General features: G+C 74.1%; 55 protein-coding genes, 1 pseudogene and 2 riboswitches (1 of these 58 cut by a window edge). Of the genes and pseudogenes, 34 read left to right on the forward strand and 22 right to left on the reverse strand.

Annotated elements, in window-relative coordinates; translation table 11 throughout:
- Window positions 1-165 precede the first annotated feature (165 nt).
- The 3 genes from ACFHW0_RS26625 to ACFHW0_RS26635 form a co-directional block, all read right to left on the reverse strand.
- A complete protein-coding gene (locus tag ACFHW0_RS26625) occupies window positions 166-1,182 on the reverse strand; it encodes a coiled-coil domain-containing protein (protein WP_416611894.1) in 1,017 nt (338 codons plus the stop codon).
- Window positions 1,183-1,185: 3 nt separating this feature from the next.
- A riboswitch (cyclic di-AMP (ydaO/yuaA leader) is annotated at window positions 1,186-1,317 on the reverse strand.
- A gap of 166 nt (window positions 1,318-1,483) precedes the next feature.
- Window positions 1,484-2,833 carry a YibE/F family protein gene (locus ACFHW0_RS26630; protein WP_416611896.1) on the reverse strand — a complete coding sequence of 450 codons (1,350 nt, stop codon included), beginning with the start codon at window positions 2,831-2,833 and terminating at the stop codon, window positions 1,484-1,486.
- A 314-nt stretch (window positions 2,834-3,147) separates the two neighbouring features.
- Complete coding sequence (locus tag ACFHW0_RS26635) at window positions 3,148-3,450, reverse strand: metal-sensitive transcriptional regulator (RefSeq protein WP_250794911.1); 303 nt, start codon at window positions 3,448-3,450, stop codon at window positions 3,148-3,150.
- Between the two features lie 148 nt (window positions 3,451-3,598).
- On the opposite strand from ACFHW0_RS26635, the gene ACFHW0_RS26640 reads away from it, so the two are divergent.
- The 5 genes from ACFHW0_RS26640 (at window position 3,599) to ACFHW0_RS26660 (ending at window position 8,107) form a co-directional block, all read left to right on the forward strand.
- Window positions 3,599-3,808, forward strand: coding sequence for a heavy-metal-associated domain-containing protein (locus ACFHW0_RS26640; RefSeq protein WP_366641066.1), 210 nt, complete (start codon window positions 3,599-3,601; stop codon window positions 3,806-3,808).
- Between the two features lie 29 nt (window positions 3,809-3,837).
- Window positions 3,838-4,836 (forward strand): hypothetical protein, encoded by a 999-nt coding sequence (locus ACFHW0_RS26645; RefSeq protein ID WP_416611898.1) that lies wholly within the window; start codon window positions 3,838-3,840, stop codon window positions 4,834-4,836.
- A gap of 11 nt (window positions 4,837-4,847) precedes the next feature.
- Complete coding sequence (locus ACFHW0_RS26650; RefSeq protein ID WP_416611900.1) at window positions 4,848-7,097, forward strand: heavy metal translocating P-type ATPase; 2,250 nt, start codon at window positions 4,848-4,850, stop codon at window positions 7,095-7,097.
- Between the two features lie 174 nt (window positions 7,098-7,271).
- Entirely contained in the window at window positions 7,272-7,445 is a 174-nt protein-coding gene (locus ACFHW0_RS26655) for a CsbD family protein (protein ID WP_121396938.1), read from the forward strand.
- Window positions 7,446-7,609: 164 nt separating this feature from the next.
- Window positions 7,610-8,107, forward strand: a complete 498-nt coding sequence (locus ACFHW0_RS26660) for a hypothetical protein (protein ID WP_416611902.1) — start codon at window positions 7,610-7,612, stop codon at window positions 8,105-8,107.
- A gap of 96 nt (window positions 8,108-8,203) precedes the next feature.
- Here the strand turns inward: ACFHW0_RS26660 and ACFHW0_RS26665 are convergent, their stop codons facing one another.
- The 3 genes from ACFHW0_RS26665 to ACFHW0_RS26675 all read right to left on the reverse strand — a co-directional run bounded on the left by ACFHW0_RS26665 (window position 8,204) and on the right by ACFHW0_RS26675 (window position 11,176).
- Window positions 8,204-9,475 carry an RNA polymerase sigma factor gene (locus ACFHW0_RS26665; protein ID WP_416611904.1) on the reverse strand — a complete coding sequence of 424 codons (1,272 nt, stop codon included), beginning with the start codon at window positions 9,473-9,475 and terminating at the stop codon, window positions 8,204-8,206.
- Window positions 9,472-9,840 (reverse strand): YciI family protein, encoded by a 369-nt coding sequence (locus ACFHW0_RS26670; RefSeq protein ID WP_416611906.1) that lies wholly within the window; start codon window positions 9,838-9,840, stop codon window positions 9,472-9,474. The genes ACFHW0_RS26665 and ACFHW0_RS26670 overlap by 4 nt, the downstream gene beginning before the upstream one ends.
- A 97-nt stretch (window positions 9,841-9,937) precedes the next feature.
- On the reverse strand, window positions 9,938-11,176 hold the full coding sequence (locus ACFHW0_RS26675) for a DUF2786 domain-containing protein (RefSeq protein ID WP_416611908.1): 1,239 nt from the start codon (window positions 11,174-11,176) through the stop codon (window positions 9,938-9,940).
- A gap of 202 nt (window positions 11,177-11,378) precedes the next feature.
- Here ACFHW0_RS26675 and hflX point away from each other — a divergent pair, with 202 nt between their 5' ends.
- Genes hflX through ACFHW0_RS26690 form a run of 3 tightly spaced genes read left to right on the forward strand, consistent with a single transcriptional unit; the run spans window position 11,379 to window position 13,851 of the window.
- Entirely contained in the window at window positions 11,379-12,527 is a 1,149-nt protein-coding gene (gene hflX / locus ACFHW0_RS26680) for a GTPase HflX (protein ID WP_416611910.1), read from the forward strand.
- Window positions 12,524-12,988, forward strand: a complete 465-nt coding sequence (locus tag ACFHW0_RS26685; protein WP_416611912.1) for a DUF2243 domain-containing protein — start codon at window positions 12,524-12,526, stop codon at window positions 12,986-12,988. Before hflX ends, ACFHW0_RS26685 begins: the two co-directional genes overlap by 4 nt.
- Window positions 12,985-13,851 carry a cytochrome c oxidase assembly protein gene (locus tag ACFHW0_RS26690; protein WP_416611914.1) on the forward strand — a complete coding sequence of 289 codons (867 nt, stop codon included), beginning with the start codon at window positions 12,985-12,987 and terminating at the stop codon, window positions 13,849-13,851. Before ACFHW0_RS26685 ends, ACFHW0_RS26690 begins: the two co-directional genes overlap by 4 nt.
- Here the strand turns inward: ACFHW0_RS26690 and ACFHW0_RS26695 are convergent.
- The 4 genes from ACFHW0_RS26695 to yidD form a co-directional block, all read right to left on the reverse strand.
- Complete coding sequence (locus tag ACFHW0_RS26695) at window positions 13,811-14,770, reverse strand: anti-sigma factor RsbA family regulatory protein (RefSeq protein ID WP_416611916.1); 960 nt, start codon at window positions 14,768-14,770, stop codon at window positions 13,811-13,813. The two genes, ACFHW0_RS26690 and ACFHW0_RS26695, sit on opposite strands and share 41 nt — an antisense overlap.
- On the reverse strand, window positions 14,767-15,600 hold the full coding sequence (locus ACFHW0_RS26700) for an MEDS domain-containing protein (protein WP_416611918.1): 834 nt from the start codon (window positions 15,598-15,600) through the stop codon (window positions 14,767-14,769). The genes ACFHW0_RS26695 and ACFHW0_RS26700 overlap by 4 nt, the downstream gene beginning before the upstream one ends.
- A 166-nt stretch (window positions 15,601-15,766) precedes the next feature.
- A complete protein-coding gene (locus ACFHW0_RS26705) occupies window positions 15,767-16,222 on the reverse strand; it encodes an ATP-binding protein (RefSeq protein ID WP_416611920.1) in 456 nt (151 codons plus the stop codon).
- A 9-nt stretch (window positions 16,223-16,231) separates the two neighbouring features.
- Window positions 16,232-16,648: a membrane protein insertion efficiency factor YidD gene (yidD, locus tag ACFHW0_RS26710; RefSeq protein WP_416611921.1), complete on the reverse strand. Its 417-nt coding sequence runs from the start codon at window positions 16,646-16,648 to the stop codon at window positions 16,232-16,234.
- Window positions 16,649-16,827: 179 nt separating this feature from the next.
- On the opposite strand from yidD, the gene ACFHW0_RS26715 reads away from it, so the two are divergent.
- On the forward strand, window positions 16,828-17,235 hold the full coding sequence (locus tag ACFHW0_RS26715; protein ID WP_416611923.1) for a four-helix bundle copper-binding protein: 408 nt from the start codon (window positions 16,828-16,830) through the stop codon (window positions 17,233-17,235).
- 64 nt (window positions 17,236-17,299) lie between these two features.
- Here ACFHW0_RS26715 and ACFHW0_RS26720 read toward each other — a convergent pair whose 3' ends face one another.
- The gene (locus ACFHW0_RS26720) at window positions 17,300-18,400 is read right to left on the reverse strand and encodes an L-dopachrome tautomerase-related protein (protein WP_416611925.1); all 1,101 of its coding nucleotides are present in this window, start codon (window positions 18,398-18,400) and stop codon (window positions 17,300-17,302) included.
- Between the two features lie 293 nt (window positions 18,401-18,693).
- Between ACFHW0_RS26720 and ACFHW0_RS26725 the strand changes: the two genes are divergently transcribed.
- The 11 genes from ACFHW0_RS26725 (at window position 18,694) to ACFHW0_RS26775 (ending at window position 31,266) form a co-directional block, all read left to right on the forward strand.
- Complete coding sequence (locus ACFHW0_RS26725) at window positions 18,694-20,802, forward strand: heavy metal translocating P-type ATPase (protein WP_416611927.1); 2,109 nt, start codon at window positions 18,694-18,696, stop codon at window positions 20,800-20,802.
- A gap of 70 nt (window positions 20,803-20,872) precedes the next feature.
- Window positions 20,873-21,481 carry an ArsR/SmtB family transcription factor gene (locus tag ACFHW0_RS26730; protein ID WP_416611928.1) on the forward strand — a complete coding sequence of 203 codons (609 nt, stop codon included), beginning with the start codon at window positions 20,873-20,875 and terminating at the stop codon, window positions 21,479-21,481.
- Window position 21,482: 1 nt separating this feature from the next.
- Window positions 21,483-22,241: an SRPBCC family protein gene (locus ACFHW0_RS26735; RefSeq protein WP_416611930.1), complete on the forward strand. Its 759-nt coding sequence runs from the start codon at window positions 21,483-21,485 to the stop codon at window positions 22,239-22,241.
- A gap of 536 nt (window positions 22,242-22,777) precedes the next feature.
- On the forward strand, window positions 22,778-24,373 hold the full coding sequence (locus ACFHW0_RS26740) for an ABC transporter substrate-binding protein (protein ID WP_416611932.1): 1,596 nt from the start codon (window positions 22,778-22,780) through the stop codon (window positions 24,371-24,373).
- 65 nt (window positions 24,374-24,438) lie between these two features.
- The gene (locus tag ACFHW0_RS26745) at window positions 24,439-25,413 is read left to right on the forward strand and encodes an ABC transporter permease (protein WP_416611937.1); all 975 of its coding nucleotides are present in this window, start codon (window positions 24,439-24,441) and stop codon (window positions 25,411-25,413) included.
- Window positions 25,406-26,275 carry an ABC transporter permease gene (locus ACFHW0_RS26750; RefSeq protein ID WP_416611938.1) on the forward strand — a complete coding sequence of 290 codons (870 nt, stop codon included), beginning with the start codon at window positions 25,406-25,408 and terminating at the stop codon, window positions 26,273-26,275. Before ACFHW0_RS26745 ends, ACFHW0_RS26750 begins: the two co-directional genes overlap by 8 nt.
- Window positions 26,272-27,333, forward strand: a complete 1,062-nt coding sequence (locus tag ACFHW0_RS26755; protein ID WP_416611940.1) for an ABC transporter ATP-binding protein — start codon at window positions 26,272-26,274, stop codon at window positions 27,331-27,333. The genes ACFHW0_RS26750 and ACFHW0_RS26755 overlap by 4 nt, the downstream gene beginning before the upstream one ends.
- Window positions 27,330-28,064, forward strand: a complete 735-nt coding sequence (locus ACFHW0_RS26760; RefSeq protein ID WP_416611942.1) for an ABC transporter ATP-binding protein — start codon at window positions 27,330-27,332, stop codon at window positions 28,062-28,064. The genes ACFHW0_RS26755 and ACFHW0_RS26760 overlap by 4 nt, the downstream gene beginning before the upstream one ends.
- A gap of 78 nt (window positions 28,065-28,142) precedes the next feature.
- Window positions 28,143-28,324: riboswitch (cobalamin riboswitch) on the forward strand.
- Between the two features lie 28 nt (window positions 28,325-28,352).
- A complete protein-coding gene (locus ACFHW0_RS26765; RefSeq protein ID WP_416611943.1) occupies window positions 28,353-29,366 on the forward strand; it encodes an ABC transporter substrate-binding protein in 1,014 nt (337 codons plus the stop codon).
- A gap of 131 nt (window positions 29,367-29,497) precedes the next feature.
- On the forward strand, window positions 29,498-30,499 hold the full coding sequence (locus ACFHW0_RS26770) for a FecCD family ABC transporter permease (protein ID WP_416611945.1): 1,002 nt from the start codon (window positions 29,498-29,500) through the stop codon (window positions 30,497-30,499).
- Entirely contained in the window at window positions 30,499-31,266 is a 768-nt protein-coding gene (locus tag ACFHW0_RS26775) for an ABC transporter ATP-binding protein (protein ID WP_416611947.1), read from the forward strand. The genes ACFHW0_RS26770 and ACFHW0_RS26775 overlap by 1 nt, the downstream gene beginning before the upstream one ends.
- 100 nt (window positions 31,267-31,366) lie before the next feature.
- On the opposite strand, the gene ACFHW0_RS26780 is transcribed toward ACFHW0_RS26775, so the two are convergent.
- From ACFHW0_RS26780 to ACFHW0_RS26795, 4 genes are all read right to left on the reverse strand, one after another.
- Complete coding sequence (locus tag ACFHW0_RS26780) at window positions 31,367-33,532, reverse strand: cytochrome c oxidase assembly protein (protein WP_416611949.1); 2,166 nt, start codon at window positions 33,530-33,532, stop codon at window positions 31,367-31,369.
- Window positions 33,533-33,615: 83 nt separating this feature from the next.
- Window positions 33,616-34,236 (reverse strand): copper resistance CopC family protein, encoded by a 621-nt coding sequence (locus ACFHW0_RS26785; protein WP_416611951.1) that lies wholly within the window; start codon window positions 34,234-34,236, stop codon window positions 33,616-33,618.
- Between the two features lie 124 nt (window positions 34,237-34,360).
- Window positions 34,361-35,116: a zf-HC2 domain-containing protein gene (locus tag ACFHW0_RS26790; RefSeq protein ID WP_416611953.1), complete on the reverse strand. Its 756-nt coding sequence runs from the start codon at window positions 35,114-35,116 to the stop codon at window positions 34,361-34,363.
- A gap of 87 nt (window positions 35,117-35,203) precedes the next feature.
- On the reverse strand, window positions 35,204-35,770 hold the full coding sequence (locus ACFHW0_RS26795) for a sigma-70 family RNA polymerase sigma factor (protein ID WP_416611955.1): 567 nt from the start codon (window positions 35,768-35,770) through the stop codon (window positions 35,204-35,206).
- Between the two features lie 200 nt (window positions 35,771-35,970).
- Here ACFHW0_RS26795 and ACFHW0_RS26800 point away from each other — a divergent pair, with 200 nt between their 5' ends.
- From ACFHW0_RS26800 to ACFHW0_RS26835, 8 genes and pseudogenes are all read left to right on the forward strand, one after another.
- On the forward strand, window positions 35,971-37,578 hold the full coding sequence (locus ACFHW0_RS26800) for an amidohydrolase (protein ID WP_416611957.1): 1,608 nt from the start codon (window positions 35,971-35,973) through the stop codon (window positions 37,576-37,578).
- A gap of 742 nt (window positions 37,579-38,320) precedes the next feature.
- Complete coding sequence (locus ACFHW0_RS26805) at window positions 38,321-41,158, forward strand: Na+/H+ antiporter subunit A (protein WP_416611959.1); 2,838 nt, start codon at window positions 38,321-38,323, stop codon at window positions 41,156-41,158.
- A complete protein-coding gene (locus ACFHW0_RS26810) occupies window positions 41,155-41,634 on the forward strand; it encodes a Na(+)/H(+) antiporter subunit C (RefSeq protein WP_416611961.1) in 480 nt (159 codons plus the stop codon). The genes ACFHW0_RS26805 and ACFHW0_RS26810 overlap by 4 nt, the downstream gene beginning before the upstream one ends.
- Entirely contained in the window at window positions 41,631-43,208 is a 1,578-nt protein-coding gene (locus tag ACFHW0_RS26815) for a Na+/H+ antiporter subunit D (protein WP_416611963.1), read from the forward strand. Before ACFHW0_RS26810 ends, ACFHW0_RS26815 begins: the two co-directional genes overlap by 4 nt.
- Complete coding sequence (locus ACFHW0_RS26820) at window positions 43,205-43,840, forward strand: Na+/H+ antiporter subunit E (protein ID WP_416611965.1); 636 nt, start codon at window positions 43,205-43,207, stop codon at window positions 43,838-43,840. Before ACFHW0_RS26815 ends, ACFHW0_RS26820 begins: the two co-directional genes overlap by 4 nt.
- Window positions 43,837-44,100 (forward strand): monovalent cation/H+ antiporter complex subunit F, encoded by a 264-nt coding sequence (locus tag ACFHW0_RS26825; protein WP_416611967.1) that lies wholly within the window; start codon window positions 43,837-43,839, stop codon window positions 44,098-44,100. The genes ACFHW0_RS26820 and ACFHW0_RS26825 overlap by 4 nt, the downstream gene beginning before the upstream one ends.
- Window positions 44,097-44,459 (forward strand): monovalent cation/H(+) antiporter subunit G, encoded by a 363-nt coding sequence (gene mnhG, locus ACFHW0_RS26830; RefSeq protein ID WP_121396912.1) that lies wholly within the window; start codon window positions 44,097-44,099, stop codon window positions 44,457-44,459. Before ACFHW0_RS26825 ends, mnhG begins: the two co-directional genes overlap by 4 nt.
- Before the next feature lie 37 nt (window positions 44,460-44,496).
- Window positions 44,497-45,021 (forward strand): annotated as a pseudogene (locus ACFHW0_RS26835) (SDR family oxidoreductase); the annotation flags it as partial.
- 134 nt (window positions 45,022-45,155) lie between these two features.
- Here ACFHW0_RS26835 and ACFHW0_RS26840 read toward each other — a convergent pair.
- Window positions 45,156-45,422 (reverse strand): helix-turn-helix domain-containing protein, encoded by a 267-nt coding sequence (locus ACFHW0_RS26840; protein ID WP_132231774.1) that lies wholly within the window; start codon window positions 45,420-45,422, stop codon window positions 45,156-45,158.
- A gap of 73 nt (window positions 45,423-45,495) precedes the next feature.
- Here ACFHW0_RS26840 and map point away from each other — a divergent pair, with 73 nt between their 5' ends.
- Window positions 45,496-46,314: a type I methionyl aminopeptidase gene (map, locus tag ACFHW0_RS26845; RefSeq protein WP_416611969.1), complete on the forward strand. Its 819-nt coding sequence runs from the start codon at window positions 45,496-45,498 to the stop codon at window positions 46,312-46,314.
- 153 nt (window positions 46,315-46,467) lie between these two features.
- Window positions 46,468-47,487 carry a nucleotidyltransferase family protein gene (locus ACFHW0_RS26850; RefSeq protein WP_416611971.1) on the forward strand — a complete coding sequence of 340 codons (1,020 nt, stop codon included), beginning with the start codon at window positions 46,468-46,470 and terminating at the stop codon, window positions 47,485-47,487.
- Window positions 47,488-47,729: 242 nt separating this feature from the next.
- Here ACFHW0_RS26850 and ACFHW0_RS26855 read toward each other — a convergent pair whose 3' ends face one another.
- The 3 genes from ACFHW0_RS26855 to ACFHW0_RS26865 form a co-directional block, all read right to left on the reverse strand.
- The gene (locus ACFHW0_RS26855; RefSeq protein ID WP_416611973.1) at window positions 47,730-48,464 is read right to left on the reverse strand and encodes a phosphotransferase enzyme family protein; all 735 of its coding nucleotides are present in this window, start codon (window positions 48,462-48,464) and stop codon (window positions 47,730-47,732) included.
- A 259-nt stretch (window positions 48,465-48,723) separates the two neighbouring features.
- Window positions 48,724-49,605 carry a serine hydrolase domain-containing protein gene (locus ACFHW0_RS26860; protein ID WP_416611975.1) on the reverse strand — a complete coding sequence of 294 codons (882 nt, stop codon included), beginning with the start codon at window positions 49,603-49,605 and terminating at the stop codon, window positions 48,724-48,726.
- A gap of 107 nt (window positions 49,606-49,712) precedes the next feature.
- Window positions 49,713-49,955 carry a pyridoxamine 5'-phosphate oxidase family protein gene (locus ACFHW0_RS26865; RefSeq protein ID WP_416612019.1) on the reverse strand — a complete coding sequence of 81 codons (243 nt, stop codon included), beginning with the start codon at window positions 49,953-49,955 and terminating at the stop codon, window positions 49,713-49,715.
- Window positions 49,956-50,167: 212 nt separating this feature from the next.
- On the opposite strand from ACFHW0_RS26865, the gene ACFHW0_RS26870 reads away from it, so the two are divergent.
- The 3 genes from ACFHW0_RS26870 to ACFHW0_RS26880 are packed head-to-tail and all read left to right on the forward strand — an operon-like array spanning window position 50,168 to window position 52,720.
- On the forward strand, window positions 50,168-51,223 hold the full coding sequence (locus ACFHW0_RS26870; RefSeq protein ID WP_416611977.1) for a LacI family DNA-binding transcriptional regulator: 1,056 nt from the start codon (window positions 50,168-50,170) through the stop codon (window positions 51,221-51,223).
- A gap of 17 nt (window positions 51,224-51,240) precedes the next feature.
- Window positions 51,241-52,164: an arylamine N-acetyltransferase family protein gene (locus tag ACFHW0_RS26875; protein WP_416611979.1), complete on the forward strand. Its 924-nt coding sequence runs from the start codon at window positions 51,241-51,243 to the stop codon at window positions 52,162-52,164.
- Window positions 52,157-52,720: an NADPH-dependent FMN reductase gene (locus ACFHW0_RS26880; RefSeq protein WP_416611981.1), complete on the forward strand. Its 564-nt coding sequence runs from the start codon at window positions 52,157-52,159 to the stop codon at window positions 52,718-52,720. The genes ACFHW0_RS26875 and ACFHW0_RS26880 overlap by 8 nt, the downstream gene beginning before the upstream one ends.
- Before the next feature lie 189 nt (window positions 52,721-52,909).
- Here the strand turns inward: ACFHW0_RS26880 and ACFHW0_RS26885 are convergent, their stop codons facing one another.
- Window positions 52,910-53,317, reverse strand: coding sequence for a RidA family protein (locus tag ACFHW0_RS26885; protein WP_416611983.1), 408 nt, complete (start codon window positions 53,315-53,317; stop codon window positions 52,910-52,912).
- Window positions 53,318-53,386: 69 nt separating this feature from the next.
- On the opposite strand from ACFHW0_RS26885, the gene ACFHW0_RS26890 reads away from it, so the two are divergent.
- Complete coding sequence (locus tag ACFHW0_RS26890; RefSeq protein ID WP_416611985.1) at window positions 53,387-54,088, forward strand: TetR/AcrR family transcriptional regulator; 702 nt, start codon at window positions 53,387-53,389, stop codon at window positions 54,086-54,088.
- 523 nt (window positions 54,089-54,611) lie between these two features.
- On the opposite strand, the gene ACFHW0_RS26895 is transcribed toward ACFHW0_RS26890, so the two are convergent.
- Both ACFHW0_RS26895 and ACFHW0_RS26900 read right to left on the reverse strand, forming a co-directional pair.
- A complete protein-coding gene (locus ACFHW0_RS26895) occupies window positions 54,612-55,259 on the reverse strand; it encodes a nucleotidyl transferase AbiEii/AbiGii toxin family protein (protein ID WP_416611987.1) in 648 nt (215 codons plus the stop codon).
- A 2-nt stretch (window positions 55,260-55,261) separates the two neighbouring features.
- Window positions 55,262-55,435, reverse strand: the 3' portion of a protein-coding gene (locus ACFHW0_RS26900) for a hypothetical protein (protein WP_416611989.1). 393 nt of this gene lie beyond the right edge of the window; 174 of the gene's 567 nt are visible here — the last part of the coding sequence; its start codon lies beyond the right edge, outside the window — the gene reads right to left on this strand; it ends in the stop codon at window positions 55,262-55,264.

Here is a 55,435-nt window from a genome sequence, read left to right on the forward strand (position 1 = left end):
CGTCGCCCGAGACCTCTACCGACGCCTCGAAAACCCACCCCAGCCACTTGACGCGCCATAGGAGCGTCCCCGCCCGCCGGCAGATCGTCGCGGCGGGCCCGCACGACGACAGAGGGCCGCTCCCGCGTCCGGCGGGGGCGGCCCTCTGTGTGCGTGTGGTCCCGGCTAGAGCAGTGACACGTGGACGTGGTCGGTGTGGTTCGACGGGCCGCTGTAGGACTTCCAGCCGGTCGCCGGGAACCATATCTGTCTGTTCCAGATCACGTAGTAGATGCCGAGCCGGTCGGCGTTGCGGACCAGGAACGCGGTGAGGTTGTTGCCGTACATGTAGGTGTCGTCGTTGTGCCAGGGGGAGAAGCCGCTGCGTTGCAGCGACCAGTCGCAGGCCCGGCCCTTCGGATGCTCGTACGGCCCGCCGGAGCGGTAGCAGCCGACGAACCGGTTGAAGCCGGCCCGCTTGACCTCCTTGTACATGTGCAGCGTGCGCGCGGTGATGCAGCCGGAGGTGGTGGGGTCGTTCTCGGTGCAGGACAGGGGCTTCCAGTCGCCGTCGGCGGTACGCCCCGGCGCGATCTTCGCCACCGGCGAGGTGGCCACCACCTTGCCGCTGGTCAGCCCTCTGCCGCCGACCAGCGCGAGCGCCTTCTCCGCCTCGCGCTTGCCGCGCGCCATCTCGTTCGTCAGCTTCTGCTGCTCACGGACCTCGGCGTCGAGCGCCAGCTTGGCCTGCTCGGCGCGGTCCTTGATCGCGTTCACCTCGGCCAGCTTCTTGGAGTTGACCAGGTTGAGCTCGTCGAGGGCGGCGGCGCGCCTGACGAACGAGTCGGGGCTGGCGGTGTCCAGCAGCATGGACACCGCGCCGATCCGCCCGGTGCGGTAGGACTGGGCGGCGATCTGGCTGACCTGGGGGGCCAGCGCGTCCAGCTCGGCCTGCGCCCGGTTGACCTCCAGGGCCAGTTCGAGCTGGCGCTCCTCCGACTTCTTCAGCTTCGCCTTGGCCTGCACGTAGGACCGGTTCCGGGCCTCGATGAGGTCGTCGAGCAGCTTGGGCTCGTCGTCGCCGTGCCCGGACGGCTGGGGCGGGGTGGGCGCCGCCGCCGCCGGGAGGGGCCCGGCGAAGACCGCCAGGGCGGCGAGTACGGCCACCACGGGCGTCAACCAGCGGCGTAGGGGTGCCGTCACAGTTTTCCCTTCCGTCGACCGCCGACCGGGTTAGCTGACGGGTTCGGGGCGGAAGTGGCCCCTACCGCTGTCGCGGATTCACCCCACGTACCTGGGTCCCCGGTTCGCCTCGCGGCGATTGGGCGGCGGCACCGCAGGCGCCGCTGCGCGCCTTCGGCGGTGACCGGCAGCGAGGTTACCCGAGAACACTCCCGGGGATCTACGTCCCTAAGCCGACTAAATGCGTTATTTCGTAATGGCGGACGGTGAGCAGTGACGCGTTTATCAGGCCGTACGTCCTGTTCGGTCACGCTGAGGAGTGTCACCATGCGGTGTCCGTGCTCCTGTCCCGGTCGGGCCATCCGGCGGGAGCGGCGGACGGCGTGTCTCCGCGCGGCCCGCTGAGGGCCTCCAGCGCCTCGGACCGGTCGGCGGCCGGCCGGGGCGTCGGCGCGGGCGCGGGCGCGGCGCGGTCGGTGGCGTCCCCGCCGCGGCGGCCGGCCGTGGTCACCAGGGCCGCCAGGCCGGTGGTCAGTGGCACGGCGGCGATCAGGCCCAGGGTGGCGACCGCGCTGCGGACGATCTCCTGGGCGAGGAACTCGCTGGTGAGAAGTTGGGTCACCGCCCGCGAGTCGGCCGTCAGCAGGAGCAGCACCGGCAGGGAGGCGCCGGCGTACGCCAGCACGATGGTGTTCACCGTCGAGGCGATGTGCGCCCGGCCGACCCGGGTCGCCGCCCGGTAGAGCTGCGTCCGGGACAGCTCGGGGTCGGCGTGTGCCAGCTCGGTGACCGTGGCGGCCTGGGTCACCGTGACGTCGTCCAGCACGCCGAGCGAGCCGATGATGATCCCGGCCAGCAGCAGCCCGTGCAGGTCGACGTCGGCCTGGTACATCGACAGCGTGGTGGCGTCCTCGGAGCCGAACCCGGTCAGGTGGGTCGCGGCGGTGGCGATCGTGCCGAGGACGCCGGTCAGCACCAGGCTGCCCAACGTGCCGAGCACGGCGACCGAGGTCTGCGCGGTCACGCCGTGGGTCAGGTAGAGCACCACGAACATGATCAGCGCGGCGCCGACGACCGCGACCAGCAGGGGCGGGCTCCCGGCACCGATGCCCGGCAGCACGAAGGTCAGCAGGATGGCGAAGCTCGCCGCCAGGCCGGCCAGCGCGGCCAGCCCGCGCCACCGTCCGAAGGCGACGATGGCGGCCGCGAAGAGCGCCACCAGCCAGACCAGCGGCTTGCCGCGCTGGTGCTCGGCGATGTTGTAGGTGCTGGCAGTGGGGTCGGCGGGATCGGTGAGCTCGACCAGGATGATCTCGTCGTCCACGGCGACGGTCGGCGCGCCGGGGCCGGCGGGCACCGGCGTCTCCACCTGCTGGCCGGCGTCGGGACCGTCCTGCACCCGTACGGTGACCGTGCCGCAGGGGCCCCGGGTCCCGCCGGGGCTTCCCTCCGGGGTCTCCGGGGCGGGCGGGCACGGCTCCGTGACGACCCGCGTCACCGTGCCGTGGTAACGGGGCGCGTCGGTGCCGGCCGGCGGGTCGGGCGCGTCCCACGGCCACAGCACCAGGGCGGCGACGAGCGTGGCGACGAAGAGGGGCACCACCGTCGCGACGAGGATCCGCCGCACCCTCGGCGGGGCGGACGGAGCGGGACGGGTGTGGTCGGCGCCCAACGAGTTTCTCCCAACGAATCCGGGGCGGGGTACGTGCCGGCGGGCCGGTCGGTTCACCCGTCGCCGCGTGGGCGGGACGGGGATCGCTTCCGCGTGGCGGCGCGGTCACGTACCGCGGTCCCGGGCCTCCGTCCGGTCGCGGGCGGTCGGTGCCGCCGCCCGGCGGGGCGCGCGGGGCGGGCGGTGCGGAATCCGGAGGGCCACCGGCCGAATGGTAGCCACCCCGGCATCCGGGCGCAGGTCGTGCGGGTGGTGTCGGCGTGTGGCGTCCCCGTGGGGCCCGCGTTTCGTCGCGGGGCCGGGTGCCGGGCGGGTCAGCCGCGCTTCATCAGGCGGCCGACGGCGGCCATCATCTCGGTGGCCATCTCGTCGGCGCGCCCCTCGGCCGCGCCCTCGTGCATGCAGTGCCGGGCGTGCCCGTCGAGCAGGCCGAGCGCGACCTTGTCCAGGGCGGCCTGGATCGCGGAGATCTGGGTGAGCACGTCGATGCAGTAGCGGTCCTCGTCGACCATCTTCTCGATGCCACGGACCTGCCCCTCGACGCGGCGCAGCCGCGCGAGCAGCTGATCCTTGGTGGCGGTGTATCCCCTGGTCGGGGTGGGCGTCGGTGTGGTCATGGGGACGAGGATACCGTACCCCTCGGGGGTATGGTACGTTCGTTCCTGGCCGGATACCCCCACCGGGTACCGGTACAGGACGCGGGCACCGGTCCGCCTCCGATTTACCCCGGGGGGGTATAGGCTGGGGCGGCGAGAGGAGAGTTCGATGATCACCACGACGTACCAGGTGCAGGGCATGACCTGCGGGCACTGCGCCACCGCGGTCAGCACCGAGGTCGGCGCGATCCCGGGCGTCAGCGACGTCCAGGTCGACGTCGCCGCCGGTCGGGTCACCGTCACCAGCGAGGGCCCGTTGGAAACCGACACCGTGCGCTCCGCCGTCGACGAGGCCGGTTACGACCTCGTCGGCGTCTGAGATCGGGCACGGGGGAAACGAGGCACATCATGAACACGGCGACGAAGCTGAGCGGTTTCGCCCTCGGCCTCGCGGTGGTGTTCGGCGCGACGTACGGGGTCGGCCGGGTGGCCGACCCCGTGGCGCCGCCCGCCGAGGCCCCGCACGACGCATCCGGGGGCCACGGGAACGACGGCGGAGCCGGACACGGGGGCGACAACGGCGCGGCGGCGCACCTGCCCGGCGGCCTGCTCGTCTCCGACCGTGGCTACACCCTGCGTCCGGTGGACGCCCCGGCCGGGCAGTTCGCCTTCCAGGTCACCGGACCGGACGGCCGGGCGGTGACCGCGTACGACGTGGCACACGACAAGCGCATGCACCTGATCGTGGCCCGCCGCGACCTCTCCGGCTTCCGGCACGTGCACCCGGAGATGGCGCCCGACGGCACCTGGCGGGTCGACTCGCCGCTCGCCGGGCCCGGCGTCTGGCGCGCGTTCGCCGACTTCACCCCGACCGGGGGCGAGGCGCTGACCCTCGGCGTCGACGTGACCGTCCCCGGCGCGCTGACCGGGCGGCCCCTGCCCGCGCCGGCGACCAGCACCACGGTCGACGGCTACACCGTCACGCTCGCCGGCGCCCCGCAGCCCGGCCGCACCGCCGAGCTGACCCTGACCGTGAGCCGCGACGGCGCGCCGGTCACCGACCTGGAGCCCTACCTGGGCGCGTACGGCCACCTGGTGGCGCTGCGCCAGGGCGACCTGGCGTACCTGCACGTGCACCCGCACGGCGAGCCGGGCGACGGGCGGACGCGGCCCGGCCCCGAGGTGAGCTTCTCGGCGGAGATGCCGTCGGCGGGCGCCTACCGGCTCTACCTGGACTTCAAGCACGGCGGCGTCGTGCGTACCGCCGAGTTCACCGTCGTCGCCGGCAGCCCGACCGCGCCGGGTGTCCCGGCCGCGACCGGCTCCCCGACGGCGGGCACGCCCGCCGCCACGAGCTCCCCGACCGCCGACGCCGGCCACGGCGTCCCCGGCCACGGGCACGACTGACGGGAAGCGTGATGACCACCAAGCCCCTGCTGACGGCGCCGAACCAGATCGAGCTGGCGATCGGCGGCATGACCTGCGCCTCCTGCGCCGCCCGGATCGAGAAGAAGCTGAACCGGATGGACGGGGTGACCGCCACCGTCAACTACGCCACCGAGAAGGCCACCGTCCGGTACGCCGACGAGGTCACCCCGGACGAACTGATCGCCACGGTGGAGAAGACCGGCTACACGGCGGCCCTGCCGCCCCCGCCCACGCCCGCCGGTGGCGCACCGGCCGCCGAGCCGGTGGACGAGCTGCGCGGCCTGCGTACCCGGCTGTGGGTCTCGGCCGTGCTCACCGTGCCGGTGATCGTGCTGGCGATGGTGCCGGCCTGGCAGTTCGACTTCTGGCAGTGGCTGTCGCTGACCCTGGCCGCCCCGGTCGTGGTCTACGGCGGGCTGCCCTTCCACCGGGCGGCCTGGATCAACCTGCGGCACGGCGCGGCGACCATGGACACCCTGGTGTCGCTCGGCACCCTGGCGGCGTTCGGCTGGTCGGTCTGGGCGCTCTTCCTCGGCACGGCCGGGACGCCGGGGATGACCCACCCGTTCAGTCTCGCCATCAACCGCTCCGACGGCGCCGGCAACATCTACCTGGAGGCGGCGGCCGGGGTGACCGTGTTCATCCTCGCCGGCCGCTACTTCGAGGCGCGGGCGAAGCGGACCGCCGGCGCGGCCCTGCGCGCCCTGCTCGAACTGGGCGCCAAGGACGTCGCGGTGCTGCGCGGCGGCACGGAGACCCGGATCCCGGTGGACCAGCTCGTGGTGGGGGACCGGTTCGTGGTGCGCCCCGGCGAGAAGATCGCCACGGACGGCGTGGTCGACGAGGGCACCTCGGCGGTCGACGCCAGCATGCTCACCGGCGAGTCCGTCCCGGTCGAGTTCGGCCCGGGCGACTCCGTGGTCGGCGCGACCGTCAACGCGGGCGGCCGGCTGGTGGTCACCGCCACCCGCATCGGCGGCGACACCCAACTGGCCCAGATGGCCCGGCTGGTCGAGCAGGCGCAGACCGGCAAGGCGGCGGTGCAGCGGCTGGCCGACCGGATCTCCGGCGTCTTCGTGCCGATCGTGATCGCCCTCGCGGTGGGCACCCTCGGCTGGTGGCTCGGCAGCGGGTCGGGCGGCACCGCCGCGTTCACCGCCGCCGTGGCGGTGCTGATCATCGCCTGCCCGTGCGCCCTCGGGCTGGCCACGCCGACCGCGCTGCTGGTCGGCACCGGCCGGGGCGCGCAGCTCGGCGTGCTGATCAAGGGCCCGGAGGTGCTGGAGTCCACCAAGCAGGTGGACACCGTCGTGCTGGACAAGACCGGCACCGTCACCACCGGCCGGATGACCCTGGTGGACGTGGTCCCGGCCGCCGGCGAGGAGCGCGCCGAGCTGCTGCGGCTCGCCGGCGCGCTGGAGTCCGCGTCCGAGCACCCGATCGCCCGGGCCGTCGCCGCCGGGGCGGCCGAGGCGGGCACGCTGCCGCCGGTGACCGGCTTCGTCAACGCCGAGGGGCTCGGCGTGAGCGGGACGGTCGACGGTCGGGAGGTGCTGATCGGCCGGCCCCGACTGCTGCGCGAGCACGGCCTCGACGTACCGGAGGAGGTCGCGCGGGCGGCGGCCACGGCGGAGGCGAAGGGGCGGACGGCGGTGCTGGCCGGCTGGGACGGCCGGGCCCGCGGGGTCCTCGCGGTGGCCGACTTGGTCCGACCGACGAGCCGGGCGGCGATCGCGCAGCTCCGGTCGCTCGGCCTGACGCCGGTGCTGCTGACCGGCGACAACACCACCGTCGCCCGCGCCGTGGCCGCCGAGTTGGGCATCGACGAGGTGATCGCCGAGGTGCTGCCCGCCGACAAGGTCGACGTCGTGCGGCGGCTCCAGGACGAGGGGCGGGCGGTGGCGATGGTCGGCGACGGGGTCAACGACGCCGCCGCGCTGGCCCAGTCCGACCTCGGCCTGGCGATGGGCACCGGCACGGACGTGGCGATCGAGGCGTCCGACCTGACCCTGGTCCGGGGCGACCTGATGGCCGCCGTGGACGCGATCCGGCTCGCCCGGCGCACCCTCGGCATCATCAAGGGCAACCTGTTCTGGGCCTTCGCCTACAACGTGGCCGCCCTGCCGCTGGCCGCCGCCGGCCTGCTGAACCCGATGATCGCCGGCGCCGCGATGGCCTTCTCCTCGGTCTTCGTGGTCGCCAACAGCCTCCGGCTGCGGGGCTTCCGCCCGGTCGCCTGAGCCCTCCGCACCGTGCCGCCGGCCCCATCCGCCAGGGGCCGGCGGCACGAGTCGCGGCGGTCCGCCGGCCCGCCGGCCCACGCCGTCCGCCGGCGGTGGGTGACCGGGACGGTTGGACGGTGGCGGTGCGGGGTATTCGAAGGGCGTACCGGCACCGCCAATCGGGAGGTTGACATGGGTTTCGACGATAAGATCAACAACACGACCGAGGATGCGGCCGGCAAGCTGAAGGAAGGCGCCGGCCGGGCCACCGACAACGAGCGGCTCGAGGCCGAGGGGCGCAACGACCAGGCCAGCGCCAAGCTCAAGCAGGCCGGCGAGAAGATCAAGGACGCCTTCAAGAGCTGACCCGCGTACGCGCCCTCCGCCGGATCGGTCCTGAGCCGACCCGGCGGAGGGCGTACCGGCGTGTCCCGCGGGAGGCGCCACTCGTTGGCAGGTCGAGCCTGCCGGCGCCGGCCGAACCCGTGCCGTCACCCCCGGACGGCCGAGAGCCCCGAACGGGAGGTCCCGTGTCCCGATCCGTCGTCTACGCGCGCCGCGCCGCCGCCACGGTGGCGCTCGGGGTGCTGGCCGTGGGATGCCAGGACACCGCGCGGGAGGAGGCCGCCCGGACCGGCGCGACCCCGCCGAGCCCGACTGCGCCGGCGAGCGCCGCCCCGAGCCCGTCCCCGGTCGCCACGACCGCCGCCAACACCGCCGAGGTCTGCCGCGAGGTCGACCGGGTCATCGTCGCGGGCAGCCGGCGGATCGCCACCGACTCGGCCGCCTCGGTCACCCGCGACCTCACCGGTGAGCAGGTCGCCGACCAGCTCCGGCGCAACCTGGCGGAGCTGGCGGACGACGTACGCGGGCAGGCCCGCCGCGCCGCCGACCCGGAGATCCGCGCCCTGATCCAGGAGACCGCCGACCGGATCGACGCCGGTTCCCGGGCGTCCCGGCCGGCCGCCTGGATGGACTCCACCTTCACCGGAATCCCACCGAAGCTGACCCGCGAGTGCCGCGCCTGAAGTCGGTGGGCACGTCGCCCGGCAGCACCGACGCCTGACACCTGACGCGGGCCGCCGGCCGGCCTGCACCCCGTGTTGCACGCCGGCCGGCGTCCGTCAATGTGACTCCCGCGGGCACCGGAACTCATCGGTCCCCGTCAGCCGGGCTGCCCGCAACTCCAGGTAGCGCTGCTCCGGCAGGCTCGTCGTCCCCCGGGCCGCCGCCAGGTACGCCGCCCGCGCCCGCTCCGGCTCGCCGGCCAGCTCCAGCAGGTGGGCGCGGACGGCGGCGAGCCGGTGGTGCCCGGCCGTGCGGTAGTCGTCGTCGAGCAGGGCGAGCAGGGCCAGGCCGGCACTGGGCCCGTCCACCATGGCCACCGCGACGGCCTGGTTCAGGGTGACCATCGGGCTCGGGGCGGTCCGGGCGAGCAGCCGGTAGAGCGCCAGGATCTGTCGCCAGTCGGTGCGCCCGGCGGACGGGGCCTCGGCGTGCACGGCGGCGATCGCCGCCTGGAGCTGGTACGGGCCGGGCGGTGACCAGGTCAACGCCTCGGTGACGAGCGCGGTCCCCTCGGCGATGGCGGCGTGGTCCCAGCGGTCGCGGTCCTGCTCGGCGAGCGGGACCAGCTCCCCGGCCGGCCCGGTGCGGGCGGCCCGGTGCGCGTCGGTGAGCAGCATCAACGCCAGCAACCCGGTCACCTCGCCGTCGCCCGGGAGCAGCCGGTGCACCAGCCGGGCCAGCCGGATCGCCTCGGTGGTCAGGTCGGCCCGGTGCAGGTCCGGGCCGCTGGACGCGGTGTACCCCCCGTTGAAGATCAGGTAGAGCACCTGGAGCACGGCCCGCAGCCGCTCGTGCCGGTCCCCGGGGTCGGGCATCGTGAACCGCGCCCCGGCGGCCTCGATCCGCTGCTTGGCCCGGCGGACGCGCTGGCTCATCGTCGCCTCGGGCACGAGGTACGCCCTCGCGATCTGCGCGGTGGTGAGGCCGCCGACCGCCCGCAGCGTCAGCGCGACCTGAGCCGACCGGGCCAGTGCCGGATGGCAGCAGAGGAACAGCAGGGCCAGGGTGTCGTCCCCCGCCGGTGGCTGTTCGTCGGCGGCCGGCGCGACCGTCGCGTACGCCGGCTCGCGGGCGGCCAGCGCGGCCTCCCGGTCCCGCCGGGCGCGCTCGCTGCGCCACTCGTCGGTCAGCCGGCGCGTGGCGACGGTGAGCAACCAGGCCCGGGGGTTGTCCGGCACGCCCTGCCCCGGCCACTGCACGGCGGCGGCGAGCAGCGCCTCCTGCCCGGCGTCCTCGGCGGCGTCGAACTGGCCGTGCCGACGGACGAGCAGGCCGAGGACCTGCGGCGCCAGGTCGCGCAGCAGGTCCTCCAGGTGCCCTCCGCTCACATCTCCGTCCCGGCCTCGTCCATGACCGCCCGCACCTCCAGCACGCCGAAGCCACGCCGCACGTCCGGCCAGCTGGCGGCGATCTCGGCGGCCCGCTCGGGGCTGTCGCAGTCGACCATCAGGTAGCCGGCGAACTGTTCCTTGCTCTCCATGTACGGCCCGTCGGTGACCTCCGGCCGGTCACCGGCCAGCCGGACCGTACGCGCCTGCGACGCGTCGGCCAGGGCCTGGCCGACGAGGAACTCGCCCGACTCGGTCAGTTCCCGCATGAGCTCGTCGACCTCGCCGAAGAGCGCGGTGCGCTCCTGTTCCGACAGCCCCTCCACGAACCCCGGGCGGTTCCAGATCAGCAGCATGTACTTCATCGGGTGCTCCTCGCTCGTCGGCCGCGCCCATGGTGGCGCGTCTCCGGTGAGGAGTCGGAGCCGACCCGCCGGTTCCGACAGCCGGCCGTGCGGGATCTCAGCGCCGGCCGCGTACCTGGCGCTTCGGGGCGGGGCCGGCGCCGAGCGAGGCGCGGTCGGCGGCGGAGGTGCCCGACGACCAGCCCTCGGCGTCGCGCACGGTGAGCCGGCCCCGGACGACGCCGGGGAAGAGCGTGTCGAGGCGTTCGCGTACCGCCTCGGCGCGGGTGGCGAGCACCGGCAGCAGCCGCTCCGGCCCGGCCTGCGCCGTCGCCTCCCGGTCGGCCGCGTCGGTGGCGGCCCGCAGCCGCTCGCCGATCCGCAGCGCGAAGGCGTTGAGGAAGGACTCGTCGTAGTCCCGGGTCCGCCGGCCGGTGCCCTTGGCCCGCCGTTCCCCCCGGCCGCGCAGCATCGCGGCGGTGGCCTGTACCAGCAGCGAGGTGTAGAGCAGCTCGACCGCCTCCAGGTCGGCCGGCCAGCCCAGCACGGTGGTGAACCCGAGGTCGTCGGACCAGACCGCCTCGCAGCGGTTCGCCGCCGCCACCTCCTGCGCCAGCAGCGCCTTCGCGCCCGCGTACGGGGCCTCGGTGCCGAGGCGCACCCCGCCGGGCCGGTCGGCGGGCTCGGCGACGCCCGCCAGCAGCGCCTGGTCGATGCTGTGCCGGGCGATCAGCTCCTGGGCCTTGCCGGTCAGCGCCTCCGCCTCGGCCGGGTAGGTGGTCGACTCGGCCTTGGCCAGCAGCGCCCGCACCCGGTCGAGCATCCGCGAGCCGCTGCCCGACCCGCCGCGCGCGACGGCCCTCCCGGGCGCGCCGGGCGGCGGGCGCAGCACGGCGATCGGCGGGAGCCCCTCGACCAGGGCCAGCGCGTCGACCGCCGCCCGCAGCGCGGTGAACCGGTCGCAGCCGGCGCGGGCGGACCAGGCGGCCAGGTGGCCCTCGTCGTCGGACCACCACACCCGGGCGCCCAGGTCGCGCAGCTGGTCGTCCCACCACGGCGGCACCGGGTCGGCCAGCTCGCGGCGCTGCGCGGCGAGCGCGTCGGTGACCAGCCCGGCCGCCCGGGGGCCGAGTCGGCGGTCGGCGAGCCGGCCGAGGTCCACCGGCTGCCAGCCGTGCCGGGCCAGCCGCCCGACGCCCCGGGCCAGGCGGCGCAGGAGCGCGGCGTCCACCGCGGCCGCGCCGTCCGCGGCGCCCGACCCGATCATCAGCCGGTCCAGCTGCCGCTCCGCGAGGCGTACGTCGGTGCCGCGTACCGCCGCGAGCGCGTCGTTGACCAGTTCCTCGGCGTCCGGCACGGCCGTGTCCTCCTGGGGTCTGCTTCTTCCGCGCCCGGGAAACGATCGTCGCCCGCCCGCCGAAGGTACCTCCGGGCCCGCGCGCCGTCCGCCGGTCGTGACCCGTGCCACCGGAACGCTCCGCCCCGCCGGCCGGGAAGTTCCGCATGGTTCGGCCGGTCCCGGGTAGTTCGGGGGGACGCGAGCGAGGCGAGGTTCTGAGATGGCGGGATCGTGGTTGCTGGGCAACGGCTCCGGCGCTCCGGCGGCACGGCCGACGGCCGTGCTGGTCGCGGTGCACCAGGACGAGACGGGAGACACCGAGCCGGGTACGGAGGTGTCGCTGGCCGAGCTGCGCCGGCTCGCCGACACCGACGGGCTGGCCGTCGTCGACGAGGTGGTGCAGAACCGGCCCCGCCCCGACCCGGCGACCTTCGTCGGCTCCGGCAAGGTCGACGAGTTGGCCGCCCTCACCGAGCGGACCGGCGCCGACCTCGTGATCGCCGACGGCGAGCTGACCCCCGGGCAGGTACGCAACCTGGAGGAGCGGGTCGGCGTACGGGTGGTCGACCGCACCGCGCTGATCCTGGACATCTTCGCCGAGCACGCCCGCACCAGCGAGGGCCGGGTGCAGGTGGAGCTGGCGCAGATCGCGTACCAGCTGCCGCGGCTGCGCGGCGACGGGCGCTCGATGTCCCGCATCGGCGGCGGCCGGATGGCCGGCGGCGCGGGCATGGGTGTGCGCGGTCCCGGTGAGATGCGGCTGGAGACCCAGCGCCGCCGGCTGCGCCAGCGGGCCACCCGGCTGCGCCGCAACGCCTCGGAGCTGACCCGGCGGCGGGACCGCAACCGGGAGCGGCGAGCCCGCAACCAGGTCCCCTCGGTGTCTATCACCGGCTACACGAACGCCGGCAAGTCCGCCCTGCTCAACCGGCTGACCGGGGCGGACGCGCAGGTGCAGGACGTGCTCTTCGCGACCCTCGACCCGACGGTGCGCCGGGTACGCGTCGGCGAGGTGCTGTTCACCGTCACCGACACGGTCGGGTTCGTCCGGCACCTGCCGCACCAGCTGGTCGACGCGTTCCGTTCGACACTGGACGAGGTCAGCCGCAGCGACCTCGCGCTGCACGTGGTGGACGCCTCCGCGCCCGACGCCCTCGACCAGATCACCACCGTGCACGGTGTGCTGCACGAGATCGGCGCCGGCGACGTGCCGGAACTGCTGGTGCTCAACAAGATCGACGTGGCCCCGGGGGAGTGGGTCGACGCCCTGCGGCGTGTCCATCCCGGGGCGGTCGCCGTGTCGGCGCTGACCGGCGCCGGCATGGATGATCTGCGCGCCGCGCTGGCCGACCGCCTGGCCCGCCGGTGAACCGCTCCGGCGCACCTGATCTTCGCCGCTCGGTCCTCGCCGCCGCGGTGATCGGGGTGGCGGTGATGGCCGCCGTCGACGAGATCGTCTTCCACCAGATCCTCGGGTGGCACCACTTCTACGACCGGTCCACCCCCTCCGTCGGGCTGCTCTCCGACGGGTTGCTGCACTCGGCCGAGCTGCTCGCCCTGGTCGGCGGCTTCTTCTGGTTCGCCGACCTGCGCCGCCAGGGTGCCCTGGTGCCCCGGGCCGCCTGGGGCGGGTTCCTGCTCGGTGCCGGGGCGTTCCAGCTCTTCGACGGGATCGTCGACCACAAGGTGCTGCGGCTGCACCAGATCCGCTACGGGGTCCACCTGCTCCCGTACGACGTGGTGTGGAACGTGGCGGCGGTGGCGCTGCTGCTGCTCGGCGCGTGGGTGACCTGGCGGGTGCGGTCCCGCTCCGGCCGCGACGCCCGGTGACGGCGCTCGCGCACACCGGTGCCGCCGCCGGGCCGGCCCCGCTGCCGCTCGCGGCGGTCGCGTTGCTCGCCGCCGGCTACCTGCTGGCCGTGTCCCGGGACCGGCGCGGCTGGCGTCGCCGGCGTACGGTCGCCTGGCTGGCCGGCTGCGCCGTGCTCGCGGTCGCCCTCGGCCCGTTGACGGGCGGGCCCGGCGACCCGCGCGTCCACATGGCCCAGCACCTGCTGCTGGGCATGGTCGCGCCGCTCGCGCTGGCCCTCGGCGCGCCGGTGACCCTGCTGCTGCGGGTCGTGCCCCCGCCGGTCGGCCGCCGGGTGGGCCGGCTCCTGCGGGCGGGGCCGGTGCACGTGCTCGCCCATCCGGTGACGGCGGCGCTGCTCACCACCGGCGGGCTGGCGCTGGTGCTGCTCACCCCGCTCTACGCGGCGGCCGAGGGGAACCCGGTGCTGCACCACGCCCTGCACCTGCACTACGTCGCCGCCGGCTACCTGCTCGCCTGGTCGGTGGCCGGCCCGGATCCGGCCCCGCGCCGGCCCGGCCTGGCGGTGCGGGCCGGCGCGCTGCTCGGCGCGGGGGCCGGGCACGCCGTGCTGGCCAAGTACCTCTACGCGCACGCCGCCACCCTGCCGCCCGGGCTGCCCGACCGGGACGTCGCGGCGCTGCGCGCGGCGGCCCGGTTGATGTACTACGGCGGCGACGTCGCCGAACTGCTGCTCGCCACCGCCCTCTTCGCCGCCTGGTACCACCGGCGTCGGCCCCGTCGGCCGGCGCCCGTCCTCGGGGAGGGCCCGCCCGACCGCGAGGCCGTCCGGGTCGCGCCGGTCAGCCGGTGTACGCCTTCCCGGCCGTCAGCCGGAGCGTGAACCCGGCGCCGTCGCGCTGCCAGGTCACATGGTTGCAGGACTGGTAGGTGATCCAGAGGCCGAGCCCGCCCGGGTTGCCGTCGGACACGGGGAGCAGCCCGCAGAACGGATCACCCGGCCCGTCGCCGCCGTCGCTGACCGTCGCCACGATGCGTTCGTCGCCGGCCCAGACGCGCAGTCGGACCGGCGGCCTGCCGTGGCGCAGCGCGTTGGTGACGATCTCGCTGACCGCGACGACCAGGTCCTCCACGTCGTCGACCGGCAGCTGGCCCTGGTCGGCCTTGTGCACGGCGGCGCGTGCCTCGGCCGCCGTCGGGTCGGTCAGTTCCAGGGCCGGCGGCTGCGCCTGGAGGGGGTCGGGCACGACCCGTGGGCCCTGCCGCAGGTATTCCCTCGGCGGCGTCCAGGTCGGGCTGGGCACGTGCCGCCCGTCGGGGGTGGCGAACCGGGGGTGCGTACGGGCCACGTCCGCCAGCACCTCCGGCGGCGTGATCCGGGTGTCGTACGCGCACATGCTCCACAGGGGGAAGTCGTCGTACGCGTGGTTTATCGCCGACTCGTAGCGGGCCCACCAGTCCCAGGTCGCGCCGAACGAGACCGGGGGCACCTCACCGATGATCCGGATCTGCCCGGCGCCGGCGGCCACCTGCTCGGCGAGGAGCTGGCGGTAGGAGCGGATGGCGGCGGCGGGCCGGGCGTAGACGTCACCGCCGGGCAGGAACTCGACCCCGCAACCGGCCGGCAGCGCCGAGCGGACCAGCGCGCCGGTGCGCTCGCCCAGCGCGACGAAGGTCGGCTCGCCGGCCTCGACGCCGCCGAGCAGGAACGGCACCGCCACGGCGAGCAGCTCGTCGTCGGAGTCGTAGCGCACGGCCTCGTGGTAGTAGCCGTGGTGGTGGGTGGCCGCACCCGTCCTCATGATGTGACCTCCACCCGCACGCCGGGCAGGTGCAGCAGCTCCGCCAGGCGGGCCGCGGCCGAGCGGGGGGTGCGCAGCACGGCGGTCGCGCCGCGGCGGTGCGCGTACTCGGCCAGCAGGGTCAGGGCGCGGTGGTCCACGAAGCGCAGGTTGGCCGCCGACAGCACCAGCTCACCGTCGGTGGGCCGCAGGTCGGCGCGGTCCAGGGCGGTGCGGAACAGCTCGTGGTTCGACATGTCCAGCTCGCCGGCGAGCGCGGCGTGCCCGTCGACGGGAGCCACGGCGTACAACTGGAACAGCAGGTCCTCGACGTTGGTCTGCGGGTGCATGCAGGCCAGCTCGGTGACCGTCCGGTCGCCCAGCTTCAGCCGGTGGTAGGCGCACATGGCCTTGAACGGCCGGGTGCGCATGTAGCGGTCGACGAGGTGCTCGTAGCGGGTGAAGAGGTCGAGCTGGGCCGGGGTGCGGACCAGCTCGGTGGCCTCCGCGACCACGCGCAGCCCGGTGTGGCCGGCGGCCAGCGCCTCGTCCGTGGCCGCCGCGTAGGCGGCGACCTGCGCCGCCGGGTCGACGACCTGGTCGGGTGAGTAGGTCGAGACCAGGGGGACCACCGCGGCGGCGCCCCGGCGCACGGCGTCGGTGAAGCTCGGCAGCGCGCGCAGCCGCTCGGCCACCAGGTCCGAGGGGCGCGGCGTCACATACCAGAAGCGCTCGCCGGCGGCGAGGCTCGTGGCGAGGTGGCGCTCCGCCTGGTCGGCGAGGGATTCCAGGTCGTCGTACGACCAGCAGATGTGACCGCCCGGCGCGGCCCGCCGTTCGCTGCTGGTCATGCTGATTGCCTCACGGCACCAGTGTAGGTCGCCCGGGAACGGGCGCCGGGCCCGCGACCTGCCAGGACGCCGGGGTGAGGGCTTTCGACCGGTTCGTCGCCCCGGGGCAGCGCTCCCGGTCGGCCGTTCCGCTCCGCCCCGCCGGCCCGGGGCGGCCGGTGCCCGGTCAGGCGCTCCGCGCGCCGCTCAGGCGCTCGGTGCGGGGGAAGGACGCCCAGATGTTCTTGGTGGTGCCCGTGGCGTACCAGCCGACGTCGAGGGAGAGGGCGCGGGCCAGCTCCAGGCCGCGCCCGCCGTCGCCGACGGGCCGGGCCTCGGCGAGCTGCGGCAGGGATCCCAGGTCGTGGTCGGCGACGTCGAGGATGAGGCAGTCGTCGGTCGCGAGCAGCCGGACGATCGTCGGTGGGATCCCGTGGCGCAGGGCGTTCGTGGCCAGCTCCGTGGCGATCAGCGCGACGAGTTCGGGAACCTCCTCCAGGGCCTCGCCCTCGCCGAGCACGTCGCCGGTCAGTTCCTCGTGCAGGGACGCCCGCAGGGCACGCAGGTCCACCGGCTCCTGCAACGTCCACCGCCGCAGCTCAACGGCCTGCGGCGGAGGTGGGGAACTGCTCAGCTGGCCCATGGTCTCGTTCTACCCGATCTCCGGTCGGCTCATTCCACGGCTCATCGGTCGGCGCACCGGATCGTGGGTGCCCCGGGGAACTCCGGGACGGCAGCGGCGCACCCGCCCGGCGGCCATCCGTCCCCCCACCGCCAGCCCGTGCCGCTCCACCGCCGTCAACCCGTACGCCCCGCAGGTCGGCGTGAAGCGGCACCGCCCCGGCCAGTGCGGCGACAGCCACCGGCGGTAGCCCCGGATCGCCGCCACCCCCGCCCGGTCCAGCACCGGCGCCCGGGTCGCCGCCGCCGTCGCCGAGCCGAGCATCAGCAGGGTGGAGAACAGCCCCAGGTCGCAGCAGTCACAGCAGCCGTCGGGGTTCTTCGACTTCGACATGCGCCGTTGCTGCCGGCGGTTCTCGCGGGCCGTCTCACGGAGGCGTCTGAACATGGCCCGATCATCGGCCACCGCGACGACCGGCGCGCCGTCGCCCCCGCAGCCGGTCAGCCGGTGGGACCCGGGCGCGGTGGTCGGCCCGGTCGGCGGCCCGACGCTACCGGGCCGCCGGTGGCCGCATGCCGAGCGACGGTCGCGGGTAGTGCACAGGCAATGACCGAGAGGAGAACGCCGTGCCCAGCACCACGATGCCGATGCTCGAGACGTACCCGAAGTCGATCAATCTGGACCGGGCCAAGCTGGCCGCCGTCATCGACGCGCTGAACACCTGCGCCCAGGCGTGCACCGCCTGCGCCGACGCCTGCCTGAGCGAGGACATGGTCGCCGAACTGACGAAGTGCGTACGGACGAACCTGGACTGCGCGGACATCTGCACGACGACCGCCCGGGTGCTGTCCCGGCACACCGGCTACGACGCCAACATCAGCCGCACCCTGCTGGAGGCGTGCGCCACCGCCTGCAAGTCCTGCGGCGACGAGTGCGCCAGCCACGCGGGCATGCACGAGCACTGCCGGGTCTGCGCCGACGCCTGCCGCGCGTGCGAGCAGGCCTGCCGGGACCTGCTCGCCACCATGAGCTGACCGGTACGCGGACGGCAACGGCGCCGACATCCCAGGCGGGGTGCCGGCGCCGCTGCGTCCGTGGTCAGCGCAGCCGGACCGGGCCGGCGTCGATCCGGACGCGGAACAGGGCGTACGGCTTGCGCCGCAGGTCCTGCCCGCGCTGGTACTTGGCCTGGCGGTGCAACTGGTTGGCGGTCACGTACAGGTGCCCGTCGCTCGCCACGGACATGGTGTCGGGCCAGAGCAGCCGGGGGTCGTGCACCACGGTCTCGTACCCGCCGTCGGGACGGCGGCGCAGCACCGCGTCGTGCTCGTACGAGGTGAGGTAGAGCCGGCCGGCGTCGTCGGTCTCCAGGCCGTCGGAGGCGCCGCCCTTGTCGCCCTCGTCCACCACCGACGCGGCGACCTGGTCGTCGGCGGTCGAACGGTCGGTGAGCGCGTCGGTGGGCACGCTGTACCAGCGGCGCGAGGCGAGCGGGCAGTAGTGCAGCCGGGCCCCGTCGGCGGAGATGGCGATGCCGTCCGCGCCCATCGTCACCGGCTTCGACGGCCCGTCGGCGGGGCGCTCCAGGAACGGCCGGCCCTCGACCACGGGCCGGAACGTCTCCAGCGGCTCGGCCTTCGTGGACGGGTGGTCGTGCAGCCGCCGCCAGGACGCGCCGCTGGCCAGGTCCACCACGATGATCCCGTTCGGGCCGGAGTCGGAGGAGTCGGTGATGTAGGCGACGCCCGCCTCGCCGCGGCGCAGGTCGAAGCGCACGTCGTTGAGGTAGGTGCTGGGCAGGGCGACGTCGGCCGGGAAGGTGATCACCTGGGCGACGGTGTCGGTGTCCAGGTCGACCCGGACCAGCTTGGGGCCGCCGGGCGAGGTGGGGCGGAACATCGGGCTGCCGGTGTCGAGGACCCAGAGCCGGTCGGCGGGGTCGACGACGATGCTCTGCACCGACACGAACGCCTCCGCGTCGTCGTCGCCCGACGGGCTGTTCCACCGCTGGTCGGGGTAGGGCACCTCGCGGCCGTCGCGCAGTTCCACCACCGTGGCGGGCACCTCGTCGCCCCACTTCGGGAAGTTGACGAAGATCCGGCCGGTGTGCGAGACGCTCACGCCGGTGGGCATCGGGCCGGTGAAGGCGTGGACGAGTTCCAACTCGCCGACCGGCTCGGCGGCGACCGGCCCGCTCACGACGCGCCCCCGGGACGAGGGGCGGCGTCGTCCGCGACCCGACGCGGATCTTCGTGGAGCACGTGCATGGCGTCATCATCCCTCTCGCGCGGGGTCGACCTTCGGGCTTCCCGGCGCCCACCGCCGCAAACCCTCTGTCGGCCTCTCTCAGGTGACCCGGCGGGGGCCGGCCAGACCGGGGCTGCCGTGCGGGACCGCCGGGAGGCGCGGGCCCCCTGCGGGCCCGGCTTCTCCGAGCGATCCGCCGTCAGATACCCGGAGGGGGTATGTATGGTGGTCGTGAGGAGGCGCAGATGCCCCACGAGACGCACCACCACGACGGCCACCCGCCCCGCGCGACGGGTGCCTCCGACACGCACACCGGCCAGCACGCCCACGGCGCGGGCGGGCACGCCGGGCACGACAAGCACGCCGGGCACGACCCGGAGATGTTCCGCCGGAAGTTCTGGCTGAGCCTGGCGCTCACCGTGCCGATCGTCCTGACCAGCGACATGGTGATGGACTGGTTCGGCTACCGGCTGGAGTTCCCGGGCGTGGCGTGGGTCGGCCCCGTCCTCGGCACCGTCGTCTTCCTCTACGGTGGCTGGCCGTTCCTGGTCGGCGCCGTGCGGGAGGTGCGCGACCGGGTGCCCGGCATGATGCTGCTCATCGCGATGGCCATCACGGTGGCGTACGTCGCCTCGGCGGCCACCGCGCTCGGCGTCTTCGACCTGGACTTCTGGTGGGAACTCGCCGCCCTGGTCACGATCATGCTGCTCGGGCACTGGCAGGAGATGAAGGCCATCGGCCAGGCGCAGGGCGCGCTGTCCGCCCTGGCGGCGCTGCTGCCCGACGACGCCGAGCGGGTGGCGGCGGACGGCGGGGTCGAGCGGGTGGCCGTGGCGGACCTGCGGGTCGACGACCTGGTGCTGGTCCGGCCCGGCGCCCGGGTGCCGGCCGACGGCCGGATCGCCGAGGGCGGCGCCGAGCTGGACGAGTCCATGGTCACCGGCGAGTCGCGGCCGGTCTCCCGTGGCGTCGGGGACCGGGTGGTCGCCGGCACGGTGGCCACCGACGCGGCGATCCGGGTACGCGTCGAGGCGGTCGGCGAGGACACCGCGCTGGCCGGCATCCAGCGCCTGGTGGCCCAGGCCCAGCAGTCCAGCGGTCGGGCGCAGGTGCTCGCCGACCGGTTCGCGGCCTGGCTGTTCTACGTCGCGACCGTGGTGGCCCTGGCGACCCTGGTGACCTGGGCCGTGCTCGGCGACCTCGGTGCGGCCGTGGTGCGTACCGTCACCGTGCTGGTGATCGCCTGCCCGCACGCGCTGGGCCTGGCCATTCCGCTGGTGATCGCGCTGTCGACCGCCGTGGCGGCCAGGGGCGGGATCCTGGTCAAGGACCGGCTGGCGCTGGAGCGGATGCGCACGGTCGACGCGGTGCTGTTCGACAAGACCGGCACCCTGACCCGGGGCGAGCACGTGGTGTCGGGGGTGGCGGCCACGGGAGGCGGCGACGAGGACGAGGTGCTCGCCCTGGCGGCGGCGGTGGAGGCGGACAGCGAACACCCGCTGGCCCGGGCCATCGTGGCCGCCGGGGCCGAGCGCGGCGCGGCCCGGCGGGCGACGGGGTTCCGCTCGCTGACCGGGCGCGGCGTCCGCGCCGAGGTCGACGGCACGGCGTACGCCGTCGGGGGGCCCGCCCTGCTCCGCGAGCTGGGCGCCCGGGCGCCGGACGACCTAAGCGACCGGCAGGGCGAGTGGTCGCGCCGGGGCGCGGCGGTGCTGCACCTGCTGCATCTCGACGGCGACGCGGCCACCGTTCTCGGCGCCCTCGCGCTGGAGGACCAGGTCCGCCCCGAGGCCCGGGAGGCGATCGCCGAGCTGCGGGAGCAGGGCGTCGGCAAGATCGTCATGATCACCGGGGACGCCCGACCGGTCGCCGAGGCGGTCGCCGCCGACCTCGGCTTCCGTCCCGGCGTCGACGAGGTCTTCGCCGAGGTGCTGCCCGCCGACAAGGACGACGCCGTGGCCGACCTGCAAAGGCGCGGGCTGCGCGTGGCGATGGTCGGCGACGGGGTGAACGACGCCCCCGCGCTGGCCCGGGCCGACGTGGGCATCGCCATCGGCGCCGGCACCGACGTGGCGATCGAGTCCGCCGGGGTGGTGCTCGCCTCGTCCGACCCTCGGGGCGTCACCGGCGTGATCCGGCTGTCCCGGGCCTCGTACCGCAAGATGATCCAGAACCTGGGCTGGGCGGCCGGCTACAACGTCGTCGCCCTTCCGCTGGCCGCGGGCGTGTTGGCCTGGGCCGGGGTGACGCTCAGCCCGGCGGTCGGCGCGATCCTGATGTCCGCCTCGACGATCGTGGTGGCGCTCAACGCCCAACTGCTGCGCCGCGTGCGCCTGCGCCCCCGGGAGGAGTGAGCGGCGCGGGGCTCTCGCCGATCAATCGAATTGTCTTGACAGGAAAAACTGTCGGTGGGACGCTGTGGCCATGTTCGACATCGCAGTGATCGAGGACCCGGCGGCGGCCGAGGCGTCGCTGGACCCGATGCGGGCCCGGCTGCTGGCCGCGCTCGCCGAGCCGGCCTCGGCGACGATGCTCGCCGCCCGGGTCGGCCTGCCCCGGCAGAAGGTCAACTACCACCTCCGGGCGCTGGAGCAGCACGGCCTGGTCGAGCTGGTGGAGGAGCGCCGGAAGGGCAACGTGACCGAGCGGGTCATGCGGGCGACCGCGGCGTCGTACGTGATCTCGCCCGCGGCCCTCGCCGCCGTGCGGCCCGACCCGGCGCAGTCGCCGGACCGGCTGTCGGCGCGGTGGCTGCTGGCGCTGGCCGCCCGCCTCGTGCAGGACGTCGGCGCGCTCATCACCGGCGCCGAGCGGGCGAAGCAGCGGGTGGCGACGTTCGCGGTCGACGGCACCGTCCGGTTCGCCTCGGCGGCCGACCGGGCGGCCTTCGCCGAGGAGCTGGCGGCCACCGTCACCGCCCTGGTCGGCAGGTACCACGACGAGAACGCCCCCGGCGGCCGCGAGCACCGGGTGGTGGTCGCCCTGCACCCCGCCACCGACGCCGACGACAGCACCGCGAACGAGGAGCACTGACATGGGACACCACTTCGAGCTGCGCAAGGACGTCGAGCTGGCCGCCACGCCCGAGCAGGTGTGGGAGGCCATCGCCACCGGTCCGGGCATCGACTCATGGTTCATGGGCCGCAGCGAGGTCGAGCCGGGCGAGGGCGGCCGGACCCGCCTGACCATTGCCGGCCACGTCGAGGAGTCGACGATCACCGGGTGGGAGCCCGGCAAGCGGCTCGCCGACCGCACCGCGACGGCCCCCGACGGGACCTTCATGGCCACGGAATACCTCATCGAGGGCCGCGAGCGGGGCAGCACGACCCTGCGGCTCGTCCAGAGCGGCGTCCTCGGGGACGACTGGGAGACCGAGTACGAGGCGATGGGCATCGGCTGGGGCATGTACCTCGGGACGCTGGCCGCGTACCTCGCCCACTTCCCCGGACGGACCGCGACCCCCGTCTCGGCCTTCCGCCCGGGCGTCGGCGGCGCGGACCGGGTGTGGGCGGCCGTGGCAGACGCCCTCGGCGTCGCCGGTCCGCTCGCCGAGGGGCAGCGGGTCCGGTTCACCGTCGCCGGGCTGCCGCCGATCGAGGGCGTCGTCGACCTGGCCAACCTCCCGACCTACGTCGGTGTCCGCACCGCCGACGGGCTCTACCGTTTCCTCCACTCCGGTGCCGAGCGCGGTGACGCCCTGGTCCTCGGCCACCACGTCTTCGCCTCCGGGCAGGACCCGGCCCGCAGCGAGCGGGCCTGGCAGGACTGGCTGGCCGCCCTTCCCGTCGGCTGACCCGACGACGAGAACGCCCGGCGGACGGGCCCGGCCCGGACGCCCGGTGGACGGGGGATCCGGACGCCCGGCAGGCGGTGCCCGGTGGGAGCCGGGCCGGCCCCGCCGGGCGTCCGGGTGTGGTCAGGGCTGAGGACGAGGCGCCGGTGCGCGCCGATTACGGGATCACCGCCCTGGGCCGTACCCTGCTTCCGATCCGGCAGGCGATCACACACCGGGCCGGGACGCGCGCCGAGCAGGTTCATCGCGCCCCGCCCCGCGTGCGACCGCGGCGTCGCCGGCTGACCGTCGCGCTCCCACGCGGACGGGGTGTGGCCTGGGCAACACGGTCAGCCGGCGCTTGTTGCATCGGATTGGCAATTACGGAATGCTGGCGTTAGTGGCCGGCTGCCCCCGGCACGCGATGATCCAGACCATCGCCGGGGCGTCCGCCCGCTCGTGACCGTGGACCGCCGCGGGCACGGTCGGTCAGATCAGGACGCCGGCCCCGGCGTGACGTCGGGCGGTCGCGCGAAGAACAGACCCGGGAGCATGTGATGGGTACGCCTGTGTCCAAGCGCGTGGCGGCCGTGGCCGTCGCCGGTGTCCTCGCCGTGGCCGGCTGCTCCTCGCCGGCGACCACGTCGACGGGCGCGGCCGGCGCCGGCACGCTCGTCGTGGCGACGGCGGGTGAGCCGGACGCGTTGAACCCGGTGCTGAACTACGGCGTCGACGGCGGCTCCCTGATCTTCGACGGGCTGGTCGCCCGCGACGTCCGCAACGAGTTGGTGCCGGCGCTGGCCCGGGAACTGCCGACCGTGTCGGCGGACGGCAGGACGGTCACCGCGAAGCTGCGCGACGGCGTGCTGTTCCACGACGGCAGCCCGTTCACCGCCCAGGACGTGGTCTTCACCTACCAGGCGGTGCTGGACCCGAAGGTCGACTCGACGCTCCGCTCCGACCTGGACATGCTCGCCTCGGTCACCGCGCCCGACCCGTCGACCGTGGTGTTCACCCTGAAGTACGCCTACGCGCCCTTCCCGCAGCGGCTGGCCCTCGGGATCGTGCCGGCCAAGGCGCTGGCCGGGCAGGACATCAACAAGGCCGAGTTCAACCGCAAGCCGGTGGGCACCGGCCCGTACCGGGTGACGTCGTGGACCCCGGGCGACCGGCTCGTGCTCGCGGCCAACGAGAGCTACTGGGGCGGCAAGCCCGCCAACGGCGGCGTGGTGGTGGCGTTCGTCGCCGACGACAACGTCCGCGCGCAGCGGATGCGGGCGGGGGAGTTCGACGCGGCGGAGCTGGCGCCGAAGCTGACCACCGGCTTCGACGGGCAGGCCGGCTACCGGGTGCAGCGGGTGCCCACCGCCGACTACCGGGGCGTGATGCTGCCGATGGGCAACCCGGTCACCGCCGACCTCGCGGTGCGGCAGGCACTGAACGCGGCGGTGGACCGCGCGGCGATGGTCAACGGGCTGCTCGGCGGGGCGGGCGAGCCCGCGTTCGGGCCGGTCCCGCCGACGTCGGAGTTCGCCGAGCCGTCGATCGTCGGCAAACCCACCGCCGACCCGGCCGCCGCGAGCGCCGCCCTCGACGCCGCCGGCTGGAAGCCGGGCCCGGACGGAATCCGCGTCCGCGACGGCCGGCAGGCGGCGTTCGCCCTGATGTACCCGGCCACGGACAGCCTCCGCAAGGAACTCGCCCTCGCGGTGACCGCCGACGCGAAGAAGGTCGGCATCAAGATCACTCCCGAGGGCCTGACCTGGGACGCGATCACCCCCCGGATGAAGAGCGACGCGCTCGTCATGGGCTACGGCACGCCGTACGACCCGGACTTCGTCTCCTACAAACTGTTCGGCTCCGCCTTCGCCGGCCAGGGCTTCTTCAACCCCGGCTCCTACCGGTCGCCCGTGGTGGACAAGGCGTTGCAGGACGGCCGCGCCAACGCCGACCCGGCCGCCCGCAAGGCCGCGTACGCCACGTTCCAGAAGCAGCTCGCCACCGACATGCCGTGGGTGTTCCTCACCTACCTCCAGCACACCTACGTGGTGAAGGACGCCGTCGCCGGGGTGACCCCCCGGGTGGAGCCGCACGAGCACGATGTCGCCAACAGCCTCTGGTGGAACATCCACACCTGGACGAAGAAGTCGTGACGACGCCCGCCCCGACAGCCGCGCCGGCCCCGGCGAGGGCCACCCCCCGGCGCCGGACGCGCCGCATGGCGGGAGCCGGCACGGTGGTCCGCCGGCGGCTGCTGGTGGCCGTGCCGATCCTCGCCGCCACCAGCGTCGGCATGTTCGCCCTCGGCGCGGCCTCGCCCATCGACCCCGCCCAGCAGTACGCGGGCGCGGCGGCGTTCACCGCCAGCGAGGAGAACCTGGCGCAGATCCGCGCCAACTGGGGTGTCGACGACCCGCTGCCGGTGCAGTACCTGCGCTGGGTGGGCAACCTGCTCCAGGGTGACCTGGGCTGGTCCACGAGTCGCCACGAGCCGGTCACCTCCGTGCTCGCCGCCCGCGCCGGCTGGACCCTGCTGCTGGTCGGCGCCGCCCTCGCCCTCGTCCTCGTGGCGAGCCTGCTGCTGGGCACGCTGGCCGCGTACCGGCGTGGCGGCTGGTTCGACCGGGCGCTGCGCGCCACCGCGTACGCCGTGCAGTCGATGCCGGTCTTCTGGATCGGGCTGGCCGCGATCGCCCTGTTCGCCCTCACCCTCGGCTGGCTGCCGGCGGGCGGGCTCACCGACATCACCGCCACCGGCACCGATCCCGCCGACGTGGCCCGGCACCTGATCCTGCCGGTGGGCGTGCTGGCGATCGCCCAGACGCCGTGGTTCGTCCTGTTCATCCGGGACGCCGTCGCCGACAGCCTCCGCGACGACCACGTCCTCGCCGCCCGGGCCCGGGGCCTGCCCGGCCGCACCGTCCTGTTCGGCCACGCCCTGCGTACCGCGCTGCTGCCGTTCCTCACCCTCGTCGGCACCCACCTGCCGGAGCTGATCGGCGGCGCCGTCCTGGTGGAGACCGTGTTCTCCCTGCCCGGCCTCGGCGCGGTCACCGTACAGGGCGCGCTGGGCAGCGACTTCCCGCTGCTGGCCGCCACGACCCTGGCCACCACCGTCGTGGTGCTGGCCGCGAACCTCGGCACCGACCTCGCCTACGCCGCCGCCGATCCCCGGGTACGCCTCGATGACTGACCTCGCCCTGCCCCTGCGGGTCCGGCGGCCGAAGCCGCGTACGGGCCGGGTCGGCGCCACCCTCGCCTGGGCCGTGCTCGTCGGCGCGGGCCTGGCCTGCCTCCTCGCCCCCGTCCTCTGGCCGCTCGACGAGAGCGCGGTGGACCTGGCCCGGACCCGGCTCGCGCCCTCCTGGGCGCACCCGGCCGGCACCGACGACCTCGGCCGCGACGTGGCCCACCGCAGCCTCTACGGTCTGCGGGTCTCGCTGCTCGTCGGCGCGGTCGCCGCGCTCGTCGCCACCGTGATCGGGGGCCTCGTCGGCGCGGTGGCCGGCACCCTCGGCGGCTGGGTCGACCGCGTGCTGATGCGGGTGGTCGACACCATCGCGGCGCTGCCGCACCTGCTGCTGGGCATCTTCATCGTGGCGATGCTGCGGCCCAGCCTGGGCGCGGTGATCCTGTCGATCGGGCTGACGCACTGGCTCTCCACCGCCCGCATCGTCCGGTCCGAGCTGCTCAGCCTGCGCACCCGGCCGTTCATCGACGCCGCGATCTCCGGCGGCGCCAGCCGGGTCCGGGTGATCACCCGGCACCTGCTCCCGCACGTGCTGCCCCGGTTGGCGCTGGCCACCACGCTGATGGTGCCGCACGCCGTCTGGCACGAGACCGCGCTGTCCTTCCTCGGCCTCGGCCTGCCCCCGCACCTGGCCTCGATCGGCAACATGATCAACGACGGGCAGCGGTCCCTGTTGACCGGCGCCTGGTGGGCCAGCATCGTGCCCGGCCTGCTCCTCGTCGTCGTCACGCTGGCCCTGGCGGCCCTCACCGGCCGGTGGCGCGACCGCCTCGACCCGCGCGTACGAGCGGAGCTGAACCTGTGACCACCACCCGCGAGCCCGCCCCCGCCCCGGCCGGCACCGCCGACACCATCGCCCCGGCCGACAGCGCCGGCGTGGGTGGCGCCGCCGCCGACGGTCGGCCCGGCCTGCTGGAGGTCGACGGGCTGACCGTCCGCTTCCAGCTCCGCGACGCCGTCGTGCAGGCCGTCACCGACCTGCACCTGACCGTCCACCCGGGCGAGCTCCTGGCGGTGGTCGGGGAGTCCGGCTGCGGCAAGTCGGTGCTCGCGCACGCCCTGCTCGGCCTGCTCCCCGGCAACGCCACCGTCACGGGGCACGCCCGCCTGCGCCCGCCCACCGGGGCGCAGGTCGACCTGGTCGGCTGCTCCGAGCGCCACCTCGCCCGCGCCGTACGCGGTCGCGCGGTCGGGCTGGTGCCGCAGAGCCCCGCCACCGCCCTGACCCCCGTACGGACGGGCCGGCGGCTGCTGGAGGAGACCCTGCGCGCCCACGGGCACACCCGGCGCGAGGCGCCCGCGGCGGCCGAGCGGGTCGCCGCGGACGTCGGTCTCGACCCGGCCGACCTCGACCGCTACCCGCACGAGCTCTCCGGCGGCATGGCCCAGCGCCTGGCCACCGCCCTCGCCCTCGCTCCCGACCCGCCGCTGCTGCTCGCCGACGAGCCCACCACGGGCCTCGACCGGCCCCTGGTCGACCACACCCTCGACCTGCTGCGCCGCCGCTGCGACGCCGGCGGCGCCGTCCTGCTCATCACCCACGACCTGGCCGCCGCCCGCCGGGTCGCGGACACGGTCGCCGTCATGTACGCCAGCCGCATCGTGGAACGGCGGCCGACGGCCGAGTTGTTCGCGGCGCCCGCCCACCCGTACACCGCGGGTCTGCTCGACGCCCTGCCCGAGCGGGCCTTCCGGCCGGTCCCCGGCCATCCGCCGATGCTCACCGACCTGCCTCCCGGCTGCGCCTTCGCCCCGCGCTGCGACCGCGCCACCGACGTCTGCCGCACCCCGCCCGCGCCCTGCGCGGGCGCGCCGGGCCGGGTCGCCTGTCACCACCCGCTGACCCTCGGAGCGCCGGCATGACCAGCACCGCCGGCATGACCAGCACCGCCGGCATGACCAGCACCGCCGGGAGCGCCGGCATGACCAGCACCGCCCTCGCGGCCCACGAGGTCGCGGTCTCCTACGGCGGCCGGCGCGTCCTCGACGGCGTCGACCTGCGCGTCGCGCCCGGCGAGACGGTCGGCCTGCGCGGGCCCTCGGGCAGCGGCAAGTCCACCCTCGCCCGGGTGCTGGCCCTGCTGCACGCCCCCGAGGCCGGCCACGTCACCCTCGACGGCCACCGGGTGGCGGGCGCCCGGCACCGGGTGCCCGCCGCCGTCCGTACCCGCGTCGCGATCCTGTTCCAGAGCCCCCGCGCCGCCACCGACCCCCGGCTGGGCCTCGCCGACATCATCGCCGAACCGCTGCGCGCCACCGGCACGCCCGAGGAGCAGGCGCGGGCCCGGGCGGCGGAGCTGGCCGACCTCGTCGGCCTCACGCCCGACCTGCTCGCCCGCCGCCCGCACGCGGTCAGCGACGGGCAGTTGCAACGCGCCTGCCTCGCCCGCGCGCTCGTGCACCGGCCGGACTACCTGCTCTGCGACGAGGCCACCGCCATGCTCGACGCCTCCACCCAGGCGCACCTCGCGGCCGTCATCACCGACTACCAGCGGCAGCACGCCGCCGGGGTCCTGCTCATCACCCACGACCCGGCGCTGATGGCCCGCTGGGCCACCCGGGTGGTCGACCTGCCGACCGCCGCGCAGCCCTGACCGGCCGGCCCTCCCGCCTGCCCCCGGCGGACCGTCCCTGATGGTGTTCGTCACCGTGACTTCCGGGCCGGCCGGCGGCTAGGGTGACGCTGCCGTGGTGCTCGGGAAGCCGGTGCAAGACCGGTGCGGCCCTCGCCACTGTGATCGGGAAGTTCGCGGCCCTCGTCGTACGAGGTCACTGGGCGTAACCCGCCTGGGAAGGCCGGCCACGGACGCACCTCCCGTCAGCCAGGAGACCGGCCACGGCACTGCGATGACCCGTCCACGAGGTGTTGGAAGGCGGTCCCGATGCGCGTGCGCGCAGTGCGGTCCACCCTGTCCCGGCGCGTTGCCGCGCCCCTGTCCGTCCTCATCGTCCTGTTGGCCGGCTGTGCCACGGACGACCCGGCCACGACGCCCCCGCCGGCCGCCGCCCCGGTCGCGCTGACCAACTGCGGTACGCCGGTCACCGTCGCCGCCCCGCCCGAGCGCGCGGTGACCCTGAACCAGCCCGCCACGGAGATCATGCTGGCGCTCGGCCTCGCCGACCGCATGGCCGGCACGGCGTACCTGGACGACGCGATCCTGCCGGAGCACGCCGCCGCGTACGCCGCCGTGCCGGTGCTGTCGGACAAGTATCCGGCGAAGGAGAAGCTGCTGGAGGCCGCGCCGGACTTCGTCTACGCCTCGTTCCACAGCGCCTTCGGCGACGAGGGCGTCGGCGACCGCGCCGCGCTCGCGGGGCTCGGCATCGGCACGTACCTCTCGCCGGCCGGGTGCCCGAAGCAGCACCGGCCGGCGAAGCTGACCGTCGAGGACGTGTTCGCCGAGATCCGGGACGTGGCGGCCGTCTTCGGCGTGCCGGACCGGGCCGAGAAGCTCATCGCCGACCAGCGGGCACGGATCGCTACGGCCGCCGCCCGGATCGGCGGCGCGCGGGACGTGTCCGTGCTCTGGTGGGACGCCGGCACCGACGCCCCGAGCGTGGGCGCCTGCTGCGGCAGCCCCAACACGATCATGTCGGCGGTCGGGGTGGGCAACGTGTTCGGCGACCTCACCGGCGGCTGGGCCGACACCAGCTGGGAGGCGGTCGTGGACCGCGACCCCGACGTGATCGTGCTGATCGACGCGGGCTGGGACGCGGCCGCCGCGAAGCGGGCCTTCCTGACCCGCCACCCCGGCCTGAAGGAGCTGCCGGCGGTGGCCCGGCAACGGTTCGTCGTCATCCCGTTCTCCTCGACCTCCGCCGGGGTGCGCGTCGTGCTCGGCGTCGAGGCGCTCGCCGCGGGTGTGGCGCAGCTCCCCGCCGGGGCGGACCGCTGACCGCCGTGGCCCGCCGCGCCGGCCCCGGACCAGCTCGCCGCACCGCCCCCGACCGGACCCGCCGCACCGGCCCCGGGTCCGCCGACCGCGCCGCCCCCGCCGGAGTCCGTGCGCCCAGCCCGGTCGGCCTGGTGGTGCTGCTGGTCGCCCTGCTGGCCGGGCTGGTCGTGTCGATCGGGGTGGCCGTCACCGTCGGGCCGGCCGACATTCCCGTGTCGACGGTCTGGTCGGTCGTGGCCGACCGGCTGGGACTCCCGCACGCCGAGGTGCCGCTGCTGCGCGAGCACATCGTCTGGCGGCTGCGCCTGCCCCGGGTGCTCGGGGCCGCCGCCGTGGGAGGCGGGCTGGCGGCCGTCGGCGCGGTGATGCAGACCGTCACGCGCAACCCGCTGGCCGACCCGTACCTGCTCGGGGTCTCCTCGGGGGCGTCGCTCGGCGCGGTCGCGGTCCTCGTCCTGGGCTTCGGTGGCGGGGTCGCCGCGCTCACCGGGGGTGCCTTCGCCGGGGCGCTGGCCGCGTTCGCGGTCGTGGCCGCGGTGGCCGGCCGGCGGGCCGCGCTGGCCCCCACCAGGGTGGTGCTGGCCGGGGTGGCCGTCGCGCAGCTCTGCGGGGCGGCGACCTCGTTCGTCATCATCTGGGTCGCCGACCCGCACGCCACCCAGAGCATCACGTTCTGGCTCTCGGGCTCGCTGGCCCGCGTCGACTGGGCCGCCCTGGCCTGGGCCGCGCCGGTCCTGGCGGTCGTGCTCGCCCTGGTGGCGGCGTACGCCCGCACGCTCAACGCGTTCGCCTTCGGCGAGGACGCCGCGGCGACCCTCGGCATCCCCGTCACCCGGGTCCGGTGGCTGCTGCTGGTCGCCACCGCGCTGCTCACCGCGGCGCTGGTCGCCGTCAGCGGCGCGGTGGGCTTCGTCGGGCTGATCCTGCCGCACGCCGCCCGGTTCCTCACCGGGGCGGACCACCGGCGTCTGCTGCCCGTCGTCGTGCTCGCCGGGGCGATCTTCCTGGTCTGGGTGGACACCGCCGCGCGGACCCTCTTCGCGCCCCGGGAGCTGCCGGTCGGCGTGCTGACGGCCCTGCTCGGGGTGCCCGCCTTCGTGGTGCTGCTGCACCGCCGGAAGGTGCGTGGCTGATGCTCACCGTCACCGGCGTGTCCTGGTCCGTCGCGGCCCGGCGGATCCTCGACGACGTCACCTGCGCGGTGCCGGCGGGCAGCCTCGTCGGGCTGCTCGGCCCCAACGGCTGCGGCAAGACCACCCTGCTGCGGATCGTCGCCCGGCTCGCCGCGCCGGACGCCGGGCTGGTCACGGTCGGCGGCGACGACGTCGCCGCCCTGCCCCGGGTCACCCTGGCCCGCCGGACGGCGCTGCTCGCCCAGCACGCCGACACGGACCTGGACCTCACCGTCGGCGAGGTGGTGCTGCTCGGCCGTACGCCCCACCGCGGCTCCCGCTGGTCCGACAGCGGCGCCGACCGCGCCGCGGCGGCCGACGCGCTGGCCCGGGTGGACCTGGACGGGTACGCCGGGCGCCGCTGGCACACCCTCTCCGGCGGCGAGCGGCAGCGGGTGCAGCTGGCCCGGGCGCTGGCCCAGCAACCGCTGCTGCTGTTGCTCGACGAGCCCACCAACCACCTCGACATCGGCCACCAGCTGCACCTGCTGCACCTGGTCCGCCGCTCGGGGATCACCACCCTGGCCGCGCTGCACGACCTCAACCTGGCCGCCATGTTCTGCGACGCGGTGGTCGTCCTGGCCGCCGGGCGGGTCGTCGCCGCCGGTACGCCCGCCGAGGTCCTCACCCCCGGGCTGCTCGCCGACGTCTACGGGGTGCGGGCCGACGTGGTGACGCACCCGGGCACCGGACGGCCCGCCATCACCTACCACCCGCCCGCGCCATGACCGTCGCAATGGGCTGCCTCGTCACCGTGTGCCGCGACTGCTGCTGTGGCAGCACCCGCAAGCACCCGTCCGTCGACCACGACGCGCAGCGGCGGCGGCCTCAGCGCGGGCGGTCGTCGCCGGGGCCGCCGGGATCGGTGCGGCCGGCGGCGGCCAGGAAGGAGTTGTAGCGGGCCAGGTCGTCCGGCTCGCCGGTGGCCTCGGCGCGGGCGGCGGCGCGGTCGAGGCGGGCCTGTTCGCGCCGGTCGGCGCGAATCCACTGGCGGACCAGCACGACCAGGACGACCGCGGCGGGGATCTCCCCGAACGCCCAGGCGATGCCCGCGCCCAGCCGCTGGTCCTCCATCAGCGACGACGCCCACTCCGGATGGACGGCGACGTACCAGTCCGGGGCGATGAGGCTGGTGGTCTGCATCAGCACGAGGCCGAAGAAACCGTGCGCCATCATCGACGCGAGGTGGATGATCACCAGGAGGGGGTGGGCGAGCCTCGGCCGGCCCGGGTCGACCCCGATGAGCACCCAGAACAGCAGGTACCCGGCGACCACGAAGTGGGTGAGCATGGCCAGGTGCCCGAGGTGGGAGCGCATCAGCGTGCCGAGCAGGTCGCTGAGGTAGAGACCGAAGAGGCTGCCGACGTAGATACCCAGGGCGACCAGGGGGTGGGTGAGCAGCCTCGCGGGCCGGCTGTGCAGCGCCAGCAGCAGCCACTCCCGGGCCCCACGGACCTGCGGGTCGGTGGGGCGACGCAGGGCGCGCAGCGCGAGGGTGACCGGGGCGCCGCCGACGAGCAGGATCGGCACCAGCATCGACAGCACCATGTGCTGCACCATGTGGGCGCTGAACAGCACGTACGCGTAGCGGGCCACGCCCAGGTTGGTGACGGCGGCCAGCAGCAGCAGACCGGCCGACCAGCTCGCGGTCCGGGCCAGCGACCAGCGGTGCCCGGCCCGGTGCAGCCGCCACACCCCGGCCAGGTAACCGCCGATGCCGAGGACGGTGAGGGTCAGGAAGAACATGTCCGGCAGCGGCTGGCCCACCAGGCGTTCCGGGGTCGGGGCGGCGGGCATCGGGAAGCCGAGCAGCTCGGTGATGGGATCGGCGTCGAGGGGGTCCTGCGCCACCGGGGTGGGGCTGCGGGACAGCGCCACGGCCAGCCCGACGGTGGCGGCGAACACGACCACCTCGCCGGCGGCCAGCCGGGCGAACGCGCCGCGCCGGCCCGCGCGTAGGGCCGGCAGGGTCCGCGACCGGTGCGCGGCGCCCAGGGTGCCCAGGACCGCCAGGGCGACAAGCTTGCCGAGGACCAGCCAGCCGTACCGGGACTGCCAGAGCTGGGCCACGTCGCCGAGGCGTACGGCGGCGTTGGCCGTTCCGCTCACCGCGACGGCCACGAAGCAGCCCAGGGCGAGGCGGCCGTACCGGTCGGCGGCGTCGGCCAGCTGCCGGCTGCGGCGGACCATCAGCAGCGCCACCAGCCCGCCGACCCAGAGGGCGGCGGCCAGCACGTGCAGGGCGAGGCTGGACACGGCGATCTGGTGGTTGCCCGCCCCGGCGGCGTGCCCGGTGAACGCCGGCGGCAGCACCCCGACCAGCGCGATCAACGCCGTCGCGGCGGCGAGCCCGCGCGAGACGCCCACCCGGGCCAGCAGCGCCACGGCCAGCGCCAGCCCCGCCTGGAGCAGCAGCGCCCGCCCCTGCGAGATCGAGGAGGCGAAGCTGACCACGATGGGGACGCCGAGTTCGTCCACCGGGACGCCGAGCAGGTCCGAGACCGTCAGCACGATCAGCGTCACCGCGGTCACCGCCCAGCCCGCCGCCGCCGCGCCCGCGCGGCGCAGCAGCAGCCAGCCGTACGCCGAGACGCTGCGCCCGTCGCCGGGCAGCAGGAAGGCCGCCGTCACCACCATCCCGACCGTCAGGGTGGCGAGGCCGTCGGCGAGCAGCCGGACCACGGGCAGCGCCCACGTGGTGACCGGCCCCGGGTCGGGCAGCCCGGGGATCGCGACCGCGAGCGCGTCGCCGGCACGCAGGCCGAGCAGGAGTACGGCCACCGCCGACGCCACGGCCGCGACGGGTACGAGCCACCCGCCACGCCCCCGGGAGCCGGGACGGCGGCCGGGGCCGGGCGTGCCCGCGACCGGGGCGGCCGGGGCGACGGCGGCAAGCTGGTCGTCCACGTCGGCGTCACCGGCCGCCGTCGTCGCCACGGGGTCGGCGCCCGGGCCCCGGGCGGGGTGGGCGGGGCGGGAGGTGGTGTCTGGCACGTCGGTGTCCCTTGGGTTCGGGGAGGGCGGCGGTTCGCGCCCGGTGGGCGGCCCGGGGCTTCGAGGGCCGGGGGTGCTGCCGGTCAGCGGGTCTCGCGCCGCCGCCGCAGCAGCAGCGCGGCCCCGCCGAGGACGGCCACCAGGACCCCGGCGGCCAGCAGCACGGCGCCCGTCCCGGGGCCGCCCGAGCCGGTCGCGGAGGCGGCGGCGGGGCCGACCGACGCGGCGGCGGACGGGGCGACGGCGGCCGACGGCGGCGTGGCGGTCGGCGCGGCCGACGGCGGGGTGGCGGTCGCCCCGCCGTCGGTGTCGACGCCGCCGGCGACGGTGAACCGGTACGACCCCTGCACGGGATGCCCGTCGGCGGAGACGATCCGGTAGGCCACGGTGTAGGTGCCCTCGCCCAGCGTCTCGTCGACCGTCACCGTGCCCTTCGTCCCGTCGACGGTGGGCGCACCGGTGGGGACCTTCCGCCGGGCGGCGTCGGTCAGCGCGATGGTGGTGAAGGCCGGGTCGAGCCGCTGCGCGAACTCCAGCGTGACCCGCGTCGGCGGCGTCGTCAGGCGGTCGCCCTCGGCGGGGCTGGCGGCCCGCAGCGTGTTGTGCGCGGCGGCGGGGGCGGCCGGTACGAGCAGCAGCGCGGCGGCGGCCAGCGTGGCGGCGACGAGGGCCGCGGCGGTCGGGCGGCGGAACCGGGTGTGCATGTCTGGTGCTTCTCCTGATTGGTGGTGGTCAGCCGAGCGGCTGGCGGCCGAGCCAGCCGCCCGCGGGGCAGCCGGGCGGAAAGTCGGGAAAGCCGACTCGGCGGGTGCCTCGGCCGGAGTCGGGTCAGGCCGCGCGGCGGTCGGAGACCCGCGCGGAGCCGGGATACGGCGACGGGAGCAGCCGCAGCCCCGGCGACTCCGTGGGCTCGTCGGCGGGCAGGCTCCAGCGGGGCTCGTCCGGACGACTGCGCTGCGCCGGGCCGTCCGGGCGCAACCCGGGGCGGGACAGGGCGACGACGATGACGTAGCCCGCGAGCAGGAAGCCGTGGGTGACCAGCCGGGCGGTGTCCACCCGCCCGGTCAGCAGGTCGTTGACCGACAGCAGCGCCAGCATGCCGACGAAGGCGCTCAGCATCGGCACCAGCCCGGTCGGCGGCGTGCGCCGGGCCGCGACGAAGAGGAAGCCCGCGCCCACGGCGACGTTCCATGCCGCCGACTCGTGCCACAGGTGCCCCGACATCAGTCCGCCGGCCGCCGCGTGCGCGTGCGCGCTCGCCGTGCCGCGTCCGATCTGCGCCAGGCCCAGCACGAGTTGCAGTGCCCCGACCAGACCCAGGACGGCCCGCAGGGTGAGCACGAGCCGCTCCCGCCGGCGATGCGGAGCCGGGGTGGGCAGCGCGCCGAGGATGACGTCGGTGCGGTCGTCACCGGCGACGGCGACCGACAGCCGGGCCCGGCGGGTCACCGCCGTGGCCCGGTCGTACCACGTCCGGCAGCCGCCGCAGCCGGTCAGGTGGGCCGCCACCGCCGTCCGCTCGGCAACGGTCTCCTCTCCGTCCAGCTGCGCCGACAGCACCTCACGCCACTGCTCACACCCCATGTACCGGTAGTCGTCCCGGACCCGCCGTTGGTTCCCGCGCAGTTTCGTTAACCATCGCCTTCCCGCAGGTCAGGGCGGGCAGGCAACTCAGCCGGTGGCGTCGCCGCCCCGGCCCGCGTCCGGCTCCGACCAGCTGTGCAGAGCGGTGACCAGGTCCTCCCGGGCCCGCGCCACCCGGGAACGGATGGTGCCCACCGGGCAGCCGCACACCTCCGCGGCCTCGGCGTAGGACAGGCCGAGAACCTGGGTGGCGACGAACGCCTCCCGCCGGTCCCTGGGCAACGCCGCGATGAGGCGTTCGAGCACGACCTGCCGGTCGAAGCCGCTGCGCGCCGGGTCGGGGACGTCGTACCCGTCCGGCATCGGCACCGTGCGCGGCCGTGACGTCACGGCGCGGACGTGGTCCGCCGCGACCCGGCGGGCGATGGCGAGCAGCCACGTCCGCGTCGAGGAGCGCCCGGCGTACGACGGCAGCGACCGCATCGCCCGCAGAAAGGTCTCCTGGGTCAGGTCGTCCGCCTCGCGGGGCGCGACCAACGCGGCGAGGAAGCGGCGGACCTGCTGCTGGGTCGCCCGGACGAAGCAGGCGGCGGCCGTCCGGTCACCCCGGCCGGCGGCCAGCGCCCACGCGGTCAGCTCCGCGTCGTCAGCCATCCGGCACCTCCGTGTCGGGCCGCCGAGGGCGGGTGCCCGACGACAATCACGACAGGTCGTAGTAGTGACTGGTCGGTAGCGTACCGCAGGCGGCCCGGTGGTGGCCCTCCCCGACGTCCCGGCTCCGGGTGCCACCGCGCCCGTCGCCGGGGCCTGTCTAGCATGGACGGCCCCCGCCCGACCGTCGAAGCAGGCAGCCCATGACCGGTACGGTTTTCGAGAACGCCCGGATCCACACCCTCGACCCCGCCCGTCCGCACGCCGAGGCGATGCTGGTACGAGGCGAGCGGATCGTCGCCGTCGGAGACCTCGACGAGTGCCGCGACCGCGCCGGCGCCGGGGCGCGCCGGGTCGACCTCGCCGGGATGGCCGTGCTGCCCGGGCTGATCGACAGCCACCTCCACTCGGCGCTCTACGTACGCGGCCTGGAGCAGGTGGACCTGCGCGGCACGACGAGCCTCGACGAGGCGTTGACGCGGATCGGGCGGCACGCCGCCACCCTGTCGCCCGACGCCTGGCTCTTCGGGGGCCGCTGGGACAGCCACAAGTGGGACCGGCCGGTGCAGCCGACCCGGGCCGACCTGGACCGCGTCTGCCCGGACCGGCCCGCCGTGCTGCCCAGCATCGACGGGCACACCACCTGGGTCAACACGGCCGCCCTCCGGCGGCTCGGCATCGACGCCGACACCCCCGACCCGGTCGGCGGGCAGATCGTCCGCGACGAACGCGGCGAGCCGACCGGCATCCTGCGGGAGGCGGCGGGGGACGCGGCGTACGACGTCATGCGCTCCTCGCTCGCCGGCGACCTGGTCGCGCAGCTGCGTACCCACCTGCCCCGACTGCTCTCCGTCGGCCTGACCAGCATCCACGACCTCGACGGTCAGGACTGCCGGGCCGCCTACGAGACCCTGTACGCCCGGGGCGAGCTGCCGCTGCGGGTGCACAAGTCGATCCCGTCGACCGCGTTGGACGAGGTGATCGACCGGGGCTGGGCGACCGGCGACGGGGACCGCTGGCTCAGCACCGGCCCGGTCAAGATCTTCACCGACGGGGCGCTCGGCTCGCACACCTGCCTGATGACCGAGCCGTACGACGGCGAGCCGCACAACCACGGCATCGCGGTCACCCCGGCGGAGGAGTTCGAGCGGCTGGTGGCGAAGGCGGCCGGGGCCGGCATCGCCGTCGCGGCGCACGCCATCGGCGACGCGGCGAACCAGATGGTGCTGCGGGCGTACGCCAACTGGCAGGAGTCGGCGCGCACCAACCCGACCGTCGCCGGGGCGGTACGGCGGCTGCGGCACCGGATCGAACACACCCAGCACCTGCGCCCGGCGGACGTGCCGTTGCTCGCCCGGCTGGGCGTGACCGCCTCGATGCAGCCCACCCACTGCACCAGCGACATCCCCCTGACCAGCCGGATGCTCGCCGGCCGGGACCTCGCCTCGTACGCCTGGCGCAGCCTGCTGGACGCCGGCGCGACGGTGGCGTTCGGCTCGGACGCCCCGGTGGAGGACCCGGATCCGTTCTTCGGCATCCACGCCGCGGTGACCCGGCAGCAGCCCGGCGGCACCCCGCCCGGCGGCGTGGACCCGCACGAGCGGGTGGACCTCGACACGGCGCTGCGCTGCTTCACCGAGGCCGGCGCGTACGCCTCCTACGAGGAGCACCTCAAGGGGCGGCTGACCCCGGGGATGCTCGCGGACTTCATCGCGCTGCCCACCGACCCGTACCGGGTCGAGCCGGCGGCCCTGCGCGACCTCACGGTGGCGCTCACCGTGGTCGGCGGGGTCGTGCGCTGGCAGCGCTGACGGGACCCGCCGCCCGCTGACCGGGGCCGGCCGCCGCCCGCCGGGGCGGGGCCGGCGGTCAGGCGGGCGGCGCGGCCCGTGCCGGCGGGCATGGTGAACACGGCGACGTCGCGGGGCGCGGGCACGTGGGCGACCGCGCGCTCCTCGCGGCGTCGCCTGGCCCAGGCCAGCAGCGGTACGGCGGCCAGGCTCGCCACGGAGGCGCCGAGCGCCCACGGATCGGCGCGGTGCCCGGGTACGACGGGAACGACCACGGACGCCGCCAGCAGGACGGCCGTCCAGGCGGAGACCAGCGCCGCCACCCGGGGGCGGGTGGACACGCCGAGCAGCCCCGGGAGCAGCACCCAGCGGAGCGGCGTGCTCACCTCGGCCACACCCATCACGAGGGCGTTGCCCATCGCCCCGGCGAGCGCCGTCCGGGTCGACACCAGCACCCGCTCCGCATCGTCCCACCCATCCGTCGTCTTCGATCTCCGGCAGTCGTCCGTCGTGCCCGGACGCGCGTCGTCCGCCCTGCTCGCCGGGCCGCCAGGGTATCCGGAGGGTGGAGGGTCACCTCCTGATCATGATAGGCGGGAGTGCGGGCGGCGACGCCGTCACATCGATCGCCGTGAACCCTTGCGCGAGGTCGACGACCGGTCGGCGGGCGCGGGCACGCCGCCGGCCCGGTATCGCCAATATGCGGATTCACTCCTTACCGGTTAGGGTTGGCTAACCGGCTGTCGAACTCTGGGGAGGGTATGTGCTGGTTCTGGTGGCGGTCCACGCACTCACAGCCGTGATCGCCCCGGGACTGATACGTATCTGGGGGCGACGGGCCCTCTACCTGGTGGCCCTGGCCCCGGCCGCGACCCTGGTCTGGGCGCTGACCCGGACCGCGACGGTCCGCTCCGGCACCCCGGTCGTCGAGACGGTCACCTGGGTCCCGCAGCTCGGCCTGGAGATCGCCCTACGGATGGGCACCCTGGCCTGGCTGATGGTGGTGCTCGTCGGCGGCGTCGGGGCGTTGGTGCTCGCCTACAGCGCCCGTTACTTCCGCTCCGACGACCCGCGCCTGGGCCGCTTCGCGGCCGTCTTCGTCGCCTTCGCCGGGGCGATGCTCGGCCTGGTGGTCTCCGACGACCTGCTGCTGCTGTACGTGTTCTGGGAGCTGACGACCGTCCTCTCCTACCTGCTCATCGGCAGCGACCCCACCAGACGAGCCAGCCGGCGCGCCGCCATGCAGGCGTTGCTGGTCACCACCCTGGGCGGCCTGGCGATGCTCGCCGGGTTCGTCATGCTCGGCCAGCACGCCGGCACCTACCGCTGGTCCGAGATCGCCACGGACCTGCCCGGCGGCGGCTACCTGGCCGTGGCCCTGGTGCTGATCCTGCTCGGCGCGCTCAGCAAGTCGGCGATCTTCCCCTTCAGCTTCTGGCTGCCCGGCGCGATGGCCGCGCCCACCCCGGTCAGCGCCTACCTGCACGCCGCGGCGATGGTCAAAGCCGGGGTGTTCCTCGTCGCGCTGATGGGACCGGCCGTGGCCGGGGTCACGCCGTGGCGTCCGGTGCTGCTGGCCGGCGGGCTGATCACCATGTTCCTCGGCGGCTGGGCGGCGCTGCGACAGGCCGACCTGAAACTGCTGCTGGCCTACGGCACGGTCAGTCAGCTCGGCCTGCTGATGGTCATCCTCGGCGCCGGCACCCGCGACACCGCGCTCGCCGGCGCGGCGATGGTGCTGGCGCACGCGCTGTTCAAGTCCACCCTGTTCCTCGTCGTCGGGATCGTCGACCACGTCGCCGGCACCCGTGACCTGCGCGAACTCAGCGGCCTCGGGCGGCGGGCGCCGGCGCTCGCGGTCGTGGCCGGCCTCGCGGCGGCCTCCATGGCCGGCCTCCCGCCGATGGCCGGATTCGTCGCCAAGGAGGCGGCGGTCGAGGCGTTCCTGCACGGCGGCACCGCCGACCTGGTGGTGCTCGCCGGCGTGGTGCTCGGCTCGGCGCTGACCGTGGCGTACACGCTGCGCTTCGTCTGGGGCGCGTTCGCCACCAAAGGCGACGTGCCCGCCACCCAGCCCGGGCCGGTCCGGTGGCCCTTCCTCGCGCCGGCCGTCGTGCTCGCCGCCGCCGGCCTGGCGGTGGGGCTCCTCGCGCCCGCCGTCGACAAGGTCCTCGCCCCGTACGCGGACCTGTACCCGAGCGCCGAGCCCGGCTACCACCTCGCGCTGTGGCACGGGCCGACCCTGGCCCTGGGCCTGTCGGCGCTGGCGGTCGCCGGTGGCGCGGGGCTGTTCCTCCTGCGGCACCGGGGGCGGCTGGGCCGGGCGGCCCGCCTGCCCTTCGACGGGGCCGCGGTCTACGACCGGCTCATCGGCGGGGTGGACCGGCTCGCGGTGGAGCTGACCGGCGCCACCCAGCGGGGATCCCTCCCGTTCTACCTCGGCGTCATCCTGCTGGTGTTGATCGCCTTGCCGGGTGGGGCGCTGCTGGCCGGGATGCCCTGGCCGCAGCGGTTCCAGCTGTGGGACACCCCGTTGCAGGCCGTCGCCGCCGCGGTGGTGATCGTGGCCGCAGTGGCCGCCGCCCGCGCCCGGCGCCGACTGACCGCGATGATCCTCGTCGGCGTCGCCGGCTACGGCACCGCGCTGCTGTTCATCCTGCACGGCGCCCCGGACCTGGCCCTGACCCAGTTCCTGGTGGAGACCGTCACGATCGTCATGTTCGTACTGGTCCTGCGCCACCTCCCTGCCAAGTTCTCCGAGCGGCCCATCCGGTCCAGCCGGCGCGGTCGCGTCGCGCTCGGCGTCGCCGTGGGCGTGGTCACCGCCGGCATGGCGTACGTCGCGGCCGGAGCGCGGACCGCCACCCCGATCTCCGTCGACTTCCCCGACGAGGCCGTCTCCTACGGCGGCGGCAAGAACATCGTCAACGTGACCCTGGTCGACATCCGGGCCTGGGACACCATGGGCGAGATCGCCGTCCTGGTGGTGGCCGCCACCGGCGTGGCCAGCCTCATCTTCCGTCACTCCCGGGACCTCGACCTGCGCAGGGGCATCCCCGGCGTCGGCCGCACCGAGTCGGCGCGGCCCCGCTGGCTCACCACCGGCGCCACCACCCGCCAGCAGTCGGTCATCCTCCAGGTCGTCACCCGGCTGCTGTTCCACGCCATCGTGCTCTTCTCGATCTACCTGCTCTTCTCCGGGCACAACGCCCCCGGCGGCGGCTTCGCCGCCGGGCTGGTGGCCGGGCTCGCGCTGGCCGTGCGCTACCTGGCGGGCGGGCGCACCGAACTCAACGGGGCCGCCCCCGTCGACGCCGGCGCGGTGCTCGGCGCGGGGCTGTTCGTCGCGGTCGGCACGGGCGTCGCCGCGATGCTGCTGGGCGGGGAGTTCCTCCAGAGCGCCCTGCTGGACCTGCACCTGCCGGTCCTCGGCCACGTCCACTTCGTCACGTCGGTCTTCTTCGACGTCGGCGTCTACCTCATCGTGGTCGGCCTGGTCCTGGACATCCTGCGCAGCCTGGGCGCGGAGATGGACCGCCAGCAGGAGACCGACCAACGCGAGACCGAACAGGCCGACGACCGGACGAAGGAGCTGGTGTGAACCCGAACCTGACCTACGTCCTCGTGGTCGGTGTCCTCTTCGCCGCCGGGGTGACGCTGCTGCTGGAACGCAGCCTCACCCGGGTGCTGATGGGCGTCATCCTGCTCGGCAACGGCGCCAACCTCCTGCTGCTCACCGGCGGCAGGGCCGGCGGGCCGCCGATCGTCGGCACCACCGCCGAGGGGGACATGAGCGACCCGCTGCCCCAGGCCATGGTGCTGACCGCGATCGTCATCACCCTCGGCATGACCGCGTTCCTGCTCGCCCTGGCGTACCGCAGCTGGCACCTCAACGGGCACGACGAGGTGCAGGACGACGTCGAGGACCGCCGCATCATGGAGCTGGCCGACCGGGACGAGGGACCGGGCACCGCCGACACCGACGCCGGAGACGGTGACGGCGACGTCGCCCTGGTCACCGTGCCCGCCGACGACGCCACGGCGAGCCCGGCCGGGGACGCGGGGAGGGGCCGATGACCTGGCTCGTACCCCTGCCGGTGGTGATGCCGCTGCTCGGCGCGGCCCTGACGCTGCTGCTCGTCGGCCGGCCCCGCGCCCAGCGCTGGGTCAGCCTCACGGTCCTCGCCGCCACGGTCGCCGTGGCGGCCACGCTGCTGGTCCGCTCCTCCGTCGACGGGCCGCTGGTCGTCGAGGTCGGCGGCTGGGTGGCGCCGCTGGGCATCGTCCTGGTCGCCGACCAGCTCGCCGCGCTCATGCTCGTCGTCTCCGCCGCCGTCACCCTCTGCGTGCTGGTCTACTCGATCGGGCAGGGCACGGCCGACGGCAACGAGGAGACGCCGCTGTCGGTCTACCACCCGACCTACCTCGTGCTGACCGCCGGCGTGTGCAACGCCTTCCTCTCCGGCGACCTGTTCAACCTCTACGTCGGCTTCGAGATCCTGCTGGTGGCCAGCTACGTGCTGCTGACCCTGGGCAGCACGGAGACCCGGATCCGGGCCGGCACCACGTACGTCGTGGTCAGCCTGCTCTCGTCGCTGATCTTCCTGGTCGCGATCGGCCTGGTCTACGCGGCGACCGGCACGCTCAACCTGGCCCAGCTCGTCGACCGGCTCGACGCGCTGCCGGACGACCTGCGGCTGGTGCTGCAGGGGATGCTGCTGCTCGCCTTCGGCATCAAGGCGGCCGTGTTCCCGCTGTCGGCCTGGCTGCCGGACAGCTACCCGACCGCCCCGGCCCCGGTCACCGCGGTCTTCGCCGGCCTGCTCACCAAGGTCGGCGTGTACGCGATCATCCGCACCGAGACGCTGCTGTTCCCCGGCGGGCGCACCGCCGACCTGCTGCTGGTGGTGGCGGTGCTGACGATGGTGGTGGGCATCCTCGGCGCGGTCGCCCAGTCCGACGTCAAACGGCTGCTGTCGTTCACCCTCATCAGCCACATCGGTTACATGCTCTTCGGCGTCGGCCTGAGCACCTCCCTCGGACTCTCCGCGGCGATCTTCTACGTGGTGCACCACATCACCATCCAGACGACCCTGTTCCTCGCCGCCGGCCTCGTCGAACGCCGTGGCGGGAGCACCGCCCTGGACCGGCTCGGCGGGCTGGCCCGGCTCTCGCCGCTGCTGGCCGTGCTGTTCTTCGTACCCGCGCTCAACCTCGCCGGCATCCCACCGTTCTCCGGTTTCCTCGGCAAGCTCGGCCTCGTCCAGGCCGGCGTGGACGACGGCGGCGCGCTGGCATGGACGCTCGTCGCCGGCGGGCTGCTCACCAGCCTGCTCACCCTCTACGCCATCGCCCGCGTGTGGAACCTGGCCTTCTGGCGTGCCCCGCACCCGGACATGCCGGACGCCGACGACGCCGTCCGGGCCGCCCGCACCGACGGCGCCGAGCAGCCGCGCCGGGCACCGGATCCCGAGGGGTCGGGCGCCGTGCTGCCCCGGCTGATGATCGGGTCGACCGCCGCCCTGGTGGTGCTGGGTCTGGCGCTGACCGTGGTGGCCGGGCCGCTGTTCGACATCAGCACCGACGCCGCCGACGACCTGCTGCGCCGGACCCCGTACGTCGAGGCCGTGTTCCCGGACGGTGCCCCGTGACCAGTGACCGGACGAATCCGACGGGCCCCACCGGGCCGGCGAACCCGCCGCTGACGCGCGGGGCCCGCCGGCACAACCGGATCGTCGCCGTGACCGGGCTGACCAGCGTCTGGGTGCTGCTGTGGGGCACCCTCTCCTGGGCCAACCTGATCAGCGGGCTGGTGCTCTCCGTCGTGCTGCTGGCGGTGTTCCCGCTGCCGCCGGTGACCTTCGCCGGGCGGATCCGCCCCGTGCCGCTCGCGCGGTTCTGGGTGCGGTTCCTGCGGGACCTCGTCGTCGCCTCCGCCCAGATCGCCTGGCTGGCGATGCGGATCGGGCACCCCCCGCTCAGCGCGATCATCGCCGTGCCGCTGCGGGTCAACACCGACCTCAACCTCACGCTGACCGCCGAGGCGCTGTCCCTGGTGCCCGGCAGCCTCATCATCGAGGCCGACCGGACGACCGGCACCCTCTACGTGCACGTCCTCGGCGTCCGCAGCCGCGAGGAGGTGGAGCGGTTCCGGCAGGGCGTGCTCGACCTCGAAGCGCGGATCGTCGCCGCCATCGGCTCGCCCGACGAACTGCGCCGCGTGACGCAACCCCACGCCGCCGGCCCCTCGGAGCCGGCCCACCCGGAAGGGGTACCCAGTTGACCGTCGTCGCCGTGACCGTCGTCGCGCTGCTCGCCGTGGCCGTCGGACTGACCCTCGTCCGCATCATCCGCGGACCGTCCATCCTCGACCGCGCCGTCGCCACCGACGTCCTGCTCGCCGTCGTCGTCGCCGCCATCGCCACCGAGGCCGCCTACAGCCGCGACGCCACGGCGCTGCCCGTGCTGGTCGTCCTCGCCATTCTCGGGTTCGTCGGCTCGGTCAGCGTCGCCCGGTTCGCCGCCCGGAGGAACGACAAGTGACGCTCGACGCCGTCCTCGACGTCACCGCCGGCGTCTGCCTGATCGCCGGCGCGCTGCTCTGCGTCGCCGCCGGGGCGGCGCTGCTGCGCTTCCCCGACCTGCTCGCCCGGATGCACGCGGCGGCCAAGCCCCAGGTGCTCGGCCTGCTGCTCGTCCTGCTCGGCTGCGCGCTGCGCCTGCGTACGGGGGTGGACATCACCACCCTCGTGCTCGTCGGCGCCTTCCAGCTCGCCACCGCGCCCGTCGCGGCGCACATGGTGGGCCGGGCCGGCTACCCGCACGACGAGATCCGCCGCGACCTGCTGATCACCGACGAGCTCGCGCCCCACCTGGACCGCATCAGCTCCGGTCGCTCCTGACCGCGGGCCGCGGCGGCTCTGCGGGGCCGTCGAGACGTTCGGTCGCCTCGACGTCGCCTTCAACAACGCCGGCGTCGAGCCGCCCGTCACGCCCGCCGCCGACATCACCGAGGACGACTGGGACCGGACCGTCGCGATCAACCTGCGCGGCGTGTTCCTGTGCATGAAGCACGAGATCCCGCTGCTGCTCCAGCACGGCGGTGGCGCGATCGTGAACACCTCCTCCGGAGCCGGGGTCGTCGGCATCGCGGGACAGGCCGCCTACACCGCCGCCGAGCACGGCGTCGTCGGGCTCGCCAGGTCCGCCGCCCTCGACTACGCCCGTTCCGGCGTACGCATCAACGCGGTCTGCCCCGGCATCGTGGCCACCGAGATGATGGACCGCTTCACCGGCGGCACTTCCGAAGGACGCGACCGCGTCATCGCCCAGGAGCCGATGGGACGCACGGGCACCGCCGACGAGATCGCCGCAGCCGTGCTCTGGCTCTGTTCGGACGCCGCGGCCTTCGTCGTCGGCCACGCCATGGTCATCGACGGCGGACAGACCGTCGGGCCGGCATGAGTCCGGGGCCACGGCCTTCGCCGGACCCGCGAGGTGAGGACGGCTCGCCCCGAGCCGGCGCCGTCCGGCCGCAGCGTTCCCTCCACGGGCGCGGTTCCCGCTCGGTCACCATCACCGCCTTGAGCGGCTGGTCTCTAGGAAGCCTGGCGGACCGGCATGTCGGCCCGCCAGACGTCGGCCAGGTCGCTGAGGGGGACGTCGAGGGCCTGGCTGAGGCCGACCACGGTGCCGAACGCCGGTGCGGGAAGGCGGCCCGCCTCGATCTTGCGCAGCGTCTCGGGGGAGATGCCGGCTGCCAGGGCCACCTCGACGAGGCTGCGGCCCGCCCGCGCGGCCCGGAGGGCAGCTCCGAGTCGCTGGCCCGCTGCGATCTGTTCGGCGGTGAGTGGTTGGCGCACCATGCCAGCAGGATACCCCCGGGGCGTCCCGACCTGGCGTGGTATAAAAATACCGCACAGGGAGAGGGAGGCTGTCGTGATCGAACTCAAGTCCGCCGAGGAGATCGACCGGATGGCGGTGGCCGGCCAGTTCGTCGGCGAGTTGCTCGCCGAGCTGAGTGGTGTCGCCGCGGTCGGCGTCAACCTGATGGACCTCGAACACCACGCCCGCCGCCGGATCGCCGAGCGCGGTGCCGAATCCTGCTACTGGGACTACGCCCCTTCGTTCGGCCGCGGCCCGTTCCGCAACGTGCTGTGCCTGTCGGTCAACGACGCGGTCCTGCACGGCCTGCCGCACGACTATGTCCTGCGCGACGGTGACCTGCTCAGCATCGACATGGCGGTCGGCATCGACGGCTGGGTCGCCGACTCCGCGCTCTCCGTCGTCGTCGGCACCCCCGACCCGGCAGACCTGAAGCTGATCGAGGCCACCGAGGTCGCACTGGAGGCCGCCATCACCGCCGCCCAGCCCGGCGGCCGCCTCGGCGACATCTCCGCCGCGATCGGCGAGGTCGCCCGCTCCTACGGCTACGGCGTCAACGCCGAGTTCGGTGGCCACGGCATCGGCCGCACCATGCACGAGGCCCCGCACGTGTCCAACGACGGCCGCCCCCGCCGCGGCCTGAAACTCGACCCCGGCCTCACCATCGCCATCGAGCCCTGGTTCTGCCGCTCCACGGACAAAATCAAGTTCGACAAGGACGGCTGGACGATCCGCTCCGCCGACGGCTCCCGTACCGCCCACTCCGAACACACCGTCGCCATCACGGCCTCCGGCCCCCGGGTCCTGACCCGCCGCCCCACTCAGGCCGCCACCTCGGCCGGCCCCACCAGGAAGCCCGCCGCAACCTCCTGACCCGCTGCCCGCCTCGGGGTGTGACCCGGGGCGGCCATGGGCGTGCCGGAGGAACGCGCCGCGGGGGTTCCGAGGACCGACGGAGCGGGCTGCCGCAGTCGCCTCCTGCCCGATGCCGATACGAGAGATCGCACCGTGCCGAAGAAGGCCGTCGTGGACAAGGTTCTGTGTTACGTGATGCGGGAGGGACGGCTGCTCGTCTTCCGTCACACCGACTTCAGCTACGAAGAGGTGGGCATCCAGGTGCCGGGCGGCAGCGTACGCCCGGGTGAGGACCCGGCGGACGCGGCGCTGCGCGAGGCCCGCGAGGAGACCGGACTGACGGGCCTCAGCGTCGTGCGCAAGCTGGGGGAGGCCGAGTACGACATCAGCCCGCTCCGCTTCGAGATCCAGCGCCGCCACGTCCTCGAACTGGTGCTGCACGGGGCGACGCCCGAGCGGTGGGCGAGCCAGGAAGACCACGACGGCGAGCGGGAGCCCACCCGGTTCGAGTGTTTCTGGATACCGTTGGAGGCCGCGCACGTCCTGCAGTCCGGCCAGGGTGCCCTCGTGGGCCGGTTGTTCGACCGAGCAGAATCCCAACAGCGGCAACCAGGGGAACCGATGCGGGAAGACGAACTGCGGGACCTGGTCCAGCGCAGCCCGTGGCTGGTCCGGGCGCTGGGCGTCGTGCGGGACTCCGGCCTGCCGGACGCCTGGATCGGCGCCGGTGCCATCCGCGACCTGGTCTGGGGCGAGCGGTACGGCGACGGCTTCGACCCGTCATCGGTGCGGGACGTCGACGTCGTCTTCCTCGACCCGGCGGACCTGACCCGCGACAACGACGACCGGGCCACCCGGCGGCTGGTGGCGGCCTGGCCGGAGCCGCCGTGGGAGGCGAAGAACCAGGCCGCCGTGCACACCTGGTATCCCGCGAAGTTCGGCGGCGACCCGGTGGCCCCGTTGCGCACGATCGCCGACGCGGTCGCCACCTGGCCCGAGTACGCCACGGCCGTGGCCGTACGCCTCGACGCGCACGACCAGATCGCGGTGTGCGCGCCGCACGGCCTCGACGACCTGCTCGACGGGGTGTGGCGGCGCAACCCGACCAGGGTCAGCGCGGAGTTCTCCCGGCAGCGCCTCGCCCGCCACCGGCCCACCGAACGCTTTCCCGGCGTCCGCGTCGTGACCTGAGCCGGCGTTCGAAGCCCGTGGAGGGCCGCCGCGTCCGAGACGGCGAGTAGACGTGCGTGCGCCGCTGCCGGGCTCGATGACGCGGCACTTCACCTGTAGCAAGGTGCCGTCTGCCGCGCGAACGTCCCAGCTCGTCTCCGACTGCACCGCGAGGCGGCCTCGGTAGGCTCTCGCAACGACGGACTCGGCCAGGTCACCAGCAGGGGCGTTGCGCGAGGTCTCCCCGCTCCTCGAACGCGTTCTCAGACCGCTCGAACTTCGGCGAGCCGCCTGACTGCGTACTCGTCGTCCCAGCAGACGGCGGCTTCCCATGCGGCTGACGCTTGCCCGGCGATGTCGAGCGCGCCGTCGTCGAGGCCGGCGGCGTTGTCGGGCAGCGCGAGGTCGAGGTCGGGGACGTCGACGTGCGCCTCGTCCCAGTCGATCAGCGCGACCTGACCCGCGGTCATGCGGACGTTGCCAGGGTTGTTGGGGTTGCCGTGGACGACACATTTCTGACGTCCGGTGAGCCGCGCCCACGCTGCTCGGCACCGAGCAACGCCCTCAGGGGGCATCGCGCCGAGATCGATCTTCGTCCCGGTCTCGGCGTGCAGGAGGTCGGTCGACGATCTCCAGCCCGGGCGCTGCGGCCAGCCCTGCGTCAGCCGGTGCAACTCGCGGAGCGTGGCGGCCACGCGACGCCAGTCGGCCCGCGTCTCCGGCGGTCCGCCGTCCAGGTAGGTCATCACCACCAGACCGTCGACGAACAGCCGGCCGTCCGTGGTCGGAATCGGGACCGGCACGGCCAGACCTTCACGGTCGAGATGTTGGAGGAGCGCTGTCTCCCAGGCAAGATCAGCGTCGCTCCTGGTGCCGAGACGACCGACCGCGAGGTGCCCGTCGACGCGTACGCTCCACACGTCGTTGGCGACTCCGCCAGCGAGCGGTTCGATGCGAGCGGCGCCTTCACCCCATTGCCCGAGTGCCTCCCACCCCACCAGCCATACCTTACGGGGTTCCCCACATCACTGTTCCCGGCACGAGCAGTCGGCTGACTTGTCGATTCGCAGGTGCGGCACTGACGCTCGCCCGGCGGCATGAGGGGACGTCGCGCTCTTCATCGAGGAGCTTCTCTCGAAAAGTGCCCGCGTGCCCGCAATCCTGGGTGGGTGGGCGCTGCGGGGCGTCAGCCGTAGTTGCGCTCGGCCAGTTCGATGAGGGCGAGCAGCGTGTCGCGGCAGTCCTCGGCGTTCATCATCACGGCGACCGCTGTGCCCGACACCGGCCAGGCGAAGGAGAGCACCTGTAGCCGGTGTTCTGCCCGGTATGCCCAAAGCGCCCCTCGCCAAGTTCGGTGCCGAGACCAAACCCCCCGGGCACCTGCGGGGTCAGCATCTGCGCGGCCAGGTCCTGCGGCAGTAGCGCGGATTCGCCGGCGGCGGCACGGCAGATCTCCAGCTCCAGCCGCACCAGGTCCGCCGGGGTACTCCACATCCCAGCGCCGGCCATCTCCGGCTGCGTATGCCAGCCGCCATGCACGGGGTTGCCACCGCAGTGGCCGCGGGCCGCACGGCCCCGGTGCCTGTTCGGGAAGTGCTGATCGTAGCTGCTGTCCGCCATGCCCACCGGTTCCAGCACGAGCGTCGCCATCAGCTTGTCGAACGGCGTCGAAGTCACGTCGGTCAGGAGCTGCTCGAGAACCGCGTAGTGGCTGCCTGAATAACGGAATTGAGTGCCCGGCGGCAGTTCGCGCCGGACCCTGGGCGTGTTGGCCGGGGGCTCACCCCGCAGAATCTGCTGCAGTGATGGCACGGGCTCGCCCGCGGCGTACCCGGGAAACCAGTTCTCGGTCAGGCCCGCGGTGTGGGCCAGAAGCTGGCGTACGGTCACCGTGCCGGTGCCCGGCAGCTGCCAGGCGGACAGGTAGGCGTTGACGTCGGTGTCCAGGTCGAGGGTCGCGTCGGCGACCAGCCGCAGCGTGCCGAACGCGGCGACGTGCTTGCTGATCGAACACGCCGGGAACAGCAGGTCGTGACCGGCAGTCCAGACCTCACCGTCGAGCCCGCCGACCGCGACCCCGATGCCGGAAATGCGGTCGGTCCCCGGAACCAGGTCCTGCCACTCCTCTTCGAATCCCATGACGCCCGAGTATGCCGTGGCCAGACCACACTGATGAGTTTCAGCAGCCGGGCCACCGCCTGGCCGCAACCGCCCCGGGAGTGGCGACGAACTCGTTCGAAGGATGGTTACCGCTGGCCGCACCAACGTGTTGCTGTGGTGAGCGCGTCGGTGGGGTTGGTGCCTTCGCGCACGACCACGGAAGCCCACGGGTGCCCGGCGATGGTGGCGAGACGGATGGTGCCGCCGGTGATCGGTAGCCACACCGACCGGTGGTGCGGGACGAGTCCGGTGGGTGTGGCGTGCGGGCGTTCGTCGGGCCGGCTGGTGGCGAGCGCAGCGTGACGGCCGGGCGTGAGCTGGTCGACCAGTTACGAACCGGTCATCCGATGGCTGGCGGATATTGGCTCATGGTGGCGGGCAGAGCGCGTCGAGAGGCGGCCTCCGGTGCCTCCGCGAGCCAGTGACCGGCTTCATGACCGCTGGATGACGCGCAAGCCGAGCGGTCCTGTGTCCGTGGACCTGTTCTTGACGTCGCACCTTCTACAACGCACGATGTTAAACGATTAACAGGAGGAGGGTCATGGGCGCGCGGGTCACACTGCGGTCAGTCGCTGCGGCGGCCGGGGTCTCGACGGCGGCGGTGTCGTACGCCTTCAACCGCCCGGACCGGTTGTCGCCGGAGATGCGTTCGCGGATCCTGGCCGTGGCACGCGAAGTCGGTTATGCCGGCCCGGACGCCGCCGCGCGGTCACTGCGGACCGGGCGGGCCAACGCGATCGGCGTCATCTTCACGACCGGGCTGACGTACGCCTTCAGTGACCCTTACGTCCTCGACCTGCTCGGCGGCCTCGCCGAGACGTTGGCGCACAGCCGTACGAGTCTGGTGCTCATCCCGTTCGCGCCGGTCGTCGCGGGGCTCAGCGACGCGGAGGTACGCGAGTCGCTCGACGCGGTACACCGGGCGGTCATCGACGGTGCGGTGGCCGACGGGCTCACCGACGACCATCCGGCCGTCCGTGCCCTGTCCGAGCGTTCGCTCCCCCTGGTCCGCTCCTCCGACACGGAGGCAGGTCGCTGCGTGCTGATCGACGATCGGCAGGCGGGTCGGGAGATCGGACGCCATCTTGCCGACCTCGGCCACCGCGAGGTCGCGGTGGTGGTCTCCTCGCCGGGCGAGCCGGGCCGCGCCGTCACCCCCGCGGACGAGGCGGCGCTCTACCCGTACTCGCGGCACCGGCTCGCCGGCATTCGCGAGGTGCTGCCGGCCGGGGCCCGGGTGCGGGTCGTCGGTGGAGGGAACAATGCCGACACCGCCGGGCGGATTGCGGCGGCAGCGCTCCTCGCGGCGTCCGACCGCCCGACGGCGATCGCCGCGGACAGCGACGTGCTCGCCGCCGTCGCCGTCGAGGTCGCCACCGCCCAGGGGCTCCGCGTCGGACAGGACCTGTCGATCACGGGCTTCGACGACGTGCCCCTGGCGGCCGCGACCGGGTTGACCACCATCCGCCAGCCCATCCACGAGAAGGGCCGGCTGATGGCACGAATGTTGCTCGACCCGGACAACACGCCGAACCGCCTGATCCTGCCGACCGAACTCGTCGTCCGCTCCAGCACCGGCCCCGTTCCGAATCGCTGACGTGAGAGGAATGTGACATGCCCCTTCCACAGGCTCCACCACTGGGAGACGTCGGTCCCACGACCCATTGGCGGACCGACGCACTCGATCTCGACGCGTACCTGTGTCGGATCGACCATCGCGGACCGATCACGTCGGACGGTGCGACCCTGCGCGACCTGCACCGGGCCCACATCGCCGCGATCACCTTCGAGAATCTCGACGTGATGCTCGGCCGGGGCGTCGAGGTGGACCTTCCGCGGGTGCAGGACAAGCTCGTCCACGCAGGCCGCGGCGGGTACTGCTACGAGCACAACGTGCTCTTCGGTGCGGTACTCCAACAACTCGGTTACCGGGTGGACCGGCTGCTCGCCCGGACCGGCGACCCGGCCGAGCAGCCGCGCCCGCGCTCACACCTGGTCCTGCGGGTCGACGACGGCGACCAGGTGTGGCTGGCCGACGTGGGCTTCGGCTCCGGCCTGCTCGAACCGCTGCCCCTGATCGAGGGCGACCCGCAGCGCCAGGGCGCGTGGAAGTACCAACTCCAGCGCGGCGCCGATGGCGCCTGGCGGCTGCGTGAGCGAGCGACCGACACCTGGACCACGCTGCTGACCTTCACCGAGGAACCGCAATACCCGGTCGACGTCGAGGTCGCCAACCACAACACCGCCACCAGCCCGCACTCGCCGTTCACCCAGCAGTGCATCGTCGTACGCAAGGACGACATCGCGATCCGCCGGCTCATCGGCCGCGACTACAGCAAGGAAAGCCCTGGCATCGCGACCCGCACCCGATCGCTGACCGACGAGGAGTTCGGCGCCGTCCTCAATGCCGAGTTCGGCCTCGCCCTGAGCCCGCCGGAGATCCGAGCACTCGTCGCCACCCTGTCCCCGCCAGGCGAGGACCGCCCCGTCATCCCGGACCCGGAACTCCGACCGCCGACAGGAAATCACGATGCGTGACCCCTACCTCCTCGCCGTCATCACCGCCAGCGTCCGCGCCGACCGCATCGGCCCGAAGGTGACGCGGTGGTTCCTGCGCCACCTCGACCGGCACACAGACGCAACGGTGGACCACATCGACCTGGCCGACCTCGATCTCCCCGGCGACCTGTCCGGTGGTGGCGACGCCGAGCGGTTCACCAGACGTGTCGAACAGGCCGACGCCTTCGTCGTCGTCACGCCCGAGTACAACCACGGCTATCCCGGCCCCCTGAAGACGGCCATCGACACGCCGTACGAACAGTGGCGGGCCAAGCCCCTCGGCTTCGTCTCCTACGGCGGCGTCTCCGGCGGTCTACGCGCGGTGGAACAGCTGCGGACGGTCTTCGCCGAACTGCACGTCCCCACCATGCGCACCAGTGTCCTGATCCCGAACGTGCACGACGCGTTCGACGACCGCGGCGAGCTACGCGCCCCCGCGCCCGTCGAAGCCGCCCTGACCGAGCTGGTGCGCCAGCTGAACTGGTGGGCCCGCGCCCTGTCAGGCGCTCGAACTGACCGCCCGTACGACTGCTGAGCCGAGAACAACGGGGACCCGACGATGATCATTCGCCCGGGTCTCCGGTGCTCGCCTGTTGGCTGGAGCGAGTGCGTCCCTGCCTGACGCGGGTGACGGACCGTGGCGCCGGTGGCGGCATGAGCGTACGGGGACGGCCGTTTCCTGCCTCGGGGGCGATGCGTGCGCTTCGTCGGCGGAGCACAGGTGTCAGGCGAGGACGGCGGTGGCCTCCACCTCGACCAGCAGGTCGGGCTCGCCCAGCGCGGCGACACCCAGCAGGGTGATCGGCTTGACCGGGTCGATCCCAAGCTTCGCGGCCGCCCTGGCCACGCCCTCGCCCAGCAAGGGCATCTTGTCGGGGGACCAGTCCACGATGTAGATGGTCAGCTTCGCCACATCGTCGAACGAGCCACCGATCCCAGCCAGGGCCGTTCCGATGTTGAGGTATGCCTGCTCGACCTGGGCGGCCAGATCGCCCTCGCCAACCGGGTTTCCATCGGCGTCGCGTGCCACCTGGCCCGCCAGGAACACCAGCCTCGATCCGGTGGCGATCGACAGCTGCCGGTATACCTCGGGTTTCGGCAGTCCGTCGGGATTGACCAGCTCCACGGCCATGAACCACTCCTCGCATCGGTGGCAGAACATCGGACGTCTAAACATAGCATCGCTATGTATTGTGGCGCCATGGTCAGAGCAAAAGACCCGGCGGTCCGTACCCTGCTGATCGAGCGGGCCGCGCAGATGCTGCGCGCCCGGGAGCCAGTCACCCTGCGCTCGCTCGTCGCGGGAAGCGGCGTGTCGACCATGGCCGTCTACACCTACTTCGGCGGGATGGACGGCTTGTGGCAGGCGACTCGTCAGGAAGGATTCGTTCGCCTTGCCGCAAGGCTCGAGGCGGTCCCGCTGTCAGCGGACCCGGTACGAGACCTCGCGGCCCTGGGGGCCGCATACCTGTCCAACGCCCTGTCCAACCCCGACCTCTACCGGGTCATGTTCGATGCCAGCTACGAACTGGAAGACCCCGCAGCCGCAGACGAATCGCTGAATAGCCTGCTACGTGCCGTCGAGCGGGCCAAGGACGTCGGACGGTTCCGCCACGACGTCGACGCCCTGGCCCTGGCCACACAAAGCTGGGCCATCGGCCACGGACTGGTGTCCCTGGTGGCCACAGGTCCCCTACCGCGCCGAGCGCTCGGCCACGGTGCACCCATGCTCACCGCCCTGTACGTCAGTTGCGGCGATGACCCCGCCACCTGCCGCCGGTCGGTCGAACTCGGTTGGCACCCCGACCCCCACCCCGAAACGGCCCATGCCAACCAGCCTTCGACCCACCGCCACCTGACACCCGCACTTGGGCATGGGCGCACGCCGGGAGGCCGATCATAGTCAGAATCGCGGCGGGTCCGACGCGCCCGGGGTGGGCGCTCCGCGGTTCTGTCGGTGGCCGCGCCGACGGTAGGTACGCGGGCAAGCGTCGGTTGGCCTTCGATTATGTGCGCGGTGTGTGCTCTCCAGCGGGTGCCAACCTAGGTAACCCGGTGCCGGTGCGGGTCACCTAGGTTGGCACCGGTCGCCAACCCGGGGTTCGTGTGCTCGGGAGGTGCTCCTGGGCTGCGACAACACGGGTCCGGTGAACGTGGGTGAACGTGGGCCACTCCCTGCCACCCCAGGTGAACCCCCAGGTCGCTAGACTAGGCGCTCGCGCCCTCGTAGCTCAGGGGATAGAGCATCGGTTTCCTAAGACGACGCTCCGTCGGTGTCCGCAGGCTGATGACCTGCGGCTTTCCTATCGTCCCCCGTTGCGTGCCGGTCGCTTTGCGGGCTCGCTGCGATCGCTTGCGGAAGATCAGCTGGAACGTTACGGGTCCTGCGGGTGCAGGCTTAGCGCTGCCGCGAGTCAGGAGTCGGGTCATCTTTCCTCGTCGTCGAGCAGTTCGCGGCGCCACTGGGCGAATCGGCCTCGGAGTTTGTCTAGCGCTGGGCCGGTGACGCCGTACTGGGCGAAGTCGTCGGGATCGAGCTGAGTGGCTTGTCCGAGAGCGTCGGCGAAGATGCGCGGGTCGAAGCCACGGTCGGCGCGCTTGGCGAGGGTGAGGAGGGCGTCGCGGGTGTAGCGGCCGGATCGGAGCGTGGCGTCGATGTCGATGAAGTCCCGGGCGAACGCCCGCCCGTAGAGGGCGCTCATCTTGTTCGCGACTGCGTCGTCCGGGTGGAGGACCGGTCCGATCGCCATGAGGATCGGTTCGTTGGCACGCCAGTCCACGCCGAGTTCGACCTTGGAAACCCGCACACCGTCGGTGACGGCTAGCCGGGCAAACGTGTCGTACTGCCGCTCGGTCTCGACGGTAAGGCCATCGTCTCGGTAGGCGTTTACGACGGCGGCGACCGCGGCGGTGAACTCGTCGCGGCGGTCCCAGGCGGTGAACAGGTCGACGTCCTCGCTGGGTCGCTCGACGAGTCCGGCGGCCTGGACTGCGTAGCCGCCGGCCAGCGCGAAGCCGTATCGATCGGCTGCGCCGAGCCCGGTACGAGCGAGGCGTTCGTGGAAGGGGTCCACCGCTACGCCGCGTCGCTGCGGGTTGCGGCGAGTTCGGGAAATGCCTCCTCCCAGCGCTGGCGGAGCTGGGGTGGCAGCCAGAGCGTGGGCCAGAGCCGCCGGAGGAGGTCGGCATCGAGCCAGGTATTCAGATCCTCGACGGTAGCGGCTTCGGTGAGCACCACCTTGTACATGCT

Origin of the sequence: Micromonospora sp. LOL_025, assembly GCF_048060285.1 — a bacterium.
GTDB lineage: Bacteria > Actinomycetota > Actinomycetes > Mycobacteriales > Micromonosporaceae > Micromonospora.

Excerpts from the sequence above, each read along its gene's own strand:
- ACFHW0_RS26705 (WP_416611920.1), bottom strand. The coding sequence starts at position 16,222 with ATGGGCCAGCTGAGCAGTTCCCCACCTCCGCCGCAGGCCGTTGAGCTG.
- hflX (WP_416611910.1), top strand. The coding sequence starts at position 11,379 with ATGGCGGGATCGTGGTTGCTGGGCAACGGCTCCGGCGCTCCGGCGGCA.
- ACFHW0_RS26750 (WP_416611938.1), top strand. The coding sequence starts at position 25,406 with ATGACTGACCTCGCCCTGCCCCTGCGGGTCCGGCGGCCGAAGCCGCGT.
- ACFHW0_RS26735 (WP_416611930.1), top strand. The coding sequence starts at position 21,483 with ATGGGACACCACTTCGAGCTGCGCAAGGACGTCGAGCTGGCCGCCACG.
- ACFHW0_RS26645 (WP_416611898.1), top strand. The coding sequence starts at position 3,838 with ATGAACACGGCGACGAAGCTGAGCGGTTTCGCCCTCGGCCTCGCGGTG.
- ACFHW0_RS26640 (WP_366641066.1), top strand. The coding sequence starts at position 3,599 with ATGATCACCACGACGTACCAGGTGCAGGGCATGACCTGCGGGCACTGC.
- yidD (WP_416611921.1), bottom strand. The coding sequence starts at position 16,648 with ATGTTCAGACGCCTCCGTGAGACGGCCCGCGAGAACCGCCGGCAGCAA.
- ACFHW0_RS26885 (WP_416611983.1), bottom strand. The coding sequence starts at position 53,317 with ATGGCCGTGGAGCTGGTCAATCCCGACGGACTGCCGAAACCCGAGGTA.
- ACFHW0_RS26860 (WP_416611975.1), bottom strand. The coding sequence starts at position 49,605 with ATGGGATTCGAAGAGGAGTGGCAGGACCTGGTTCCGGGGACCGACCGC.
- ACFHW0_RS26695 (WP_416611916.1), bottom strand. The coding sequence starts at position 14,770 with ATGAGGACGGGTGCGGCCACCCACCACCACGGCTACTACCACGAGGCC.
- ACFHW0_RS26880 (WP_416611981.1), top strand. The coding sequence starts at position 52,157 with ATGCGTGACCCCTACCTCCTCGCCGTCATCACCGCCAGCGTCCGCGCC.
- ACFHW0_RS26765 (WP_416611943.1), top strand. The coding sequence starts at position 28,353 with ATGCGCGTGCGCGCAGTGCGGTCCACCCTGTCCCGGCGCGTTGCCGCG.
- ACFHW0_RS26760 (WP_416611942.1), top strand. The coding sequence starts at position 27,330 with ATGACCAGCACCGCCGGCATGACCAGCACCGCCGGCATGACCAGCACC.
- ACFHW0_RS26890 (WP_416611985.1), top strand. The coding sequence starts at position 53,387 with ATGGTCAGAGCAAAAGACCCGGCGGTCCGTACCCTGCTGATCGAGCGG.
- ACFHW0_RS26725 (WP_416611927.1), top strand. The coding sequence starts at position 18,694 with ATGCCCCACGAGACGCACCACCACGACGGCCACCCGCCCCGCGCGACG.
- ACFHW0_RS26730 (WP_416611928.1), top strand. The coding sequence starts at position 20,873 with ATGTTCGACATCGCAGTGATCGAGGACCCGGCGGCGGCCGAGGCGTCG.
- ACFHW0_RS26745 (WP_416611937.1), top strand. The coding sequence starts at position 24,439 with ATGGCGGGAGCCGGCACGGTGGTCCGCCGGCGGCTGCTGGTGGCCGTG.
- ACFHW0_RS26670 (WP_416611906.1), bottom strand. The coding sequence starts at position 9,840 with ATGAAGTACATGCTGCTGATCTGGAACCGCCCGGGGTTCGTGGAGGGG.
- ACFHW0_RS26650 (WP_416611900.1), top strand. The coding sequence starts at position 4,848 with ATGACCACCAAGCCCCTGCTGACGGCGCCGAACCAGATCGAGCTGGCG.
- ACFHW0_RS26815 (WP_416611963.1), top strand. The coding sequence starts at position 41,631 with ATGACCTGGCTCGTACCCCTGCCGGTGGTGATGCCGCTGCTCGGCGCG.
- ACFHW0_RS26800 (WP_416611957.1), top strand. The coding sequence starts at position 35,971 with ATGACCGGTACGGTTTTCGAGAACGCCCGGATCCACACCCTCGACCCC.
- ACFHW0_RS26840 (WP_132231774.1), bottom strand. The coding sequence starts at position 45,422 with ATGGTGCGCCAACCACTCACCGCCGAACAGATCGCAGCGGGCCAGCGA.
- ACFHW0_RS26700 (WP_416611918.1), bottom strand. The coding sequence starts at position 15,600 with ATGACCAGCAGCGAACGGCGGGCCGCGCCGGGCGGTCACATCTGCTGG.
- ACFHW0_RS26875 (WP_416611979.1), top strand. The coding sequence starts at position 51,241 with ATGCCCCTTCCACAGGCTCCACCACTGGGAGACGTCGGTCCCACGACC.
- ACFHW0_RS26775 (WP_416611947.1), top strand. The coding sequence starts at position 30,499 with ATGCTCACCGTCACCGGCGTGTCCTGGTCCGTCGCGGCCCGGCGGATC.
- ACFHW0_RS26655 (WP_121396938.1), top strand. The coding sequence starts at position 7,272 with ATGGGTTTCGACGATAAGATCAACAACACGACCGAGGATGCGGCCGGC.
- ACFHW0_RS26795 (WP_416611955.1), bottom strand. The coding sequence starts at position 35,770 with ATGGCTGACGACGCGGAGCTGACCGCGTGGGCGCTGGCCGCCGGCCGG.
- ACFHW0_RS26870 (WP_416611977.1), top strand. The coding sequence starts at position 50,168 with ATGGGCGCGCGGGTCACACTGCGGTCAGTCGCTGCGGCGGCCGGGGTC.
- ACFHW0_RS26635 (WP_250794911.1), bottom strand. The coding sequence starts at position 3,450 with ATGACCACACCGACGCCCACCCCGACCAGGGGATACACCGCCACCAAG.
- ACFHW0_RS26785 (WP_416611951.1), bottom strand. The coding sequence starts at position 34,236 with ATGCACACCCGGTTCCGCCGCCCGACCGCCGCGGCCCTCGTCGCCGCC.
- ACFHW0_RS26790 (WP_416611953.1), bottom strand. The coding sequence starts at position 35,116 with ATGGGGTGTGAGCAGTGGCGTGAGGTGCTGTCGGCGCAGCTGGACGGA.
- ACFHW0_RS26740 (WP_416611932.1), top strand. The coding sequence starts at position 22,778 with ATGGGTACGCCTGTGTCCAAGCGCGTGGCGGCCGTGGCCGTCGCCGGT.